Below are 44,111 nucleotides of genomic sequence, written 5' to 3' on the forward strand. Positions count from 1 at the left end.
AACACCCGGTCCCATCCCGAACCCGGAAGTTAAGCCCTTCAGCGCCGATGGTACTGCATGGGAGACCGTGTGGGAGAGTAGGACACCGCCGGACTCATATTGCAGAAAGGCCCCGCCGTCACCGGCGGGGCCTTTCTCATTTTCCGAACCCCGAGCTTCGTTGATGACGTAGCGCCGGCGGCGACCGCGGCGGGGCGGATGGGCGCGCTCGGCCCGCCGTCGTCAAAGAGACCGCCCTGTGACTCCGGGCGGCCGGTCAGCGGCCGAGTGCGCGGTCGAGCGTGGCGGCCCACTGGTCGAGCAGGCGGGTGCGGCGTGCCGAGTCGTCGGTGAGGAGATCGGCCAGGCCGAGGCCGCGGACCAGGTCGAGGGTCGCCTGGACCGTTTCCCGGACGCCGGGGACCGACTCGTCCGCGCCCAGGGCCTCGACGGTGAGGCGGTGCGCCTCGCGTCCGACCCGCGCCTCCAGGGGAACGATCTGCGCGCGGAGCTGCTCGTCCGAGCTGGCCGCGACCCAGAGCTGGAGCGCTGCCCGGAAGAGCGGGGTCGTGTACATCTCGCCGAGGAGCTTGACGACGTCCGGCGTGGAGGGCCGGCGGTCTGCGAGCGCGTCCAGGCGTTCGCGCATCCGCGCCATCCTCACGTCCGAGCCGTACTCGACCGCCGCCGTCACCAGTTCCTCGCGCGTGCGGAAGTGGTGCTGGGCGGCGCCCCGGGACACGCCCGCGCGCTCGGCGACCACCGCCACCGTCGTGCCCGCCCAGCCCACGGAGGCGAGGCAGCCGATGGCGGCCTCCAGGAGGCGTCGCCGCGTGGCGCGGCTACGGTCCTGCTGCGGTTCGCGGGGGAGCGCCTGGGCGGTCATGGGGTCCTCGGGGTCGGTGGCCCTCCAGTCAACCAAACCGACGGGCGAAGAAACAATCATGCACGATTGATTTTTTAGATGCGGGCTGGCAGGGTTCAGGCCATGAGCCAACCGCTGCGGGTCGGTAACGCCTCGGGCTTCTACGGCGACCGCTTCTCCGCGGTGCGGGAGATGCTGGAGGGCGGGCCGCTGGACGTCCTCACCGGCGACTACCTCGCCGAGCTGACGATGCTGATCCTCGGGCGCGGGAAGATGAAGGACCCGGACGCCGGGTACGCCGCGACGTTCCTCCGGCAGATGGAGGACTCCCTCGGCCTGGCCGCCGAGCGCGGCACCACGATCGTCGCGAACGCCGGCGGGCTCAACCCGCGGGGGCTGGCGGACCGGTTGCGCGAGTTGGCCGGCCGGCTCGGGATCGACGTGCGGATCGCCCATGTGGAGGGCGACGACCTGCTGCCCCGGGCGGAGGAGCTCGACCTGGCGGACGCCCGCCACGGGCCGCCGCTCACCGCCAACGCCTACCTGGGCGCCTGGGGGATCGTCGAGTGCCTGCGGGCCGGGGCGGACGTGGTGGTGACCGGACGCGTCACCGACGCGTCCCTGGTCGTGGGCCCCGCCGCCGCGCACTTCGGCTGGGCGCGCGACGACTGGGACGCCCTCGCGGGCGCGACGGTTGCCGGGCACGTCCTGGAGTGCGGCGCGCAGGCGACCGGCGGCAACTACGCCTTCTTTCAAGAAATCTACAACGTAAAGGCGCCGGGCTTTCCGATCGCCGAGATACATCCCGACGGCTCCAGCGTGATCACCAAGCATGACGGGACGGGCGGCGCCGTGACGGTCGAGACCGTGACGGCCCAGCTCCTGTACGAGATCGGTGCGCCGTCCTACGCCGGACCGGACGTGACGACGCGGTTCGACACGATCGCGCCGGCGCGGGACGGGCCCGACCGGGTACGGATCAGCGGCGTCCGGGGCGTCCCGCCGCCGCCGTCCACCAAGGTGTGCCTGAACCATCTCGGCGGCCACCGCAACGAGATGACCTTCGTCCTCACCGGTCTGGACGTCGAGGCCAAGGCCGAACTCGCTAAGGCCCAACTGGAGGCCGCCCTCGCGGAGGCCCGGCCGGCCCGCGTGGAATGGACGCTCATCGGCGCCCCCGGACCGGATCCGGCCACGCAGGGGGAGGCCACCGCCCTGCTCCGCTGCGCCGTCCTCGACCCGGATCCGGAGAAGGTCGGCCGCGCGTTCAGCGGCGCCGTCGTGGAACTCGCCCTCGCCGGCTACCCGGGCTTCACCATGACCTCCCCGCCCGGAAAGGGCGGCCCCTGCGGCGTCTACACGCCCGCCTACGTCCCGAACGAGGCCATCGAGCATGTCGCGGTGACCCACGATGGAGAGGGCATCGCCATCCCGGCCGCCCCTCTCGTGCGCGACCTTGAAGTCTCCACCGAGTCTCCACCTGCCGGGGCCGTCCCACCGGGCGCCACCGTCCGCGCGCCGCTCGGCCGTGTCGCCGGGGCGCGGAGCGGGGACAAGGGCGGGGACGCCAATATCGGCGTGTGGGCCCGGACCCACGCGCAGTGGCGTTGGCTGGAGCCGTTCCTGACGACCGAGAGGCTCCGCGAGTTGCTGCCGGAGACCCGCGAGCACACCGTCCACCGGCATGTGCTGCCCAACCTCCGCGCGGTGAACTTCGTCGTCGAAGGGCTGCTTCAGGAGGGTGTGTCAGCCTCGACCCGGTTCGACCCACAGGGCAAGGCCCTGGGGGAGTGGCTGCGGTCCCGCCTCGTCGACATCCCGGAGGCAGTCCTGTGACCCTCAAGAGCACCCTGGACGCGCGGAGCCCGGAGTACCGGGAACGCCGTGCGGCCATGCTGGAGAAGCTGGCGGCCCTGGACGCCGAGCACACCAAGGCGCTGGAAGGCGGCGGCGAGAAGTACGTCGCGCGGCACCGCGCCCGCGGCAAGCTGCTGGCGCGCGAGCGCGTCGAGCTGCTGCTCGACCCCGACTCGCCCTTCCTCGAACTGAGCCCCCTCGCCGCGTGGGGGAGCGACTTCCCGGTCGGCGCGAGCGTCGTCACCGGCATCGGCGTCGTCGAGGGCGTCGAGTGCATGATCGTGGCGAACGATCCGACGGTGCGGGGCGGGTCCAGCAATCCGTGGACGGTGAAGAAGAGCTTCCGGGCGTCCGATATCGCACTGGAGAACCGGCTGCCCGTCATCAACCTGGTCGAGTCGGGCGGCGCGGACCTGCCGACGCAGAAGGAGATCTTCATTCCGGGCGGCCGCATGTTCCGCGACCTCACCCGGTTGTCGGCCGCGGGGATCCCCACGATCGCGCTCGTGTTCGGCAACTCCACCGCGGGCGGCGCCTACATCCCGGGCATGTGCGACCACGTCGTCATGGTCAAGGAGCGCGCGAAGGTGTTCCTCGGCGGCCCGCCGCTGGTGAAGATGGCGACCGGCGAGGAGGCCGACGACGAGGAGCTCGGCGGCGCCGAGATGCATGCCCGCACCTCCGGTCTGGCCGACTACATGGCGGCGGACGAGGCGGACGCGCTGCGCCTCGGACGCCAGATCGTCGCGAACCTCAACCACCGCAAGCTCGGCCCGGCGCCCGGCCCGGTCGAGGAACCGCTCCACGACGCCGAGGAGCTGGCCGGGATCGTCCCCGAGGACCTGAAGGTCCCCTTCGACCCGCGCGAGGTCATCGCGCGGGTCGCCGACGGGTCGCGGTTCGACGAGTTCAAGCCGCTGTACGGGACGAGCCTGGTCACCGGCTGGACGCGCGTCCACGGCTACCCGATCGGGGTCCTCGCCAACGCGCAGGGCGTCCTGTTCGGGGACGAGGCGCAGAAGGCGGCGCAGTTCATCCAGCTCGCCAACCAGAGCGACACCCCGCTGCTCTTCCTGCACAACACGACCGGCTACATGGTCGGCAGGGAGTACGAGCAGGCCGGGATCATCAAGCACGGCGCCCTGATGATCAATGCGGTGGCCAACAGCCGGGTCCCGCACATCTCGATCGTCATGGGCGCCTCGTACGGGGCGGGCAACTACGGCATGTGCGGCCGCGCGTACGACCCGCGGTTCCTGTTCGCCTGGCCGAGCGCCAAGTCGGCGGTGATGGGGCCGCAGCAGCTCGCGGGCGTTCTGTCGATCGTGGCGCGGCAGGCGGCGCAGGCGCGCGGTCAGGCCTACGACGAGGACCAGGACCGCGCGATGCGGGAGATGGTCGAGGCGCAGATCGAGGCCGAGTCGCTGCCGTTCTTCCTGTCCGGGCGGCTCTACGACGACGGGGTGATCGACCCCCGCGACACCCGGACCGTCCTCGGCCTGTGCCTGTCCGTCGTCCACAACGCGCCCGTGCGCGGCGCCGAGGGCTTCGGCGTCTTCCGGATGTGAGTGTCCAAAAATGATCAACAGAGTGCTGGTCGCCAACCGCGGTGAGATCGCCCGCCGTGTCCTGAGGGCCTGCCGGGACCTCGGCGTCGGGACGGTCGCCGTCCACTCCGATCCCGACGCCGCTGCGCCGCATGTCCGGGAGGCGGACGTGGCCGGGCGGCTGCCCGGGGCATCCCCGGCGGAGACCTACCTGTCGGTGGAGCGGCTCCTCGCCGTGGCGAAGCGCGCCGGGGCCGACGCCGTCCACCCGGGCTACGGGTTCCTGTCGGAGAACGCGGACTTCGCGCGGGCCGTCGTCGAGGCCGGCCTGACCTGGATCGGTCCGCCGCCCGAGGCGATCGCGGCGATGGGTTCCAAGATCGAGGCCAAGAAGCTGATGGCCGCCGCCGGGGTCCCGGTGCTGCCCGGACTCGACCCCGGCCGGGTCGGCGGCGCGGACCTGCCGCTGCTGGTCAAGGCGTCCGCGGGCGGCGGCGGGCGCGGCATGCGCGTCGTCCGGACGCCGGAGGGGTTGCCGGACGCCGTCGCGGGTGCGCGCAGGGAGGCGGAGTCGGCGTTCGGCGACCCGACCGTGTTCTGCGAGCCGCTGCTGGAGGACGCCCGCCATATCGAGGTGCAGATCCTCGCCGACGCGCACGGGACGGTGTGGACGCTCGGCGAGCGCGAGTGCTCCATCCAGCGCCGCCACCAGAAGATCATCGAGGAGGCGCCGTCCCCGGCCGTCGGTCCCGAGCTGCGCGCGCGGCTGTGCGGGGCGGCGGCGAGCGCGGCTCGCGCCATCGGCTACGCCGGCGCGGGCACGGTCGAGTTCATGCTGGCGCGCGACGGGCGCTTCTACTTCCTGGAGGTCAACACCCGGCTCCAGGTCGAGCACCCGGTCACCGAGTGCGTGTACGGGGTGGACCTCGTCCGGCTGCAGATCGAGGTCGCCGAGGGCGCCCGCCTGCCGCAGGCGCCGCCGGAACCGCGCGGCCACGCCATCGAGGTGCGCCTCTACGCCGAGGACCCCGCGCAGGACTGGCGGCCCGCCAGCGGCAGGCTGCACACCTTCGAGGTGCCGGGGGCGGACGCCGAGTTCGCCGTTCCGGCGGCGCACGGGCTGCGGCTCGACAGCGGCGTGGAGAGCGGCGCCGAGGTCGGCGTCCACTACGACCCGATGCTCGCCAAGGTGATCGCGTGGGCGCCGTCCCGGGCCGCCGCCGCGCGCAGGCTGGCGGCCGCGCTGCGCGGCGCCCGCATCCACGGCCTCGCCACCAACCGTGACCTGCTCGTCCGGATCCTGGAGGAGCCGTCGTTCCTGGACGGCGCCACCGACACCGGCTACCTCGACCGTGTCGGCCTCGACACCCTGGCCGCACCGCTGGCGGACGAGGCGGCGGTCCGGGTCTGCGCGCTGGCCGCCGCGCTCGCCCAGGCCGCCGCGGACCGGGCGGGCGCCGCGGTGCTCGGCGGCCTCCCGTCGGGCTGGCGCAACGTGCGGTCCCAGTCGCAGCGCAGGACGTTCCAGGGGCCCGCGGGTCCGGTGGACGTCGACTACCGGCTGGACAGGAACGGCCTGGCCTCCGAGCTGTGCCCGGGCACGTCGCTGCTGTCCGCCACACCGGATCGCGTCGTCCTCGACCACGACGGCCTCCGCGAGACCTTCACCGTGACCTCCGCCGGGGGCGCGGTGCACGTCGATTCCCGCCTCGGCCCGGTCACGCTCGTCGCCGTCCCGCGGTTCGCCGACCCGAGCGGCCGGATCGCCCCGGGCTCCCTTGTGGCCCCCATGCCCGGCACCGTCGTCCGCGTCGAGACAGAACCGGGCGCGGACGTCGCCGAAGGGGAGACCCTCGTCGTCCTGGAGGCGATGAAGATGGAGCACCGCGTCGCCGCGCCGTCCGCCGGGACGGTCGCCGAACTGAACGTCATCGCGGGGCAGCAGGTCGAGTCCGGCGCCGTCCTCGCCGTCATCGAAGGGACCTGCGAATGAGCTTCGTCGAGACCGAGGAACGGCGGGCCCTGCGCGCCGCCGTCGCCGAGCTGGGCGGCAAGTACGGCTCCTCCTACTACGTGGAGAAGGCCAGGTCCGGGCAGAAGACCGACGAGCTGTGGGCCGAGGCCGGGCGCCTCGGCTACCTGGGCGTCAACGTGCCGGAGGAGTACGGCGGAGGCGGCGGAGGCATCGGCGACCTCGCCGCCGTGTGCGAGGAACTGGCCGCCGCGGGCTGCCCGCTGCTGCTCATGGTCGTGTCCCCGGCGATCTGCGCGACGATCATCGCCCGGTCCGGTACCGAGGCCCAGAGGAAGCACTGGCTGCCGCGCTTCGCCGACGGCTCGGTGAAGATGGCGTTCGCGATCACCGAGCCCGACGCCGGCTCCAACGCGCACCGCATCACCACCACGGCGCGCCGCGACGGCGACGGGTGGGTGCTGAACGGCCAGAAGACGTTCATCTCCGGCGTGGACGAGTCGGACGCCGTGCTGTTCGTCTCCCGCACGCAGGACCAGAAGGGCAACCTGCGGCCGTCGCTGTTCATCGTCCCGACGGCCGCGCCCGGCTTCGCCTTCACCCCCATCGACATGGAGATCGTGTCGCCGGAGAAGCAGTTCGTCTGCCACCTCGACGACGTCCGGCTGCCCTACGACGCGCTCGTCGGCGACGAGGACGGCGGGCTGCTGCAGCTGTTCGCCGGGCTCAACCCCGAGCGCATCATGGCCGCCGCGATGGGCGCCGGGATCGGCCGCCTCGCGCTCGGCAAGGCGACCGGCTACGCCGCGTCCCGGCAGGTTTTCAGGACGCCGATCGGCGCGCACCAGGGCATCGCGCACCCGCTCGCCGCCGCCAAGATCGAACTGGAGCTGGCCCGGCTGATGGGGCAGAAGGCCGCCTGGCTCTACGACGAGGGCGACGACACGGGCGCCGGCGAGGCCGCGAACATGGCCAAGTACGCCACCGCCGAGGCCGCGATCCACTGCGTCGACCAGGCCATCCAGACCCACGGCGGCAACGGCCTCACCACCGAGTACGGCGTCGGGATGCTCGCCGGGGTCGTCCGGCTCATGCGCATCGCCCCGGTCAGCCGCGAGATGGTCCTCAACTACGTCGCACAGCACTCCCTGGGGCTGCCCAAGTCCTACTGACGATGACGCTGACGATTACGGTGGCGGCGCGGGACCTGGCGGCCTAGACTCCTGCCGTTCCGGCGCTTTGATCAAGAAGAGAAGATCGCGACCCGAGGGACTCACGTGTACGGTCCGCCACCCGTTCCGCTGCCCGCCGCCGAGCCCGTACCGCCTGCCGCCGCGGCCGCCCCGCACGGCCGCCGTCTCGCCGCCTGGGGCATCGACACCGCACTCCTCGCCGGCGCCGCCGTCCTCCTCGGCATGATGACGTGGGGACGGCTGAACGGGCTCCTCGGGGACGGGCTCTGGGGCGACGCCCTGTCGGCGGGGGGCGGGCTCCTGCTGTCCGGCGGCGATGTCCGGCAGGCCGCCGAGAACTTCGGTACGGGCATCTGGAACACGGCCGTCAGCGCCGTCGAGCAGGCGCTGCTCCTGCTCGTCCTGATCGAGTTCCTGTACCAGTTCGCGGGTCAGGCCTTCGCCGGCCGGACCGTCGGCAAGGCCGTGCTCGATCTGCGCGTGGAGAACGCCAGGTCCGCCAAGTCCAGGGCACTGCGCCGCTCGCTGGTGACCACGGCGGGCGGCACCGGCCTGTACTGCACCGCGTGGATCCTTCTCCTGCACGGCCTCTTCCTCCTTTCCCTCGTCACCTGGCTGGTCGCCGTCGCGGTGTTCCTGGCCAACAGCGCGCCGACTCTCGTCGGCGCCCGCCGCCGGGCCCTCGCCGACCTGGTGGCGGGGACGTCCCTCGTCCGCGCGGACGGCTACCGGCGCGCCGCCGAGGCCGCGCGGCAGGGTGCGGTCATCGCCTGGGACGGCACGCAGGTTGCGGGGCAGGTCGCGGGCCAGGCCGTCCGGGAGAACGCCGCCCGCATCGCCCAGGCGGAATCGATGCAGCGCGCCCTGCAGTCGGAGCGCGCCCGGCAGATGCAGGACCTGGGCCGGCGGTCCGCCGCCCGGGTGCAGGGGGCGATGCAGGGCGAACGGGCGCAGCAGGTCGGCGACGCGGGCAAGCGCGCCGGCGGCCGGCTCAGGAGCGCCTACCAGGATCGGCGGGCCGCCCGCCGGCAGCCGCTGCCCCCGCAGCCGGAGCAGCCCGCCATCCCGCCGCCCGCACCGCACTACGACCCCTACGCCCAGCCGGGCCAGTACACCCAGCCGGGCCAGTACACCCATCCCGGCCAGTACGAGCCGCCGCCGCAGTACCTGCCGCCGCCGCAGCAGTAGGCGCCCGGGGCCACGGAATACCGAAGTCCTACTGAATCACCCAACCTCGACTTTTGCTCACTCTTAGTAGTCAATGCGTTACAGAGGGCATGCGGCGGGGAGTATCGCTACGCAAAGTACGGATGCCGGAGCGAAAGGGATGATCATGAAGAGGTGTCTTGCGGTTCTGGTTCTCGCCGCCGGGACGACGGTGGCCGGGATGACCGGCCTGTCCGCCACGGCGTCGGCCGCCACGGCGTCCGGTGAGCCGGGGCACGGCCACCACTGCTGCTGCGAGCACAACTACAACAAGAACGTGAACATCAACATCAACGGCTGACGCGACGGTCGTTCCCGCCCGGCGGTTACTTCCGGCGGGCGGCCATCTGGCGGAGACCGCGCGGTCTCCGCCAGATCGTCACTCGGCCAGATCGTCACTCGGCCAGGGCGTCACTCGGCCAGGGCGTCCAGTTGCGCCTCCAGCGGTACGGGCGCGCCGAGGCGGTTGTCCACGGCCGTGTGGGGCACCGGAGGCGGCGTCCCGGGCAGCATCCGGGCGACGAAGGCGTCGAACGCCGCCAGCTTGCCGGTGTCGCGGGGCGAGCCCCGCCGCTCCAGCCGGTGCCGGAGGGTCGCGGCGTCGGTCCGGATCCAGACGAGACGCACCGGCGGCCCGCCCAGGGACGCGACCCACTCCGTCCAGCGCGCCGCGTCCCGGATGTGGCCGGTGAACGGTCCGCTCAGCAGCACCGGGCAGCCGTGCGACCGGATCTCCCGCGCCGCGGCCGTCATCCCCGCGTACTCGTGCGGCTTGACGTGCTCGTCGTACCAGGGGCCCTCGCGCTCGCCGGGATCGCGGGAGAACGCCGCGAGCGTCGCCTCCACGAACGGCCCGAACATCGTGTCCTTGTCCAGCAGCGCCGGCACGGGACGCAGCCGCCGCAGCAGCAGGCCCGAGACCGTGGTCTTGCCGGAGCCGGGCGGCCCCGCCACCACCCAGGACGGGGCGGACGTCACGTCGACAGGCGCAGGCGGCGGGTCGCCAGCCGCTCGATGCGCGCCTCGTCGATCTCGTGGCCGAGGCCCGGCTGCGTGAGCGGGACGCCGACCACGCCGCCGGACGAGCGCACCGGCGGCGTCACGAACACCGGACCGCCGGCCGGGTCGGACACGTCGCTCGGCAGCGTGCACCCCGGCAGGGCCGCGAGCGCGACCGCGGCGGCCTGCCCGATGCCGAACGCGCCGCTGCCGCTGCACCACACGTCCCATCCCGCCGCGTAGGCGAGGTCGTGGGCGCTGCGGGCCGCGGTCAGCCCGCCGAGCCGGTCGAGGCGCAGGTGCAGCGCCCGGCCCGCCTGCAGCGACAGGGCCGCGTCCAGCGTCTCCAAATCGCCCACGTCCGGGGCCACGGCGGTGCCCACCCGCGTCTGGAGCCGGGCGTGCGCGGCCAGGTCGCCGCCGGGGAACGGGCGTTCGACCGCGGCCAGGCCGTAGGCGTCCAGCGCCTCCAGCGCCGCCAGGTGCTCCGGCGACTCGGTGTAGGCGTGGCCCGCGTCGGCGACCAGCGCCAGTGCCGGGTATGCCTGCCGGATCGCGCGGACGGGCTCGACGTCCCACCCCGGCCGGACGTCCAGCGTGACGCGGGTGTGGCCCGCTCCAACGGCCTGGTTGACGCGGGCCGTGATGGTGTCGATCGCCGGCTCGGGGGAGATCCGCGCCCCCGTCACGATGGAGGTGCGGGTGCCGCCGAGCGCGTGCGCGAGCGGAAGCCCCCGCGTCCGGCACCACAGGTCCCAGCAGGCGGTGTCGACGGCCGCCGCGGCCTCGCGCGCGCCGAGGTCGGCGGCGGCGGACACGTCCTCGGGGCGGTCCCAGTCGAGCCCGATGAGGGCCGGCCCCATGCGCGTCTCGATGTCCGCCCATGCCGCGCCGGGGTCCGCGGCCCCCGCCGGGACGGCCATCTCGCCCCAGCCGACGGCGTCGCCGCCGGCCAGCCGGACGAGGACGCTCTCCGGCCGCCGCCCGCGCGGCATTCTCACGCGGAAGGCGTCGCAGCCGTGGATCCGAGGCACCGCACCAGCCCTTCGAAGTAGGGGTCCTTCCTCAATGATCCCCCCTCCCCGGACCGGGAAGGACAATTCACGCGGGTCAGGACCACTGCGGCCGGACGGGCGCCGGCCGCGGGCCGCGCCGGCCGGTCAGGGGCAGCTGCTCTCCAGCGACACCGGCTTGGAGGAGGGCTTGGCCGGTTCGCCGCCGTCCTGCCCGTCCGGCGACCCGGTGGGCGAGGCGGTGGGCGAGGCGGTGGGCGTGCCGCTCGGCTTGGTGCTGACCTGTCGCGGATCGCTGTTGACGGCGTCGGCCGCCAGGGTGCGGATCTTGCCGAAGTCCGGGTTCCCGGTGTAGATGAGCGGCGGGACGAACTGCAGGCTCCTGATCTGCGCGCCGTTCTTGACCCGGTTCGACAGCTTCATCAGCGCGGGCAGCAGTTCCTGGGGGATGTCGGTCGACAGCGTCCGCTTGGCCGCCGCGGCGAGCTTGTCGAAGCTGGTGAGCACGGTCTGCGGGTCGGCCTGCTCGGCGATCGCCCGCATCAGGCACTTCTGCCGGCTCATCCGCACGTAGTCGCTGCTGTTGGTGCGGGACCGCCCGTACCAGAGGGCCTCCTTGCCCTTCAGCGTCCGGTCTCCGGGCTGCAGGACGCCGCCCTGCAGGCCGTAGGGGATCGGCTCGGTGATCTTTAGCTTGACGCCGCCCATGGCGTCGACGATGTCGGCGAAGCCGAACATGTCGACGAGGATGTAGTAGTCCACGCGCAGCCCGAGCACGCCGGCGACGGTGGCCTTCAGAAGTTCGGGGCCGCGGCGTTTCTTGGCGACGCCGGGCACCACGTCGGGGTGGTTCTCGGCGTATTCGTAGACCTCGTTGAGCAGGCCCGGGTTCTGCGGGCCGTCGCCGGTGAAGCCGTAGGGGAACCGGTCGCGGGCCGGGCCGGGCGGCATCGGGAACTGTTCCAGGTTCCGCGGCAGGCTCAGCAGCACCGTGTCGCCCGTCTTGGTGTCGACGCTGGCGAGCGTCACGCTGTCGGTGCGCACGCCGGTGCGGTCGGCGGCGGAGTCGCCGCCGAGCAGCAGGATGTTGACCCGCTGCTGGCCGTTGAACGGATCCTTGGTGTCGACGGGCTTGCCGTTCTCGCTGCCGGTGCGGAAGATGCTGGTCAGCGCGTCCCGGTACACGTAGGTGCTGTGCGCCGACCACGCCACCGGCACCGCGACGGCGAAGCACATCACCGCGACCGCGGCCGCGCCGAGCGTCCGGGCGCCCGCGGCGAGGCGGGCGGGGCGCAGCAGCAGGTAGGAGCGGACGACGACGAGGATCCACAGCACGCCGAGCGCGATGAGCGCGGCGGAGGTCCGCTGCAGCACCGCGGGCTGGACGGCGTAGTGGACGAGGTCGGGGCGGTAGAGCGTGGCGGCGCCCGCGAGGGCGACGACGATCGCCACGTACAGCGCGAGCAGCAGCCCGCCGGCGACCCGGCGGCCCGTGACGAAATGCGCGACACCCCAGACCAGGGCGGACGCGAGCGTCAGTGCCAGCGCGCGGGGAAGGCCCCCGGCTCCGCCGGAGGTACCCGCATCGTCCCTGTTCCGGGCACGCCCACTCGGCGACCGACCCATGTACGCTCCGATTCCCACCCACAGTGAATTAAGCCTCGGCTCACATTATGGACGCGTCGAACCGGGCAAAGGTTGCGTAAGAGTCGATCGCATGCGAGCGGATGTGGCCTTTGGTGCAGATCGTCAGGATAGTGAATCCGCTGCCGTTCGGGGGCCGGTACGGATGATCACGTCGCGGGCAGGGCGCCATCGCGTGGGCGGCCGTCAGCGGCGGAACGATCACCAGCAGGCAGAAGACCGACACCGTGGTGCCGCCCGCGAGCCGCCACAGCGGCGACAGGCCGTCCGGGAGCAGCACGGCGTAGGAGTGGACGATCAACCCCGCCCAGAGCGCCGCGACGACCACGCAGCCGGCCGTCAGCGCCGCCGGCCAGGCGGGCCGCGCCGCCGCCTGCAGCAGGAGCGGGCGGCCGTGCCCGGCGGCGAGGGCCGCCGCGGTCAGCGCCAGCGCCTGGACGCTCAGCAGCGCCGCCCCGAGCCGGACGCGCCCGGCCCGCAGGTGCGCGATGCCCGGGAGGGCCGGGGAGACCGCGGCGATCAGCAGCGCCTCGGCCAGCCCCCGCGGCGCCGCCTCCCGCGCCCGGCGCTCCCGCTCGCGGTCCCGGACCGGCGCGCCCTCCGGCAGCGGCCGCGTCCCGGCTCCGATCGGCCCGCCGTCGACCATGCTGCGCCCCCTTCAGGGACGGAGACCCCTCTCCGTTCCCGACGTAAGAGAGTGCAGGTCAGCGAGCTGAACGGGGGCGAAGGCGGCGGCGTGTCGCGAAATGCGGGAGCGCCCGGCGGTCCGGAGGGGGTGCCCTTTACCAGCTGCTGGACAGCGGCTTGCCCTCGGCGTACCCCGACGGGCTCTGGATCCCGATCGTGGCGCGCTCGTGGAACTCCTCCAGGGTCCGCGCGCCCGCGTAGGTGCACGAGCTGCGCAGCCCCGCCACGATCGAGTCGATCAGGTCCTCCACGCCGGGCCGCTGCGGATCCAGGAACATGCGGGAGGCGGAGATGCCCTCCTCGAACAGGGCCTTGCGAGCCCGGTCGAAGGGGGAGTCCTCGGCGGTGCGCAGCCGCACCGCCCGGGCGGACGCCATGCCGAAGCTCTCCTTGTAGAGCCGCCCGTCCGCGGCCCGCTGCAGGTCGCCCGGCGACTCGTAGGTGCCGGCGAACCACGAGCCCACCATCACGTTCGCGGCGCCCGCCGCGAGCGCCAGCGCGACGTCGCGCGGGTGCCGGACGCCGCCGTCCGCCCACACGTGGCGGCCGAGCCGGCGCGCCTCGGCGGCGCACTCCAGAACCGCGGAGAACTGCGGGCGGCCGACGCCCGTCATCATCCGGGTGGTGCACATCGCGCCGGGGCCCACCCCGACCTTGACGATGTCGGCGCCCGCCTCGATCAGCTCACGGGTGCCCTCCGCGGTCACCACGTTCCCGGCGACGACCGGGACGGCGGGGTCCAGCGCCCGGACCGCGGCGAGCGCGCTGATCATCTTGTCCTGGTGGCCGTGCGCGGTGTCGACGACGAGCAGGTCGGCGCCCGCCGCCAGCAGCGCCTTGGCCTTGCCGGCGACGTCGCCGTTCACGCCGACCGCCGCGGCGACGCGCAGCCGGCCACCGGCGTCCACGGCCGGCCGGTAGAGCGTGGCGCGCAGCGCGCCGGTACGGGTGAGGACGCCGGCGAGGCGGCCTTCGGCGTCCACGACGGGGGCGAGCCGGTGGCCGCGCTCGTGCAGCCGGTTGAACGCCTCCCGCGGGTCGACGCCCGCGGGCAGCGTGACCAGGTCGCGGGACATGATGTCGCGGAGCTGGGCGAACCGGTCCACGCCCATGCAGTCGGCCTCGGTGACGACGCCCACCGGACGGTCGTCCTCGACGACGATCACGGCGTTGTGCGCCCGCTTCGGCAGCAGCGCCAGCGCGTCCCCGGCCGTGCTGGAGGGGCCCAGCCGGATCGCGGTGTCCACGACGAGGTCGCGGCCCTTGACCCAGTCGATGACCTCCGCGACGACGTCGACCGGGATGTCCTGCGGGAGCACCGCGACGCCGCCGCGCCGGGCGGCGGTCTCGGCCATCCGGCGGCCGGAGACGGCCGTCATGTTGGCCACCACGAGCGGGATGGTCGTCCCGCTGCCGTCCGAGGTGGCCAGATCGACCTCAAGGCGCGACCCCACCGAGGAACGGCGGGGGACCATGAAGACGTCGTTGTAGGTGAGGTCGTGAGCGGAACGCTCACCGTTCAGCAGGTGCACGGCAGTACTACACACCAATCGCGTTCGCAGTGGCTGGGCCACCGTACATTGTCAGTCATACCCGGCAGTGCTCCCGCCAAGGCCGGAGGCCGGACGTCCCGGACCGCCCCGTCGCCGCGGGCAGAGCCCGTGACCAGGGGTGATGACACTGTGTCCCCGGAGGGCGTTGAGTGTCGTCTCCGCCCGTCTTCCCCCCTCCTTGCAGGGATAACGAAAGTGAGCTCGTGCACCTGGTGGAAAACGGTGCAACGTGAGGCTTGGCTCTCTGTAAAGTTACCTCTTGACGTAACTGCGCCCCCGATGCACTTTTCTTACATGTGCCTCGCGCGGAGGGCGGATCCGCCGTAGGGGGTGGGTCAGAAGAACACCGGGAGAAGCGCATGCAGGTCACGCACGTGGTCCCGGTCGGCCATGCCCGCCCGCGCCGCCGGCCGCCCCGACCGGGCGGCGATCGCCGGAGCGGTCATGGCCGCCCGGCGCGTCCACCGCCCGGTCGCGTCGCACCGCGTGTGCGGCGGAGGCCGGGCAGCGTTGCGCTTTTGTACCGGTTTCTGTGGCATTTGAAACGTCGCTGCCCGGAACCGGCCACCGACGCTTCGACGGCCGCCGGGCAGGGTGAACACGAGCAAGATCAATATTTGACGTCGTACCGTCCTGAAATGGAATGATCTTGCAGTTGCTGGCAAAACGATTCATCACATGTCGAGGAGGAGAGCCGTGCTGGATGCGGTCGACGCCGTGCTCGTCCGCGAGCTCCAGCGGGATGGCAGGGCGACGTTCCAGGCGCTGGCCGATCGCGTCGGGCTTTCCCGCACGGCGGTGCGGGCACGGGTGCAGCACCTTCTCGAAACCCAGGTCGTCCGCGTCGTCGGCATCGTGCACGCCGCCGTCGTCGGCGCGGAGGCGATCGGGCACGTGTCGGTCACCGTGGCCGGCTCGGCGAGGGAGGTGGCCGAGACCGTCGCCGAGCGCGCCGCCGTCAGCTTCACCGCGCTGACCGCGGGCCCGTACGACCTGGTCGCCCAGGTGCGCACCCGCGACGACGCCGCGCTCGCGGCCGAGGTGGACCACATCAGGTCCGTCGCCGGCGTCCGCGCGGCCGAGGTGTTCCGGTCGGTGTCCACCGTGCGCGACACGCACGCGGTGGTGCGCGAGCTCGGCGAGGTCACCCTCGACGACATCGACTGGCGGCTGCTGCACGAGCTGCAGCGCGACGGCCGCGCCCCCTACACCCGGCTCGCGCACGTCATCGGCCTCTCGCAGGCCGCCACCCGGGCCCGGGTGGTCAGGCTCATGCGCACGGGCGTCATCCAGGTCACCGGCCTCGCCGACCCCCTGGCGCTCGGCGCCGCGGAGCTCGGCGGGTTCGGGCTGGTGGTGACGGGCGGGCTGCGCAAGGTCGCCGACGCGGTCGCCGTCCAGGACGGCGTCCGCTACCTGGCGACCGGCTTCGGCCGCTACGACATCGTCGGGCAGGTCGAGGCGGCCTCCCGCGCCGAGCTGGTGGCCGTGTTCGACGCCATCCGGTCGGTGTCCGGGGTGACGGTACGGGAGTCCTGGCACCACCTCGACGTGGTGAAGGAGTCCTACGCCGTCCAGCTGCCCGCGCAGCCCCTCAACGGGGCGGTCTGAACGCGGCCGCGCCCCGGACACGGCTGTGACGTGTCCGGGGCGCGGCCGCGTTCAGTCGCGGCTGAGGGCGACCTCCTCCAGGTCCAGCTCGTGCATGACGCGGGTCAGGACCTCGTCGTCGATGCGGCGCTCGTCCCGCATCCGCACGAAGACCCGGCGCTCGGCCATCAGCATCTCCCGCCGCAGGCGCCGGTACGTCGCCGTCGGCACCTCCTCGCCCTCCGGGCCCGTCCCGCCCCCGAGCCGCTCCCAGGCGCGCAGCTGCCGGTGCTCGGCGAGCTGCCGGAGCCGCTCCACCACCGACGCGTCGAGCCGCTCCTCGGCGTTCAGCTCCTCCAGTCGCTCCAGCGAGGCCTGCGCGGCGGCGTGCTGCGCGCCCGCGAGGGCGACGGTGTCGGCGTAGCGCTCCGCTTCCCCGCCGATGCCGAGCGCGCGGATCAGCGCGGGGAACGTCAGCCCCTGCACCAGGAGCGTCCCGAGGACGGTGGTGAACGTCAGGAAAAGGATCAGGTCGCGTCCCGGGAACGGCCGGTCGTCCGAGGCGACGAACGGGACCGCGAACGCGGCGGCGAGCGACACCACCCCGCGCATCCCCGCCCACGACACCACGATCAGGCCGCGCCAGCCGACGTTCGGCAGCGCCCGCTCCCGCCGCGACAGCAGCCGCCGCACCTGCGAGGCGGGGAACACCCACACGAACCGGGCCGTGACCGTGACGGCGAACACCGCGGTCGCCCACCAGGCCAGCTCCTGCCAGCTCCGCCCCGACATCCCGTGGACGATCGGGGGCAGCTGCAGGCCGATCAGCAGGAAGACCACCGACTCCAGGAGGAAGACCATGACCTTCCAGAAGGAGTGCCCGATGAGCCGGGTCACCGCCGCGGACTGGGTCTCCCGGTTCCCCAGGTACAGCCCGCTGACCACCACGGCGATCACTCCGGAGGCGTGCACGCTCTCGGCGATGAGGTAGGCGGCGAACGGGGCCACCAGCGCGACGCCGTTCTCCACCAGCGGGTCGCTCAGCCGGGTCCGCAGCCAGTGCAGCGGCGGCCCGAGCAGCAGCCCGACCGCCGCGCCGACGACGGCCGCGAACAGGAAGCGCCCGACGCCGTCCAGGAGGGTGAACCCCGCCCCCGTTGCCGCGATCAGCGCCACCCGGAACGCGGTCAGCGCCGTCGCGTCGTTGAACAGGCTCTCCCCGACCAGGACCGTCACCGTCCGGCGCGGCAGGCCGAGGCGCTGCGCGATGCTCACCGCCGCGACCGCGTCCGGCGGCGCCACGATCGCGCCGAGCACGAACGCCGCCGCCAGCGGCAGGTCGGGGACGATCAGGTGCGCCACGTACCCCACGGCGAACGTCGTGAACAGCACCAGCCCCACCGACAGCAGGCCGATGGACCAGACGTTCTCGCGCAGGTTCGTGAACGAGCTGTTCCACGCCGCGGAGAACAGCAGCGGCGGCAGGAACACGAAGAGCACGAACTCGGGTTCGAGTTCGAACTCCGGTACGCCCGGGACGAAGGAGAAGGCGAGCCCCGCGATCACCAGGGCCAGCGGTGCCGACAGGCCGATGCGCCGCGCCCCCGCGGCCACCATCAGGGCGCCGACCGGTACGGCCAGCAGCCAGAGTGCATGCGTCGTTCCCACTCGCCGAATCATGGCATGACCGCCCGGGACCGGCGTCGCGCGGGCGGGCCCCGGCCGGACCGGGGCGGGCCCGGACCGGGAGGCGCGGTCAGCGGGCGTGGGTGCCGCGGGGCGGCGCCTGCTTGGCGAAGGTCAGGAAGTCGCGGGCGGCGGGCGGCAGCCGGCGGTGCGCGTGCACGAGGCCGATCATGCGGGTGAGCGGCGGCATGAACGAGCGGACCGTCACCCCTTCGGTGTCGTCGATCTGGTTGCGGTACCAGAGTAAGGAGCCCCGCCCGGCGCGGACCAGGCCGAGCCACGCGCCGCGCTCGTCGGACTCCACCGCGGCGACGGGCCGGGCGCCGATCCGCCGCAGCATCGTGTCGATCTCCGCGCGGCGGGCGCTGCCGCGGGCGGGCAGGACGAGCCGCATCCCGTCCAGCGCGGCCGGCGGCACCGGCTCGCGGACCTTCAGCGCGGGCGGGGAGATCAGCACCACCTCGCGCTGCTCGAACGGGTGCGCGGTCATGTCGCCGGGGACGGGCAGGTCGGTCAGCGCCAGATCGGCGCGGCCCCCGCGAAGCACCGCCGCTATCTGGTCGCGGTCCGCGCAGCGCACCACCCGGACCCGCACGGCCGGCTGGTTGCGCGCGAAGCGGGGGATGAGCCCGCCGGTCAGCTCCGGCTCCAGCGACGCGGTGACCGCGATGCGCAGCTCCGCGCCGCGCCCGTCGGCGCGCGTGACCGCCAGCCCCTCGATCGCGTCGACGGCGTCCAGGGCGACCCGGGCCTGCCGGACGACCTGCTCTCCGACGGGCGTGAGGACGACGCCGCGGCCGGACCGCGCGAACAGCTCCAGGCCGAGCTCGCGCTCCAGCTCGCGCACCGCCCGCGACAGCGCGGGCTGGGCCACGTAGAGGGCTTGGGCCGCCGACGTCATCGTGCCATGGTCGGCGGTCGCCACGACATAGCGCAGCTGCCGCAGATTCATGCACTGACCGTATGCCAATGAACCGCTCCGGTCCTGGACATAGCCGGATTCGGACCGGGAATCAGCGGACCGGTCCGGTGCTCAGGTCCCGGGCTCGGGCGAGGTCCGGCCGGCGCGCTCGGCCGGGACGGTCTCCGGCTCGGGCTGCAGTTGCGGCGCACCGACCCCGCACTGGCGCCGGCATTCCGGCTCGACCGATTCCCCGGCCGGCGTCCGCAGCGCGTCGTCGCCGACGGTGAGGAAGGACAGCACGGCCCCCGCCGCCAGGAGCGCGGCGCACGTGATCATCGCCAGCCGGAACCCGTGCGAGAAGTCGGCGGGGTTGTCGAAGGCGTCGCCCGTCAGCCCCGCCAGCGGCGGGATCGCCGCCACCGCCAGCAGTCCGGCGGCCCGCGCCACCGCGTTGTTGACACCGCTGGCCACCCCCGCGTGGCGGACGTCGGCGGTGGCGAGGACCGTGGCGGTCAGCGGCGCGACCACCGCCGCCAGCCCCAGCCCGAACACCACCACGGACGGCAGGACGTCCCGGACGTAGGAGGCGTCCGCGCCGATCCGGCCCACCAGGAGCATTCCGAGGGCCGCCACCAGCAGCCCCGCGGTCATCGGCAGCCGCGGCCCGATCTTCTGCGCGAGCGCGCCCGCCCGCGCCGACAGCAGCAGCATCAGCACGGTGACCGGCAGCAGCGCCGTCCCCGCCGCGATGGGCGAGAACCCGGTGACGACCTGGAGGTTCAGGACGAACAGGAAGAACATCACGCCCATGCCGCCGTACATGATGAACGTGACGACGTTGACGGCCGAGAACTGCCGTGAGGAGAACACGTCCAGCGGCAGCATCGGCTGTGGCGCCGCCCGGCCCGCTCGCGCGCGCGACCGCCGCCCGCGCAGGCGTTCGACCAGGACGAACGCGACGGCCGCTGCCAGGCCCGCGATCGCGGCGGTGGCGATGACCGGCGGGGCGGCGCCCCCGCCCGGCGCCTCGGTCAGCGCGTACGTCGTCCCCGCCAGGGCAAGTGCGGCCAGGGCCGCGCCGAGCACGTCGAAGCGCCCGTGGGCCTGCGGGTCGACGCTCTCGGGGACGTGCCGGACCGCGACCAGGACCACGACGGCGGCGAGCGGCACGTTCAGCAGGAACACCCACCGCCATCCGGCCGTCTCCACCAGCCAGCCGCCCAGGAACGGGCCGATCGCGCCGGCGACGCCGCCGAGGCCCGACCAGGCGCCGACCGCGCGGGGGCGGTCGTCGGCGGCGAACGACGCCTGGATGATCGCCAGCGAGCCCGGGGTGAGCAGCGCCCCGCCCACGCCCTGCAGCGCCCGCGCCAGGACCAGCGACCCGACGTTCGGCGCCACGCCGCACAGCACCGAGGCCACCGCGAACCACACCACGCCGATGAGGAAGATCCGGCGGCGCCCGAACCGGTCCCCGAGGGAGCCGCCCAGCAGGATGAACCCGGCGAGCGTGAGCGTGTAGGCGTTCACCGTCCACTGCAGGCCGGCCATGTCGGCGTTCAGGTCGCGGGCCAGTCGGGGCAGCGCCACGTTCACGACGGTGGAGTCGAGGAACGCCACGCTCGACCCGAGCACCGTCGCCAGCAGGATCCAGCGTCCGGGCCCGGTGCCCAGTCGGACGTCCGGCATCAGACGATCAGCTGGTCGACGAAGCACCAGCGCCAGTCCTCACCCGGCTCGAACGACCGGACGACCGGGTGCCCCTCCTTCGCGAAGTGCGCGGTGGCGTGCCGCCTGGGGGAGGAGTCGCAGCACCCGACGTGCCCGCAGCCCAGGCAGAGCCGCAGGTGGACCCAGCGTGTGCCCTCCCGGAGGCAGTCCTCGCACCCCTGCGGGGTGTTCGGGGACGGATCCTCCATCGGGAGGGACTGCACGTGCTCACATGTGGCCATACCTGAATCGTGCCACGGTCGCGGTAAGCGGATCACCAATGGTCGGGGCTGAACGGCTCGTCCTCGGGACGCGCCGACCGCGACAGCAGCCGCAGGTCCGACTCGACCATCATGGTCACCAGCTCCTCGAAGGTCACCTCGGGCTCCCAGCCGAGCTGCTCGCGGGCCTTCTTCGGGTCGGCGCACAGCAGATCGACCTCGGCCGGGCGCGTGTACTTGGCGTCCAGGACGACGTGGTCCTGCCAGTCCAGGCCCGCGGTGCGGAACGCGAACTCCACCAGCTCCCGCACCGACTGGGTCTGGCCCGTCCCGATGACGTAGTCCTCCGGGGACTCCTGCGCCACCATCATGCGCATCGCGCGGGCGTAGTCGCCCGCGAAGCCCCAGTCGCGGCGGGCGTCCAGGTTGCCGAGGCGCAACTCGGTGGCCAGGCCCAGCTTGATGCGGGCGGCGCCCAGGGACACCTTCCGCGTCACGAACTCGGCACCCCGGCGCGGCGACTCGTGGTTGAACAGGATCCCGCTCACCGCGAACATCCCGTAGGACTCGCGGTAGTTCTGCGTGATGTAGTGCCCGTAGCTCTTCGCCACCCCGTAGGGGCTGCGCGGGTGGAACGGGGTCTTCTCGTTCTGGGGAGTCTCGCGCACCATCCCGAACATCTCCGAGGACGAGGCCTGGTAGAAGCGGATCTGCCCGTCGCCCGGCGTGCGGGAGGGGCTGATCCCCGACACCACCCGGATCGCCTCCAGCGTGCGCAGCACGCCCATCCCGGTGACCTCGGCGGTCAGCTCGGCCTGCTGCCACGACATGGGCACGTAGGAGATCGCGCCCAGGTTGTAGACCTCGTCGGGCCGCACCCGCTCCACCGCCGAGATCAGGCTGCCCTGATCCAGCAGGTCCCCAGTGGTGATCTGCACGTCGCCGATGTGCTTGCGCAGCCGCGACACATGGGGGTTCGCCTGCCCCCGCACCAGGCCCCAGACCTCGTATCCCAGCTCAAGCAGATGCTCGGCCAGGTACGAGCCGTCCTGTCCGGTGATGCCGGTGATGAGTGCTCGCCTGGACAGCGGATCCTCCATGGCTGAAATAGGTCCGACGCGGGCTCACCACGGGCCCAAACCCGCAACGAGCGTGATTTATGAGGTTACCGACCAGGCCACGTCCATGACGAGGGAGGGCACCGTTTGAACCGAATTCCCTTCTGGTCCGCCCGCCGGCTCCCGGTGCGACCCCGTGTGAACTCCCTGAACGCGCCACCGCCGCCGAGCCCTGACCGAGCCGGCCCGCGTGACGGCGTGACACCGAGCTGCCCGCCCTCCACCGAGTTGCCCGACCTCCTCGACGCGACTTCGCCCGTTCCACCGGAAACCCCACGACGACCGGATCCTCGCGATCGCGTCCGAAGGCGGTTTCGAGCCTGCGGGGAGGTGATCGCGCAGCGAGCCTCTGGGCGGGCCGGAGCGATGCGGCGCTCGCCCGCGGTGTTCTGGTGTCAGGCGCCCCCGAGGCGCCTGACACCAGAACACCGCGATCAAGACACGGCTGATTCGCGCTGGCGTGCGCGGTAGGCGGCGACGTGCATGCGGTTGCCGCAGGTGCGGCTGTCGCAGTAGCGGCGGCAGCGGTTGCGTGACAGGTCCACCAGGACGCGTGAGCAGTCCGGCGCCTCGCAGGTGCGCAGCCGGTCCAGCTCGCCCGCCGCGACCACGTAGGCCAGCGCCATGCCGCAGTCGGCGGCCAGGTGCTCGCCGAGAGGTGCGCCCGGCGCGAAGAAGTGCACGTGCCAGTGGTAGCCGTCGTGGTCGGTCAGGTGCGGCGTGGTGCGGACCTCGCCGACGATCTCGTTGATCCGCCGCACGGCGGAGGGGACGTCCCCGGAGCGGAACACCGCGTGGAAGCGGCCGCGCAGCTCCAGCACGCGGGCCAGGTCGGCGGCGGTGAGCTCGCCCACGTCGCTGAACGCGTTGCGGTCCACGAACTCCCGCAGGCCGGGCAGCCCGCCGATCTCCTCCGCGCCGGACGCCGCCGCGCTCGTGTTGATCAGGTCGACGACGACGGCGAGCGCGTGCTCGGTGTCATGAGTGAAGATCACGATGACTCCAGTCTCGGGGGACCCGGGCGGTCGGGTGCCCGGCGGCGTCGCCGGGGCCGGAACGCGGCCCGTGGCTCCCACCATATGACGGGGACGGCGCACGTCGGCGCCCACCCCGCCAGGACACGCTGGCGCCCACGGCGCCGGTCTCCGGGCGGAACGTTCCATTCCCGTGGCCCGCTGCCACGACTATCCCGCCGCTTTCCGGCAGGGACCATCGCCGTGGAGGAGGACCGGCTCTTCATCGTCTTCCTGGCCGTCGCCGTCGTGGTTCTGCCGGCCCGCGGGCTGGCCGGGCGGCTGCGCATGCCGGACGCCATCGTGCTCGTCCTGCTCGGCATGGCGGCCGGGTTCGTGCCGGCGCTGCCCGCGGTCGTCGTCCCGCCCGAGGTGGTGCTGCTCGGGTTCCTGCCGTCGGGGACCCCGTGGCGGTGAGGAGACCGCCTTCGTGAACCCGGGCGCGCCGCTTCGGCGGGACGTCAGCGCTCGTAGTGGGGGTCGGCGACGACCGGATAGTAGGCGTCGGTGTGCTGGATCCGCATCGTGACCACCGAGCCGTCCAGCGCGTAGTCCGCCTTCACCTGGCGGAACATCGAGTCGCTCGCCCACGGGTTGTAGAGCCGCCCCACTGTGGCGCCGTACCGTAGGTGCACGACGTCGTAGCCGCCGGACGGCATCGACTCCAGCGCGAGCCCGTCGGCCAGGGAGACCGCGAACCGGAACTCCGTGGGCGCGTCGGGGCCGTGGATCACCGTGAGCAGGCGCACCCCGCCGGCCGTCGTCTGCGCGACGATGTCGGTGTCGACGTCCACGCCGACGAAGACCCGCAGGCTCGGGCGCAGCACCTGGGAGACGGTGTCGGCCGCCGCGACGTCGATGCCGAAATGGATCCGCTGCCCGTCCCGGGTCGGCACCCACACTCCGTCACGGGCCCGCTGGCCCCAGGCGACGTCGGGGTTCTCCATCTCCTGAGGCTCGTTCTTGCCCCGGGCGACCAGAATCCTGGAAGCGGCGCTCATCGCCGCGGCAGCCCCGTCCCGTGCATGCCTCATGGCGGGCCCCCTCGCCTTCTTCCATCACCGCGTGACTTCGCGCTCGTCCTGGGTTTACCACGGGCGGAGCGGACAGGACCCCCGATGGCCTGCCGCTGGTCGATTCGCGACGTTCGCCCCGTGCGTCGTTGGACCTTACACCACGCTTATACGGGCCGGTCGGGCCGGGCGCAGATCCTTTTCCCAGCAGGTCGCGGCGGCCGTGACGGTGCGCGCCCGGCGCCTCACGCAGCGGTCCGCGGGCCGCCCGGCGACCGGGCGGCCCGCGGACCGTGCTCCCCCTCAGGCGAGCGCCGGCTCACCCGCCGTGACGCTCACCGACAGGTCGGCGAGCACCTCGCTCAGCCGGTCCAGGGCTCCCGCGATCCACGGCAGGGAGGCCGGGGCGGGGGAGGCCAGCGCCGCGAGGCGCTGCTCGTCGTCCTCTCCGTAGAGCAGGCTGGGCGCCACCCGCATGCGCAGCGCCGCCGGGGCGTCCCCGAACGAGCTTCCGGGCAGTACGCCCACTCCGTAGCGTTCCAGGAGGAGATGGGTGAGGTCGACGGCCGTGCGGATGCCGTGGTCGGCCTCCAACGCGTCCCGCATCGGGCCGAAATCGGGGTAGAGGTAAAAGGCCGCTTCCGGACGCACGACCCGCGCGCCGGCCGCGGCGAACCGGTCGGCGACCGCGCCGGTGACGGCGGCGTGCAGGCGCCTGCTGCGGTCGACGCGCTCGACCAGCTCGGGAGGCTCGGCGAACGCGAACGCGGCGGCGTGCTGCATCGGGGCCGGCGCGCTCGACCAGATCTCGCTGGCCACCCCCAGCAGGCTGTCGCGCAGCGCCCTGCCGAAGGGCCCCTCCGGCAGGCGTGCCACCCCGATCCGCCATCCGCCGGCCGCCAGGCTCTTGCTCAGCGCGGTCGTCACGACGGTCCGCTCGGGCGCGTACCGCGCCGGGCTCGGCACCGTCCCGCCCGGCGCGTGCACCAGGTCGCGGTAGATCTCGTCGGAGATGACGACCAGATCCTGCTCGCGCGCGACCGCGCACAGCCGCCGGACGGTGGCCTCGGAGGCGATGGTCCCGGTCGGGTTGTCCGGCAGCGTCACCACGACGGCCCGCACGTCGCGGCCCCGGGCGCGGGCCCGCACCACCGCGTCGGCCAGCAGCGCCGGGCTCGGGACCCCGCCCTCACCCGGAGGCGTCGCCACCCGGATCGGGTCCAGGCCCGCCAGCGACGCCTGCGCCGCGTAGCTCACCCAGCTCGGAGCGGCCACGACGACGTCGCCGCCCAGCGCGGTCAGCAGGGCGAACAGCAGCGGCTTGCTGCCGGGGCCCGCGACGACCGTGGCCGGGTCGGTGGGCAGCCCGCGGCGGGCCCAGTACCCGGCCGCGGCGGCGCGCAGCGCGGCGGTCCCGGCCACCGGCCCGTAACCGCCCCGGCCCGCGGCCGCGCCGAGCTCGCGGGTCAGGGCGGGATGTATCGGTATCCCGGCCTCCCCGAAGCCGAGCGGAAGCACACGCTCGCCCCGTCTGCGCTTGCGGGCTATGGCCTCGTTGACCGCGAGCGTGGCGGACAGGGGGACCGGGCGCGGCTCGAACGACAGCGGCCGGACGGCTGAGGGCTGGTTCTGGGGCATGAGTACTCCAAAAGGGCATGGCTGATTCACGGAGGGTGATCGCGGAATCCCCGTGTGTTGCGACCCGGCCGGGTTCGCCTAACTCTTGCCCCCATTTAGCATCATTACAAGCGAGTCTCATCGATGCTGACCGTAAGGTGGGCTGATGCTGGAGCTGCGCCGCCTGCGGCTGCTCGCCGAGTTCGGCCGCCGCGGCAGCATCGCGGCCACCGCCGCGGCCCTCGGCTACACGCCCTCGGCGGTCTCCCAGCAACTGGCCGCCCTCGAACGCGAGGCCCGCGTCCCGCTGCTGGACCGGACGGCGCGCAGCGCGGAGCTGACCGACGCCGGGCGCCGCCTCGCCGAGCGCGCCGAGGAGATCCTCGGCCTGGTGGAGACGGCCGAGGCGGAGCTGTCCGCCCAGGCCGACGCACCCATGGGCCGGGTCGTGGTCACCGCGTTCCCGACCGCGGCCGTCGCGTTCGCCCCCGCGCTGGCGCACAGCCTCAGCGATCACCCCGGGCTCACGTTCGTGCTGCGGCAGACCGCGCCCGGCACCGGCATCCGCCAGGTGCAGAACGGCGAGGTCGACATCGCGCTGATCGACGACTGGACGGGCAAGGTCCCCGACCAGTCGCCCGCCGCGCTGGAGTTCTTCCACCTGCGCCGTGACCCCCTCGTCCTCGTGGTCCCGGACACCCACCCCATGGCCCGGCCGGACCGGCCGGTCGACCTGCAGCAGCTGCGGGAGGAGCCGTGGATGGCGGCGCCGGCCGGGGAGCCGTCGCGGCAGGCCGTCGAGCGGCTCCTGGACACGGTCGGCGGCGCCCGTCCCGTGCCGTGGGAGTTCGAAGGCCTCCACACGATCCTGAGCCTCGTGGCCCGCGGCATCGGGATCACCGCGGTGCCGGCGCTGGCGCTCGCCGCCGGCGACCAGGGCGTGGCGGCCCGGCGCATCCCCGAATGCACGCTGGCCCGAGAGGTCTACGCCGTGACTCGCACCGCCAGCGTGCGCAGGCCGTCCGTGGCGGTCACGCTGCGCGCGATCTACGCAGCCGCGAAAGAGGTCCAGCCCACCGCGCCCGAGTCCTGAGAAGGCTTTGGGGATACCCGGAAGAACTCCATTGTGAGCTCTGTCGAAACTCGGAAATAAGCCGAGGAGGCGGAGTTCGGACCTGGCCGCATCCGGCCTTGATTCGCACCACAGGGGTATCGGGGCCGAACTAACAGGGGAGCGGCCGCACGGGGACGGATACGTCTAAACCGGACGGACGCGAGCGGATCATCACGTACGGTGGGGCGAATCGTGAGCACATCCGAGACCATGTACACCGATCGGGGAGCGCAGCGCTCGATGGAACGACCGGCGACCATGACCACGGAAGAACCACCCGGCCTTGTGCGGGCTCGGAAGCCGCAGGACGGCCAGGGGCACGCGGGCGGCCACCACATCTTCGAACTGCCGCGGGTGACCGCGCTGCTGATGCACGCGCTCCCGCGCTTCGTCGAGGGGGTCATCGCCCCCGTCGCGGTGTTCTACGCGGCCCTCGTCGTCCTCGGACTGAACGGCGCGCTCATCGCCGCGGTCGCCTGGGTGTACGGCGGGATCGTGTACCGGTACGTGCGCGGGCACCCGGTGTCGGGGATGCTCATGCTCGCCGCGGTCGGGGTGACCGTGCGCGCGGCCCTCGCGGCCGCGACGCACAGCGCCGTCGTCTACTTCCTCCAGCCGACCCTCGGCACGCTCGCCGTCAGCATGGCCTTCCTCGCCTCGGTGCCGCTCCGGCGGCCGCTCGCGATGAAGCTCGCCAAGGACATGGCGCCGATCCCCGACGCGTTCTACAAGAACGCCCGGGTCCACCAGTTCTTCCTGCGCATCTCGCTGCTGTGGTCGGCGGTGCTGCTCACGAACGTGGGCGTCAGCCTCTGGATGCTCTTCAACGAGTCGATCAGCATGTACCTGTGGATCCGCACCGGGATCGTCGCGGGGCTGGGTGCGATCGGCATCGCGGTCTCGGTCTGGGGCTTCAAGCGCGTGGTGCACCACGTCAACCGCGAGCCCGCCACCGCGGCCGCTCCCGCTCCCGGCGCCTGACCCTCCTTGCGGTTGGCCCCCCTTGTCCCCTCTGCACCCCTCTGACCGTCTCTGACCGTCTCTGAACAGCGAATCTTCGCTCATGTCCGAACCCGGGTGTGATTCAGGGCGTCTCCATCCTTAGATAGATTTCACCTACACGGGGTGAATGTTTGAGGTTGGGGGAGTCAGTGGTGACAAAGGGTCGGTTGGGACCTGTGGTGGCCGGCGGGACGGGAGCGCTGGCGCTGCTGGTGACCGGCTGCTCGATCGGGGGCGAGGGCAAGCTCGCCTCGGGCGGGTCGGACACGGCCGTGACGATCACACCGGCGAACGGGACCGCCCAGGTCAAACCGGACGGCACGATCGAGGTCAAGGCCTCCGGCGCGAAGCTGCGGAACGTCACCGTCCAGGGCGGGGGCGCCGCGATCTCCGGGAACTACGGGGACGGCCGCAAGACGTGGCGGTCCGCCCGCACCCTGACCCCCGGGACGTCCTACACGGTCACGGCGCAGGCCGGCGACGGCGGCAAGACCCGCACGGCCACCAGCTCGTTCACGACGCTGAAGCCCGCCGAGACGCTGTCGATCGCGGACATCACGCCGAACCTCACCGGAGAGAAGGTCGGCGTCGGCATGCCGATCTTCGTCCGGTTCAACCGGCCGGTCGCCGACAAGGCCGCCGTGGAGCGGACGCTGCGCGTCAGCCCGGAGAGGCCGGTCGAGGGCGCGTGGCGCTGGGTCGGCTCCGACCAGGTCGTCTACCGGACGAAGACGTACTGGCAGCCGCACCAGAAGGTCCGCTTCCAGGCCGACCTCGCCGGAGTGAACGCGGGCGGCGGCGTGTACGGGGCCAAGGACGCGCAGGCGACCATCAGCATCGGCGCCTCGCAGATCACCACCGGGGACATCGGCGACCACCACATGACGGTGACGCGGGACGGCAAGAAGCTGCGCACCGTCCCGTTCAGCGCCGGCAACGGCCAGACGCGCGAGTTCACCACCACCAGCGGCGTCCACCTCCTGATGGAGAAGGGCAACCCGGTCACGATGACGTCCCCGGGACGCAAGGAGGGGGACCCGGGCTACTACAAGACCGTCGTGAACTACGCGGTCCGCTTCTCCAACAGCGGCGAGTACGTCCACTCGGCGCCCTGGTCGGTCGGCTCGCAGGGCTCGGCGAACGTCAGCCACGGCTGCCTGAACGTCAGCCCGGCCAACGCCAAGTGGTTCTACGACGTCATGCAGCGCGGCGACGTGATCGATCTGACCGGGACCGACCGCGAGGTCGAGTGGGACAACGGCTGGAGCGTCTGGCAGTTGTCCTTCGACAAGTGGCGACAGGGCAGTGCTCTCCGCTGAGACGGTCGCCAGGGACCGGCAGAGGCCGACGAAACCGTCGTCGTGCAACGCTTTGATCTCAGGCGCCTGCAAAAACCCTGGGACATGGCATGATCGGCGACTTTTGTCGCTAATGTCGCTCTGGTAGACGGCGGGTTCTGGAGGTCAAGGGTGCAGCGGAGGCTTTCCGCAGGGGTTCGGGCTGGCGCGGGAATGGCGGGGGTCGTCCTCCTCTTCACGACGGCCTGCAGCGGGGGAGAGAAGGACTCCGGCGTCACCGTCGGAGACAAGGGCGACGCGAGCGTCCCGCAGGTGACGATCAACCCGGGCAACGGCAACACCAAGGCCAAGCCCGAGGACGGGGTCGTCGTCACCGCCGCGGGCGGGACTCTCGAACAGGTCGCGGTCACGCTCAAGGGCAAGCCCGTGGACGGCGCGATGGCCGCCGACAAGACCAGCTGGAAGTCGCGCACGCTGCGCCCCGGTGCCAAGTACCAGGTCACCGCGGTCGCCAAGAGCCCCAAGGGCAAGACGGCCACGGTCAACGCCGCCTTCGCCACGCTCAAGGCCGCAAGCGAGCTCAGCATCGTCGACATCACCCCGAACAAGAACGAGAAGGTCGGCGTCGGCATGCCGATCCAGGTGACCTTCAACCGCCCGGTGGCCGACAAGAAGGCCGTCGAGAGCGCCCTGGAGGTCAAGTCGACCACGCCCGCCACCGGCGCCTGGTACTGGACGAACGACACCACGGTGATCTTCCGGACGAAGAACGGCACCTGGTGGGCGCCCAACCAGAAGGTGACGTTCACCGCCAAGCTGGCCGGGGTGAGGTCGGGCAAGAAGACCTACGGCGTGTCGGACGCCGCCCGCGGGTTCCGCATCGGCGACGCGCACATGGTCACGGTCAGCACCAAGAAGCACAAGCTCATCGCCACCAAGAACGGCAAGAAGGTCCGCACCTGGCCGATCAGCGCCGGCCGCGGCGGCCGCGTGGTCAACGGCGTCGACACCTACCTCACCACCAGCGGCGTCCACCTGACCATGGGCAAGGAGAATCCGGCGATCATGACGTCGGAGTGGATGGGCGTCAAGCCCGACGACAAGAAGAACGGCGGATACAAGGAGGTCATCCCGCACGCGGTGCGGATCTCCAACAGCGGCGAGTACATCCACTCGATGGCCGCCACCGTGTGGGCGCAGGGCCGCCAGAACGTGAGCCACGGCTGCCTGAACTCCCCGCCCGCCGACGCCCGCTGGTACTACCAGTGGTCCTACCGCGGCGACCCGGTGATCATCACCGGCACCAAGCGGAAGCTGGAGCCGCTCAACGGCTGGAGCTACTACCAGATGTCGTGGGACCGGTGGGTGAAGGGCAGCGCCCTCGACCGAACCGTGACCACCGGGTGACGATGACCGGGCCCCGCCCCGGGAACGGCCCGGGCACGGCCGTCGGCGATCGGGGACCCGGTGAACGAGCCAGCGCACCCGCTGCGACTGCGGCGCCGCGTCCGGCGCAGGGCGCACCGCGTCCTGCGCCGCGCGGCGCTCTGGGTGCTGCGCCCGCTGCGGCGAAGGCGCGTCCCGCCCCCCGGTGACCGGCTCCGCGTCCGCGTCCTGCTGCAGAACGCGCACGGGACGGGCGGAACGATCCGCACGGTCCTGAACCTGTGCGGCCATCTGGCCCGCGACCACGACGTCGAGATCGTCAGCGTGCTGAAGCGGAGCAGGAGGGCGTTCTTCGCCCTCCCCGCCGGGGTCACGGTCACCTACGCCGACGACGGCCTGGCGCCCAAGGGGCGCGCGGCCCGCGTCCTGGCCAGGCTCCCGAGCCTCCTGACACCGGCGGACGAGGCGTCGTTCCGCCACATGAGCCTCTGGACGGACGTGTGCGTGCTGCGCGGCGCTCTCTGGCGGGCGGCGCCGCCCGACGTGCTCATCGGCACCCGGCCATCCCTCAACCTGCTGGCGGCCGAGCTGGCGCCGGCCGGGGTCGCGACGATCGGCCAGGACCACATGCACCTCGGGGCCTACCGGCCCGCCCTCCGGCGGCAGATCGTCCGCGCCTACCGCCGCCTCACCGTCGTCACCACGCTCACCGAGGCCGGCCGCGCCGAGTACCAGGCCGCGCTCGCGGGGTCCGCCGTGCGCGTCGTCCGCATCCCGAATGCCGCGCCCGCGTTACCGGAGCGGCCGTCCCGGCGCGTGCACAAGGTCGTCGTGGCCGCCGGGCGGCTCGTCCAGGCCAAGGGCTTCGACCTGCTCCTGCGCGCGTTCGCACCGATCGCCGCCGAGGACCCCGACTGGACCCTGCGCGTCTTCGGAGGCGGGCCCCGGCGCGACCGGCTCCGCGCGCTGATCGACGACCTCGGCCTCGGCGGGCGGGCCGAACTGCGCCCTCGCACCCGCGACCTGCACGCGAAGATGGAGCGGGCGTCGGTCTACGCGCTGTCGTCGCGCCGCGAGGGCATGCCCATGGTCGTCATCGAGGCGATGGGCATGGGGCTGGCGGTGGTGGCGTTCGACTGCCCCACCGGGCCGGCCGAGATGATCGCCCATGGCCGTGACGGGCTCCTCGTGCCCGCCGGGGACGTGGACGCCCTGACCGCGGCGCTCCGCGCGGTGACCGCGAACCCCGGCCTGCGGGACCGGCTGGGCGAGGAGGCCCTGCGGTCCGCGCGGGCCCATCACCTGGACTGCATCGGCCCCCGGTGGTGCCGCCTGATCCGCGACATCGCCCCGCCGTCCCGTCCCCGGAGCGGGCAGGACGGGCCTGAGGTCAGCCCGTGAGCAGGCCGCGCACGTAGGCGGCCTGGCCCGCGTGCTGGAGGTCGTCGGAGATCACGCTGATCAGCCGGACCGCCAGCGTGACCGGCGGATCCCACGCCCGGTCGACGACCCGGGGCAGGTCGTCGTCGGTCAGCGCGGACACGTACCGGACGCTCCTGTCGTGCACGGCGTCGTGGTAGCCCGTGAGCATCTCCGCCGGGACCCGGACGGCGGCGACGTGGGCGGGGGTGTGGCCGTATCCGGTGTCGGAGGCGGCGAACGGAAGAGCGAAACGGTCGGCCCAGCCGTCGCCCGTCCACACCTGGTCGGTGCCGGCCACCCCGGCGACGTGGTCGTCCTGGATGCGGGTGAGGTGCCAGACGAGCCACGCGATCGAGTTGGCGTCCTCGGCGGGCCGGCGGGCGAGCTGCGGCCCGCTGAGGCCCCCGACCGCCCGGTGGACGACCTCCTGGATCCGGTCGAACGCGTCGGTGAGCAGTTCAGCACTGGTCATTGGTCCGACGCTACCTTGCTCCGGCCCGGGTTCCAGGTCCGGGGCCTCCGGCATCCGGACGGAGCGGCCGGGGTATTTCGGTGTTCCGCTTGATACTCCTTGTGATCGATACGATCCTTGCTGTAGTCGATGGGGGCATTCGCCGCGGTGGCGCCCCGCCCGCCGGGGCGCGCCCGCGGGCCACGGCGTAACGGCACGCACCGGCGCCGTTGGAAGAGGGGGACCGGGGGTGAACGGCTCCACGTTCGTGCATCAAGGCTGCGTCTACTCCAGCGACGACGACTTCTTGCGGATGGCGGTCCCGTTCATCGACGAGGGGCTCCGGCGTGAGGAACCGGTGCTGGTGACCACCACGCCCGTCAACCTCGGCCTGGTGCAGACCGCCCTCGGGCGGCACGCCCGCAACGTCGACTACGCCGAGTCCGCCTTCTTCGGCCGCCGCCCGCCGCAGCGCGTCGCCGCGTTCACCGGCTACCGGCACCGGCATCCCGGCGCCGCGCGCGTCCGCATCCTCGCCGAGCCCGTATGGGCGGGACGGTCGACCCGGCAGGTCGAGGCGTGGGAGTGCATGGAATCCGCCCTCAACGCGGTGCTGGCCGGCACCGGCATCCACATGGTCTGCCCCTACGACGCCCGCGCCCTCGAACCGGAGATCGTGGGCAACGCCCTGCGCACCCACCCGCACATCGTGGACGGCACCGACGTGGCCGCGAGCCCCGGGTACACCGAGCCGGTCGCGTTCGTTCGCGGCCGGGCGGCGCCGCTGGCCGCCCGCCCGGACGACGCCGTCACCGTGCCGTGCACCGGCGACCTCGCCCGGATGCGGCACACCGTCGTGCTGGAGACCGCGCTGCTCGGGCTGGCCGGCGAGCGGTTGATGATCTTCGCGGCGGCGGTCGGAGAGCTGCTCACCGGCGTGTCCGGCACCGGGGGCCGCCGCCCGAGCGTCGCGCTGTGGGGCCGGCCCGGGGAGGGTCGTCTGCGACGTCGACCTGCCCGCCACCGCGTCCCTCGATCCCTTCATCGGCCTGCATCCGCCGACGCTCGACCCGCGGCCGGGCGACGGCATCTGGCTCGCCCGGCAGATCTGCGACCACCTCGACGTGCGGTCCGGCCCGGGCGGCACCACGATCCGGCTGCACACCCCCACCCTGCGCGACACCGAAGGCGGTGCCGGTGCCTGACCCGGCGTTCGCGCAGCTAGCGGGCCACCGAATGGGTAGGCGACGGGCATGAGCACTCGCGTGCCCGAACGGCGGCCGCCCGACCGCGGGTTCGGGGCCGAACTCCGCGACGCGGTGACGCTGCGCGCGTTCGCCCTGGTCTCCGGAGTCCTGCTGCTGCAGCTCGGATTCATCCTGTCCTACATCGGCGCGTTCCATTCGCCGACCCCGCACCGCATCCCCGTCGCGGTGGTCGCACCGCCCGCGGTGGCGGGACAGGTCGTCGCGCAGGTGAACGAGCTGGAGGGAGCGCCCTTGAAAGCCCGCACGGCCCCCGGCGCGCAGCAGGCCCGCCGGGACATCCTGCACCGGGACGTCGACGCGGCGATCATCGTGGACCCGCGCGGCGGCACCGACACGCTCCTGGTGGCCTCCGCCGCCGGGCCGGCGCTCGCCGGCACCGCCACCGACGTCGCGCACCGGCTGGAGACCGCCCGGGGCCGGCAGGTGACGGTCGTCGACATCCGTCCGCCAGGCCCCAAGGACGGCCGTGGCCTCTCCTCCTTCTACCTCGTCATCGGCTGGGTGGTGGGCGGCTACCTGGCGGCCGCGATCCTCGCGGTCGCGGGCGGCGCCCGCCCGGCGAACGCGCGCCGCACGGTCATCCGGGTGGGGGCGCTCGCCCTCTACTCGGCCGTGTCGGGGCTCGGCGGCGCCCTCGTCGCCGGCCCCGTCCTCGGCGCGCTGCCGGGCCACTTCTTCCCGCTGTGGGGGATCGGGGCGCTCGTGGTCTTCGCGGCGGCGGCCGCCACCGCCGCGCTCCAGGCGCTGTTCGGGCTCGTCGGGATCGGCCTGGCGATCCTGCTGTTCGTCGTGCTCGGCAACCCCAGCGCCGGCGGCGCCTACCCGGCCGCGCTGCTGCCGCCGTTCTGGCGCGCGATCGGCGGCTGGCTGCCGACGGGCGCGGCCACGACGGCCGTCCGCAACACCGTCTACTTCTCCGGCAGCGCCACGGCGCACGCGTTCTGGGTGCTGGCCGGGTGGGCCCTCGCCGGGACCGTCGTCGCCCTGGCCGTGTCCGCGCTGCGCCCGCGGGCGCCCGCCCCGGCCGAGGGGACCGCCTCAGCCCGGGGCGGTTGACGCGGTCGCTCCGGCGGGGGCGGCGCGCAGCGGGGCGTCGGCCCGGCCGGGCAGGCGGACGGTCACGACGAGGCCGCCCTCCGGGCGCGGCGCCGCGGCCACCGTGCCGCCGTGGGCGGTCGCGGTCGCGCGGACGATCGACAGACCGAGGCCAGCGCCGCGGTCGGAGCGCACCCGGTCGTTGCCGAGCCGCCGGAACGGCTCGAAGATCGTCTCGACCTCGTAGGCGGGGACCACCGGACCGGTGTTGGCGACGGTGAGCTCGGCCCAGCCGTCCCGGCCCCGGGTGGCGACGTGCACCCGGCCGCCGTCGCGGTTGTGCCGGATCGCGTTCTCCACCAGGTTCTGCACGAGCCGCTCCACCAGCACCGGGTCGCCGGAGGTGGGGGCCGGGCCGAGCCTGCGGTCCGCGGTCACCTCGCGGGCCCGCGCCTCGGGGGCGGCCTGCCGCAGGACGTGCCCGGCGACGTCCGCCAGGTCGAGCGGCCCGGCGTCGACCACGACGTTCTCGGTCCCGGCGAGGGTGAGCAGCCCGTCGATGAGCCGCTCGTGCCTGCCGTTGACGACCAGCAGCGACTCGCCGAGCCGCTTGACGTCGTCGGTGGCGTCCGGGCGCCGCACCGCCACGTCGACCAGCGTCCGGTTGATGGCGAGGGGGGTGCGCAGCTCGTGCGAGGCGTTCGCGACGAACCGGCGCTGCCCGTCGAACGCCCGCGCCAGCCGGCCGAGCATGGTGTCGAAGGTGTCGGCCAGCTCCTTGACGTCGTCGCGCGGGCCCTCGTAGGCGATCCGCTCGGTGAGGTCGTGGCTGCGCGCGACGCGCAGTGCGGTCTCGGTGATCGCGTGCACGGGGCGCAGCGCGCGGTCGGCCAGCAGCCAGCCGAAGCCGAGCCCGGCCGCGCCCACCAGCCCGAGCGCGATCCCGCCCTGGGTGAGCAGCGCGTTGAGGGTCTCCCGCTGGTAGTCCTCGCGCCCCTTGATCAGCACGCCCTGCACTTTCTGCACGGTGAGATCCGACGTCTCACCGGGCATCGGCGCCGCCCCCTTCACCGCGGGTCCCGCGGCCGTGAAGGCGCGGTCCTCCGCCGGAGGTCCCTGCCGCTGCAGGTTGTTCTGCACGAGGAGGTAGGTCAGGCCGAGCAGCACGATGCCCGCGCCGAGGAACAGGCCCGTGTAGAGGATCGTCAGCCGCAGCCGGATCGTCGGCCGCAGCCGGTCGGTGAACCTCACGGTCCTCGCATCGCTCATGGAATCCGGTACCCCACTCCCGGGACGGTCTCGATGACCGGGGGATCGCCGAGCTTGCGGCGCAGCTTCATCAGCGTCACCCGGACGGTGTTGGTGAACGGGTCGGTGTGCTCGTCCCACACCTTCTCCAGCAGCCGCTCGGCGGACACGATCGTCCCGTCCGCGCGCAGCAGCTCGGCCAGCAGCCCGAACTCCTTGCGCGCCAGGTGCACGTACCGGCCGTCGCGGTACACCTCCTGGCGGGACGGGTCGACCCGGATCCCGGCGCGCTCCAGCGCCGGCGGCGCCGCCGGGCGGGCCCGCCGGCCGAGCGCGAGGATCCGCGCCACCAGCTCCTCGAACGCGAACGGCTTGGTGAGGTAGTCGTCGGCGCCGATGCGCAGCCCGTCGACCCGGGCCGGGACGGTGACGGCGGCGGTGAGCATCAGCACCCGCACGAGCGCGCCGGCCTCGACCACCGCGCGGCACACGTCGTCGCCGTGCACGACCGGGAGGTCCCGGTCCAGGACGAGCACGTCGTAGTCGTGCACGCCGAGCCGCTCCAGCGCGGCGTCCCCGTCGTAGACCACGTCCACGGCGAGGGCCTCCGCCCGCAGCCCCTCGGCGATCGAGTCGGCGAGCATCCGCTCGTCCTCTGCGATCAGTACCCGCACGTCCGCCACCCCTGCCGTTCCTCGGACCCGCTCCCCGGCGCGTCCCGCCGCCCCAGCTTCGGGGAGCGGGCGTAACGCCGGCATAACGCGATCCGGTTACGCCGGGGTTACCCGGGTGGGGATGGACTTGCGGTCGCCGCCGGCCACTCCGTGCGGCCCAGTCGACAAGGAGACCGATCGATGCGACGACGGACGCTCGCGGTGCTGGCGCTCGCCCCGGCCCTCGCCCTCGGCGTGCAGGGCTGCGGTGCCCTGGACAAGGACGCGAAGGCGAGCGGGACCGCCGATAAGGCCGGCGACCTGGCGAAGATGCGGAAGTTCGCCCAGTGCATGCGTGACAACGGGGTGGACATGAAGGACCCGACCTCGGACGGCCGTGTGGAGATACACGCGTCCGCCAAGCCCGCTGAGGGCGCCCCGGGCACGGCCGGCGCCCCGGGCAAGGCGCCGACGGGGACGGGCAGGCTCGAAGCGGCGCAGAAGAAGTGCGCGCACCTCATGCCGAACGGCGGCAAGCCGCCGAAGTTGAAGCCCGAGGACCTCGCCAAGATGCGCGCGTTCTCGAAGTGCATGCGCGACAACGGCATCAGCAGGTTCCCCGACCCCGAACCCGATGGCGGCATCAAGATCCAGGCGGGCGAGGGCACCGGACTCGACCCGGCGAGCCAGACTTTCAAGAACGCGCAGAAGGCGTGCTCGAAGTTCTCGCCGGACGGCGGCAAGGGCCCTTCCACGACCGTTGGCAGGGGCTAGTGTCCAGGACGCGCACCATCGTCCTCGGCGCGGCCGGGGTGGTCGTGGCCGGGGGCACCGGGCTCGCCACGGTCGGCCTCGGCGGCGGCGAGCCCGCCGCCGAGCACGGCACGCCGCCGCCCGCGACGGCGCCGATCGAGCGGACGACGCTGGTCGAGACCCAGGACGTGGACGGGACCCTCGGCTACGGCAGCACCCGCACCATCGCCGGCACCGGGCGCGGCACCCTCACCTGGCTGGCCGGGGCGGGGTCGGTGGTCTCCAGGGGCAGGTCGGTGTACCGGGTCGACGACAAGCCGGTCCCGCTGCTGTACGGGAGGCTGCCGCTCTACCGTGCGCTCGCCGACGGGACCGAAGGCGCCGACGTCCTGCAGTTCGAGCGGAACCTGCGGGCTCTCGGCTACACCGGCTTCACCGTCGACAAGACCTTCGACGGCTCCACCGCCGCCGCCGTGAAGCGCTGGCAGGACGTCCTCGGCGTAGCCGAGACCGGCCGGATCGAGCCGGGCGCGGCCGTCGTCGCGCCGGGGCGGGTCCGGATCGCCGAGCGCAAGGCGAGCGCCGGCGACCGTATCGGCGGGCCCGTCCTCACCTGCACCGGCACGAGCCGTGTCGTGAGCGTCGACCTGGACGTGGAGTACCAGCGGCTCGCGAGGAAGGGCGGCACCGTGCGGATCGAGCTGCCGTCCGGCGACACCGTCAAGGGGACGATCACCTCGGTCGGGAAGGTCGCCACGGGCGGGCGGAACGACCAGCCGTCGACCGTCGAGGTACAGATCGCGGTCGCGAGCAGGAAGGAGATCGGGTCCTACGACAAGGCGCCCGTCGTCGTGCATCTCACCGCCAACCGCCACGCCGACGTCCTGGCCGTGCCGATCGGAGCGCTGCTCGCGCAGGGCGACGGCGGCTACGCGGTCCAGGTCGTCGAAGGCGGGCGGGTCCGCTCGGTCCCTGTGGAGACCGGCGCCTTCACCGGTGGGCAGGTCGAGATCTCCGGCCCGGGACTGGCCGAGGGGATGAAGGTCGGAGTGCCCTCGTGAGCCCGGTCGTCGAACTGCGGGAGGTCACCAGGACCTACCCGGGCGGCGTCACGGCGCTGGACGCGGTGTCGCTGACCGTCGAGGAGCGCGAGCTGGTCGCGATCGTCGGGCCGTCCGGGTCGGGGAAGTCGACGATGCTGCACCTGCTGGGGACGCTCGATCGGCCGAGCGCGGGCACCGTCCTGGTCGAGGGAACGGACGTGTCGCGGCTGCCGGACCGGCGCCTGTCGGCGCTGCGCGCCAGGCGGATCGGCTTCGTGTTCCAGCAGTTCCATCTCACCGCGGGCGTGAGCGCGCTCGACAACGTCGCGGAGGGGCTCCTGTACGGGGGCGTGCCGCTGTCGCAGCGGCGCCGCCGGGCCCGCCGCGCGCTGGAGCGCGTCGGGCTCGGGCACCGCCTCGGCCACCGGCCGCACCAGCTGTCGGGCGGCGAGAAGCAGCGGGTCGCGATCGCGCGCGCGGTGGTGGGGGAGCCCGCGCTGCTGCTGGCGGACGAGCCGACCGGCGCGCTGGACTCCGCGTCCGGCGCGGGTGTCCTGGACCTGCTGCGGGAGCTGTCCGACGCCGGCACGACGGTCGTGCTCATCACGCACGACCGGGACATCGCCGCGCTGCTGCCACGGCAGGTGCGGATGCGCGACGGCAGGATCGTCCACGACGACGCACGGGTGGAGGCGGCACGATGAACGGCGGCACGGTGGACGGCGGCACGGTGGACGCGGCGAGCCCGCGCGGGGGCGGGCCGGCGCGGCTGGGGCCGCGCGACGTGCTGCGCGTCGGCGCCGCCGGCCTGCGGTCCCGCCCGATGCGGGTGTTCCTGTCCGCGCTCGGCATCGCGATCGGCATCGCGGCGATGATCGGCGTGGTCGGCATCTCGACCTCCAGCCGAGCCCAGCTCCAGGCCACCCTCGACCGGCTCGGCACCAACCTGCTCACCGTGGCGCCCGGCCGGGACTTCTTCGGCGAGGACTCCAAGCTGCCGGCGGAGTCGGTCGGCATGGTGGGGCGGATGCCGGACGTGGAGTCGGCGTCCGCGACGGCGAAGCTCGCGGACACCGGCGTCTACCGCAACGACCACATCCCGGAGGGCGAGAGCGGCGGGATCAGCGTCCTCGCGGCCCGTCTCGACCTTCCGAGAACCGTCGGCCTCACGATGGCCGCCGGCACGTGGCTGAACGCGGGCACGGCCAGGTACCCGGCGGTGGTGCTCGGTGCGGAGACGGCGGGCCGGCTCGGGGTCTCGACGCCGAACGTGCAGGTGTGGCTCGGCTCCCAGTGGTTCACCGTCGTCGGCGTCCTGGAACCGAACCAGCTGGCGCCGGCGCTGGACTCGGCCGCGCTCGTCGGCTGGGACTCCGCCGCTGCCCGCCTCGGCTTCGACGGCCACCCGACCACCGTCTACACCCGGACCCGCAAGGACGCCGTGGCGAAGGTGCGGGACCTGCTCGCCGCGACCGCGAACCCGCGGTCGCCGAACGAGGTCGAGGTCAGCCGCCCCTCGGACGCGCTGGCCGCGCAGCAGGCCGGCGACCGGGCGTTCACCGGCCTGCTCCTCGGCCTCGGCGGCGTCGCGCTGCTGGTCGGCGGCGTCGGCGTCGCCAACACGATGGTGATCTCCGTTCTGGAGCGCCGCGCCGAGATCGGCCTGCGCCGCAGCCTCGGCGCGACCCGGGGCCAGATCCGGCTCCAGTTCCTCGCCGAGTCGCAACTGCTGGCCGTGCTGGGCGGTGTCGGCGGAGTGGCCGTGGGCATCGTGGTCACCGCAGTCTTCGCCATGACCCAGGGCTGGCCGACCGTCGTCCCGGTGTGGGCGATGGTCGGCGGCGTCCTCGCCACCCTCGTCATCGGCGGCGTCGCCGGCCTCTACCCCGCCCTGCGCGCCGCCCGCCTGGCCCCCACCGAAGCCCTGGCGACCCCATGAGCCCGGGGACCATGCCCCAGTGAGCACGCAGAGGCCCGACCCGTCGAGCCGGGCGACCGCAGCAACACGCCACCAATTCGCACGCGTACAACACACCAGCACGGTGGCGTGAGGATTGCCCGGCTCGTGACGGGGGTTTCCAGGGGGCGCGACCCCTGGAAAGCACGACACCTTCAGCGCACGCCGTAAAGGTGCTCCAGGGCGAGCTGGTCGAGGTGTTCGAAGGCGGTGCGGCGGGCGCCGAGGGCGTCGGCGTCGGCGGTGGCGTCGCGGACGGAGCGCCAGTCCTCACCAGCGGCCAGGGTGGGCTGGGCGAGCTCCTGCAGCTTGGCCTCGCGCAGGGCGGCCTGGACGTCGGGGTCGGCGCGGAACGCGCGGGCCTTCTCCTGAAGGATCAGCCAGTTGCGCATGCACGCGGCCGCCGACTCCCACACGCCCCGGTCGTCCTCGGTGCGCGGCGGCTTGAAGTCGAAGTGGACCGGGCCGTCGTAGTCGCTCTGGTCGATCAGGTCGACGACCCAGAAGGCGCCGCGCGCGTTGCCCGCACCGAACCGCAGGTCCTGGTCGTAGCGGGGGCCGTGCTGCCCGTTGAGGTCGATGTGGAACAGCTTGCCCTGCCACAGCGCCTGCGCCAGGCCGTGCGCGTAGTTCAGCCCGGCCATCTCCTCGTGCCCGACCTCGGGGTTCAGGCCGACGGTGTCGGGGCGCTCCAGGGTCTGGATGAACGCGAGCGCGTGGCCGATCGTGGGGAGCAGGATGTCGCCGCGCGGCTCGTTCGGCTTCGGCTCGATCGCGAAGCGCAGGTCGTAGCCCTGGTCGGCGACGTAGGCGCCGAGGACGTCGAACGCCTCCTTGTAGCGGTCCAGCGCGGCCCGGACGTCCTTGGCGGCCCCGGACTCGGCGCCCTCCCGCCCGCCCCAGCACACATACGTGCGGGCGCCCAGCTCGGCGGCCAGGTCCAGGTTGTCCATGACCTTGCGCAGCGCGAACCGGCGGACGTCGCGGTCGTTGGCGGTGAACGCGCCGTCCTTGAAGATCGGGTGGCCGAACAGGTTCGTGGTGGCGGTGGTGACGACCAGGCCCGTCTCGTCCAGGGCCTTGCGGAACGCGTCGATCGCGCCCTGCCGCTCGGCGGGCGCGGCGTCGAAGTCGAACACGTCGTTGTCGTGGAAGTTCACGCCGTAGGCGCCGATCTCGGCCAGCTCGCGGACGGCGCGGTCGGCGGGCATCGGCGGGCGGGTGCCGGGGCCGAACACGTCGACGCCCTGCCAGCCGACCGTCCAGATGCCGAACGAGAAGCGGTCCTCGGGCGTGGGCGTGTAGTCGCTCATGGGTTTCTCCTCATATTTCCGGGGCGGTGTCGCGCAGCGCCGCGTAGCGTGCGCGGACCCCGGCATCGGTGCGGTCGGCGGTGTGCTCGGTGGCGGGCGGCGCCGGCCAGGCGGGCGGTTCGGGCGTTCCGGCCAGGGCCCAGGCCGCCTGGCGGGCGGCGCCGAGCGCGACGTACTCGGCGGGCTCGGGGACGGTCACCGGCGTCCCGAAGATCGCCGGCGCGAGGGCCCGTACGGCCCCGGCGCGGGCGCCGCCCCCGATCAGCAGGACGCGGCGCGGCCGGACGCCCTGCGCGGCGAGATGGTCGACGGCGTCGGCGAGCGAGCACAGCAGCGCCTCCACGGCGGCCCGCGCGAGGTTCTCCCGCGTCGCGTTGGACGTGGTGAGCCCCGCGAGCACGCCGCTGGCGCCCGGCCGGTCGGGGGTGCGCTCGCCGTCGAGGTAGGGGAGCAGCGTCAGGCCGCCCGCACCGGGCTCGGCGGCGAGGGCCAGCGCGGACAGCTCCTCCAGCGAGGCCCCGGTCATCGCGGCGGCGGCCGACAGGATCCGCGCGGCGTTCAGCGTGCAGACGAGGGGCAGGAACCGGCCGGTCGCGTCGGCGAACCCCGCCACCAGCCCGGAGGCGTCGGCCGCGGGCTCCCCGGCGACCGCGAACGCCGTGCCGGACGTGCCGATCGACACGACGACGTCGCCGGGCCCCAGCCCGAGTCCTAGCGCGGCGCCCATGTTGTCGCCGGTGCCGGGGCCGAGCGCCGCGCCCCAGTCCGTCTCGCCGACGCGCTCGCCGGGGGCGGCGACGCGGGGCGTCCCGGCGTCGTGGCCGAGGGCCGCGCGCAGCAGGTCCGGCAGGTACGCGCCGGTCGCGGGGGACCAGTAGCCGGTGCCGGACGCGTCGCCCCGGTCGGTCACCGGCTCGGACGCGCCGAGCCGCAGCGTCAGCCAGTCGTGGGGGAGCATGACCTGCTCGGTGCGGCGGGCGCGGTCCGGCTCGTGCTCGGCCATCCAGCGCAGCTTGGTCACCGTGAACGACGCCAGCGGCACGCTGCCGGTCCGCGCCGCCCAGCCCTCCGCGCCGCCGAGCTCCTCGACGAGGGCGCGGGCCTGCGGCGCCGAGCGCGTGTCGTTCCAGAGCAGGGCGGGCCGGACGGGCTCGCCCGCGCCGTCGAGCGCGACCATGCCGTGCTGCTGCGCGGCGACGGCCACCGCGTCGGCGCGTTCGAGCAGGTCCCGCACCTGGCTCAGCGCGCTCCACCAGTGGCCCGGGTGGCACTCGGTGCCGTCCGGATGCGGGGCGGACGCCGCCGCGACCACGGCGCCGTCCGCGGCCCGGCACAGCACGACCTTCGTCGACTGCGTCGAGGAGTCGACGCCCGCGACCAGGCTCTCGGGCATCCGGGTCCCGCCTTTCGTAAAGAGCTTGGACTATTTAACCTAGCAGAGGGCCTCTGCCCTGCCTATCCACGTGATTCATTTAGGGTTCATCCATGACGAAGTCCGCGAACGCCCCCGTCCGGCACGCGACGATGCGCGAGCGGAACCTCGCCGTCGTCCTGGAGCACGTGGCCCGCCACCAGCCCGTGACCCGGGCGCGACTGGCCGAGCTCACCGGCTTCACCAAGACGACGGTGTCGAACCTCGTCTCCCTGCTGGAGGGCGCGGGCCTGGTGCGGGACGGCGCGCGGGTGCACGAGGGGGAGCGCGGACGTCCCGGGGTGGGCGTGTCCGTCCACGGCGACGGGGCCGCCGGGCTCGGCCTGGAGGTCAACGTCGACTACCTCGCCGCCTGCGTCCTCGACCTCGCCAAGCAGGTCCGCTACCGGCACGTCGTCAGCTCCGACAACCGCGGGCGCGGGCCCGGCGCCGTGCTCGCCGCGCTGTCCGCGCTCGCGGGCGAGGCGGTCGCCGCCGTCGCCGGGCAGGGCCTGACCGTCGCCGGCGCCGCGGTGGCCCTGCCCGGCCTGCTCGACCGCGAGAACGGGATGGTGCGGCACGCACCGAACCTCGGCTGGACGGACGTCCCCGTCACCGGCGCCCCGGGCCTCGCCACGGCGCTGCCCGCCGAGTACGACAACGAGGCCAACCTCGCGGCCCTCGGTGAGCTGTGGTTCGGCGACGGCGCCCGGTTCGGCGACTTCGTGCACGTCTCGGGGGAGATCGGGATCGGCGCCGGGATCGTCGTGGACGGGCGGGTCTTCCGCGGCGCGCACGGCTTCGCGGGCGAGCTCGGGCATCTGGTCGCCGACCCGTCCGGCCCCGCCTGCTCCTGCGGCGGGCGCGGCTGCCTGGAGCAGATCGCCGGCCAGGAGGCGATGCTGCGCGCGGCGGGCCTGCCCGTGACGCGGCCGGCCGCCGGGCCGGAGGGCTCGGTGGGCAGGCTGGTCGACCGGCTGGGCGCCGGCGACGCGGCGGCGCTGGACGCGGTGGCCCGGGCGGGCCGCGCGCTCGGCGGCGCGCTGGCCTCGGCCGTCAACCTGATCGACCCGGACACCATCGTGCTCGGCGGGGTGTTCTCCCCGCTGGCCGCCTGGATCCGCCCCCCGCTCGAAGGCGTCCTCGCGGAGGGGCCGGGCTCGCTGCGGCGCGGCGTGCCGCCGGTCGAGGTCTCGGGCCTGGCGGAGGGCGCCGCGGTCCTCGGCGCCGCGGGCCTCGTCGTGGAGCGCGTGATCGCCGACCCCGCGCTGCTCCTCTAGATGATTGATTCCAAGGGGTTGCCTGCGGACATGAAGCGAGGGCGTCCAAGATCGTTGTGTGACGAACAACCTGAACACCCTCGCGACCGC

39 protein-coding genes and 1 rRNA gene are annotated in these 44,111 nt (G+C 73.4%); 21 read left to right on the forward strand and 19 right to left on the reverse strand.

All coding sequences use genetic code 11. From position 1 onward, the window contains the following. Positions 1-94: ribosomal RNA gene (rrf, locus tag CHC11_RS39330) — 5S ribosomal RNA — on the forward strand; the annotation flags it as partial. A gap of 162 nt (positions 95-256) precedes the next feature. Here the strand turns inward: rrf and CHC11_RS39335 are convergent. Then, a complete protein-coding gene (locus tag CHC11_RS39335) occupies positions 257-865 on the reverse strand; it encodes a TetR/AcrR family transcriptional regulator (RefSeq protein WP_089317000.1) in 609 nt (202 codons plus the stop codon). A 102-nt stretch (positions 866-967) separates the two neighbouring features. Here CHC11_RS39335 and CHC11_RS39340 point away from each other — a divergent pair, with 102 nt between their 5' ends. The 6 genes from CHC11_RS39340 (at position 968) to CHC11_RS41885 (ending at position 8,920) form a co-directional block, all read left to right on the forward strand. Then, positions 968-2,680: an acyclic terpene utilization AtuA family protein gene (locus CHC11_RS39340; protein WP_089317001.1), complete on the forward strand. Its 1,713-nt coding sequence runs from the start codon at positions 968-970 to the stop codon at positions 2,678-2,680. Then, positions 2,677-4,269, forward strand: a complete 1,593-nt coding sequence (locus CHC11_RS39345; protein ID WP_179279236.1) for an acyl-CoA carboxylase subunit beta — start codon at positions 2,677-2,679, stop codon at positions 4,267-4,269. The genes CHC11_RS39340 and CHC11_RS39345 overlap by 4 nt, the downstream gene beginning before the upstream one ends. Before the next feature lie 10 nt (positions 4,270-4,279). After that, a complete protein-coding gene (locus CHC11_RS39350; RefSeq protein WP_089317002.1) occupies positions 4,280-6,241 on the forward strand; it encodes an acetyl/propionyl/methylcrotonyl-CoA carboxylase subunit alpha in 1,962 nt (653 codons plus the stop codon). Continuing rightward, positions 6,238-7,392 (forward strand): acyl-CoA dehydrogenase family protein, encoded by a 1,155-nt coding sequence (locus CHC11_RS39355; RefSeq protein WP_089317003.1) that lies wholly within the window; start codon positions 6,238-6,240, stop codon positions 7,390-7,392. The genes CHC11_RS39350 and CHC11_RS39355 overlap by 4 nt, the downstream gene beginning before the upstream one ends. A 105-nt stretch (positions 7,393-7,497) precedes the next feature. Continuing rightward, entirely contained in the window at positions 7,498-8,601 is a 1,104-nt protein-coding gene (locus CHC11_RS39360) for an RDD family protein (protein WP_089317004.1), read from the forward strand. A gap of 145 nt (positions 8,602-8,746) precedes the next feature. Beyond that, complete coding sequence (locus CHC11_RS41885; protein ID WP_179279237.1) at positions 8,747-8,920, forward strand: hypothetical protein; 174 nt, start codon at positions 8,747-8,749, stop codon at positions 8,918-8,920. 110 nt (positions 8,921-9,030) lie between these two features. Here CHC11_RS41885 and CHC11_RS39370 read toward each other — a convergent pair whose 3' ends face one another. The 5 genes from CHC11_RS39370 to CHC11_RS39390 form a co-directional block, all read right to left on the reverse strand. Then, positions 9,031-9,597, reverse strand: coding sequence for a P-loop nucleotide/nucleoside kinase family protein (locus CHC11_RS39370; RefSeq protein WP_089317006.1), 567 nt, complete (start codon positions 9,595-9,597; stop codon positions 9,031-9,033). After that, entirely contained in the window at positions 9,594-10,613 is a 1,020-nt protein-coding gene (locus CHC11_RS39375) for an enolase C-terminal domain-like protein (protein ID WP_342750039.1), read from the reverse strand. Before CHC11_RS39375 ends, CHC11_RS39370 begins: the two co-directional genes overlap by 4 nt. 165 nt (positions 10,614-10,778) lie before the next feature. After that, positions 10,779-12,257: an LCP family glycopolymer transferase gene (locus CHC11_RS39380; protein WP_089317008.1), complete on the reverse strand. Its 1,479-nt coding sequence runs from the start codon at positions 12,255-12,257 to the stop codon at positions 10,779-10,781. A 40-nt stretch (positions 12,258-12,297) separates the two neighbouring features. Continuing rightward, the gene (locus CHC11_RS39385; RefSeq protein ID WP_089317009.1) at positions 12,298-12,921 is read right to left on the reverse strand and encodes a hypothetical protein; all 624 of its coding nucleotides are present in this window, start codon (positions 12,919-12,921) and stop codon (positions 12,298-12,300) included. A gap of 136 nt (positions 12,922-13,057) precedes the next feature. Continuing rightward, a complete protein-coding gene (locus CHC11_RS39390; protein WP_089317010.1) occupies positions 13,058-14,494 on the reverse strand; it encodes a GuaB1 family IMP dehydrogenase-related protein in 1,437 nt (478 codons plus the stop codon). 717 nt (positions 14,495-15,211) lie between these two features. On the opposite strand from CHC11_RS39390, the gene CHC11_RS39395 reads away from it, so the two are divergent. After that, positions 15,212-16,126: an Lrp/AsnC family transcriptional regulator gene (locus tag CHC11_RS39395; RefSeq protein WP_089317011.1), complete on the forward strand. Its 915-nt coding sequence runs from the start codon at positions 15,212-15,214 to the stop codon at positions 16,124-16,126. 51 nt (positions 16,127-16,177) lie between these two features. Here CHC11_RS39395 and CHC11_RS39400 read toward each other — a convergent pair whose 3' ends face one another. The 6 genes from CHC11_RS39400 to CHC11_RS39425 all read right to left on the reverse strand — a co-directional run bounded on the left by CHC11_RS39400 (position 16,178) and on the right by CHC11_RS39425 (position 22,739). Next, a complete protein-coding gene (locus CHC11_RS39400) occupies positions 16,178-17,773 on the reverse strand; it encodes a Na+/H+ antiporter (protein WP_245920299.1) in 1,596 nt (531 codons plus the stop codon). An 88-nt stretch (positions 17,774-17,861) separates the two neighbouring features. Then, positions 17,862-18,743, reverse strand: coding sequence for a LysR family transcriptional regulator (locus CHC11_RS39405; RefSeq protein ID WP_089317013.1), 882 nt, complete (start codon positions 18,741-18,743; stop codon positions 17,862-17,864). 81 nt (positions 18,744-18,824) lie between these two features. Beyond that, positions 18,825-20,384 carry an MFS transporter gene (locus CHC11_RS39410; RefSeq protein ID WP_089317014.1) on the reverse strand — a complete coding sequence of 520 codons (1,560 nt, stop codon included), beginning with the start codon at positions 20,382-20,384 and terminating at the stop codon, positions 18,825-18,827. Then, positions 20,384-20,647 (reverse strand): ubiquitin carboxyl-terminal hydrolase 14, encoded by a 264-nt coding sequence (locus tag CHC11_RS39415; protein ID WP_089317015.1) that lies wholly within the window; start codon positions 20,645-20,647, stop codon positions 20,384-20,386. The genes CHC11_RS39410 and CHC11_RS39415 overlap by 1 nt, the downstream gene beginning before the upstream one ends. 32 nt (positions 20,648-20,679) lie before the next feature. After that, positions 20,680-21,714: a GDP-mannose 4,6-dehydratase gene (locus CHC11_RS39420; RefSeq protein ID WP_089317037.1), complete on the reverse strand. Its 1,035-nt coding sequence runs from the start codon at positions 21,712-21,714 to the stop codon at positions 20,680-20,682. Between the two features lie 464 nt (positions 21,715-22,178). Continuing rightward, positions 22,179-22,739, reverse strand: coding sequence for a CGNR zinc finger domain-containing protein (locus CHC11_RS39425; RefSeq protein WP_089317016.1), 561 nt, complete (start codon positions 22,737-22,739; stop codon positions 22,179-22,181). A gap of 222 nt (positions 22,740-22,961) precedes the next feature. On the opposite strand from CHC11_RS39425, the gene CHC11_RS39430 reads away from it, so the two are divergent. Continuing rightward, positions 22,962-23,174, forward strand: coding sequence for a hypothetical protein (locus tag CHC11_RS39430; protein ID WP_089317017.1), 213 nt, complete (start codon positions 22,962-22,964; stop codon positions 23,172-23,174). Positions 23,175-23,218: 44 nt separating this feature from the next. On the opposite strand, the gene CHC11_RS39435 is transcribed toward CHC11_RS39430, so the two are convergent. Continuing rightward, the gene (locus CHC11_RS39435) at positions 23,219-23,791 is read right to left on the reverse strand and encodes a hypothetical protein (protein ID WP_089317018.1); all 573 of its coding nucleotides are present in this window, start codon (positions 23,789-23,791) and stop codon (positions 23,219-23,221) included. A gap of 282 nt (positions 23,792-24,073) precedes the next feature. Next, entirely contained in the window at positions 24,074-25,408 is a 1,335-nt protein-coding gene (locus CHC11_RS39440) for a pyridoxal phosphate-dependent aminotransferase (protein ID WP_089317019.1), read from the reverse strand. A 145-nt stretch (positions 25,409-25,553) separates the two neighbouring features. Here CHC11_RS39440 and CHC11_RS39445 point away from each other — a divergent pair, with 145 nt between their 5' ends. The 5 genes from CHC11_RS39445 to CHC11_RS39465 all read left to right on the forward strand — a co-directional run bounded on the left by CHC11_RS39445 (position 25,554) and on the right by CHC11_RS39465 (position 31,588). Continuing rightward, entirely contained in the window at positions 25,554-26,480 is a 927-nt protein-coding gene (locus CHC11_RS39445) for a LysR family transcriptional regulator (RefSeq protein WP_089317020.1), read from the forward strand. A gap of 213 nt (positions 26,481-26,693) precedes the next feature. After that, the gene (locus CHC11_RS39450) at positions 26,694-27,482 is read left to right on the forward strand and encodes a VC0807 family protein (protein ID WP_245920300.1); all 789 of its coding nucleotides are present in this window, start codon (positions 26,694-26,696) and stop codon (positions 27,480-27,482) included. A 197-nt stretch (positions 27,483-27,679) separates the two neighbouring features. Continuing rightward, positions 27,680-28,822 (forward strand): L,D-transpeptidase, encoded by a 1,143-nt coding sequence (locus tag CHC11_RS39455; RefSeq protein WP_245920304.1) that lies wholly within the window; start codon positions 27,680-27,682, stop codon positions 28,820-28,822. Positions 28,823-29,014: 192 nt separating this feature from the next. Continuing rightward, the gene (locus CHC11_RS39460) at positions 29,015-30,208 is read left to right on the forward strand and encodes a L,D-transpeptidase (protein WP_089317023.1); all 1,194 of its coding nucleotides are present in this window, start codon (positions 29,015-29,017) and stop codon (positions 30,206-30,208) included. Positions 30,209-30,268: 60 nt separating this feature from the next. Beyond that, positions 30,269-31,588, forward strand: a complete 1,320-nt coding sequence (locus tag CHC11_RS39465; RefSeq protein WP_245920301.1) for a glycosyltransferase family 4 protein — start codon at positions 30,269-30,271, stop codon at positions 31,586-31,588. Here the strand turns inward: CHC11_RS39465 and CHC11_RS39470 are convergent. Continuing rightward, complete coding sequence (locus CHC11_RS39470; protein ID WP_089317025.1) at positions 31,578-32,081, reverse strand: mycothiol transferase; 504 nt, start codon at positions 32,079-32,081, stop codon at positions 31,578-31,580. The two genes, CHC11_RS39465 and CHC11_RS39470, sit on opposite strands and share 11 nt — an antisense overlap. Before the next feature lie 229 nt (positions 32,082-32,310). Here CHC11_RS39470 and CHC11_RS39475 point away from each other — a divergent pair, with 229 nt between their 5' ends. Together CHC11_RS39475 and CHC11_RS39480 are read left to right on the forward strand one after the other, a co-directional pair. Then, the gene (locus tag CHC11_RS39475) at positions 32,311-33,285 is read left to right on the forward strand and encodes an MEDS domain-containing protein (protein ID WP_089317026.1); all 975 of its coding nucleotides are present in this window, start codon (positions 32,311-32,313) and stop codon (positions 33,283-33,285) included. 28 nt (positions 33,286-33,313) lie between these two features. Further along, positions 33,314-34,384 carry an ABC-2 transporter permease gene (locus tag CHC11_RS39480; protein WP_089317027.1) on the forward strand — a complete coding sequence of 357 codons (1,071 nt, stop codon included), beginning with the start codon at positions 33,314-33,316 and terminating at the stop codon, positions 34,382-34,384. On the opposite strand, the gene CHC11_RS39485 is transcribed toward CHC11_RS39480, so the two are convergent. After that, positions 34,367-35,632 carry a sensor histidine kinase gene (locus tag CHC11_RS39485; RefSeq protein ID WP_089317028.1) on the reverse strand — a complete coding sequence of 422 codons (1,266 nt, stop codon included), beginning with the start codon at positions 35,630-35,632 and terminating at the stop codon, positions 34,367-34,369. The two genes, CHC11_RS39480 and CHC11_RS39485, sit on opposite strands and share 18 nt — an antisense overlap. Beyond that, entirely contained in the window at positions 35,629-36,285 is a 657-nt protein-coding gene (locus CHC11_RS39490; RefSeq protein WP_089317038.1) for a response regulator transcription factor, read from the reverse strand. The genes CHC11_RS39485 and CHC11_RS39490 overlap by 4 nt, the downstream gene beginning before the upstream one ends. A gap of 180 nt (positions 36,286-36,465) precedes the next feature. On the opposite strand from CHC11_RS39490, the gene CHC11_RS39495 reads away from it, so the two are divergent. The 4 genes from CHC11_RS39495 to CHC11_RS39510 are packed head-to-tail and all read left to right on the forward strand — an operon-like array spanning position 36,466 to position 39,999. Continuing rightward, entirely contained in the window at positions 36,466-37,038 is a 573-nt protein-coding gene (locus tag CHC11_RS39495; protein WP_089317029.1) for a hypothetical protein, read from the forward strand. Further along, a complete protein-coding gene (locus tag CHC11_RS39500) occupies positions 37,038-38,078 on the forward strand; it encodes an efflux RND transporter periplasmic adaptor subunit (RefSeq protein WP_089317030.1) in 1,041 nt (346 codons plus the stop codon). The genes CHC11_RS39495 and CHC11_RS39500 overlap by 1 nt, the downstream gene beginning before the upstream one ends. Then, positions 38,075-38,764, forward strand: coding sequence for an ABC transporter ATP-binding protein (locus CHC11_RS39505; protein ID WP_089317031.1), 690 nt, complete (start codon positions 38,075-38,077; stop codon positions 38,762-38,764). Before CHC11_RS39500 ends, CHC11_RS39505 begins: the two co-directional genes overlap by 4 nt. Continuing rightward, positions 38,761-39,999, forward strand: coding sequence for an ABC transporter permease (locus CHC11_RS39510; protein WP_089317032.1), 1,239 nt, complete (start codon positions 38,761-38,763; stop codon positions 39,997-39,999). Before CHC11_RS39505 ends, CHC11_RS39510 begins: the two co-directional genes overlap by 4 nt. A gap of 173 nt (positions 40,000-40,172) precedes the next feature. Here the strand turns inward: CHC11_RS39510 and xylA are convergent, their stop codons facing one another. Beyond that, positions 40,173-41,330: a xylose isomerase gene (xylA, locus tag CHC11_RS39515; RefSeq protein ID WP_089317033.1), complete on the reverse strand. Its 1,158-nt coding sequence runs from the start codon at positions 41,328-41,330 to the stop codon at positions 40,173-40,175. 10 nt (positions 41,331-41,340) lie between these two features. Then, positions 41,341-42,723, reverse strand: a complete 1,383-nt coding sequence (gene xylB / locus CHC11_RS39520) for a xylulokinase (protein ID WP_089317034.1) — start codon at positions 42,721-42,723, stop codon at positions 41,341-41,343. A gap of 92 nt (positions 42,724-42,815) precedes the next feature. On the opposite strand from xylB, the gene CHC11_RS39525 reads away from it, so the two are divergent. Continuing rightward, positions 42,816-44,021, forward strand: a complete 1,206-nt coding sequence (locus tag CHC11_RS39525) for an ROK family transcriptional regulator (RefSeq protein WP_089317035.1) — start codon at positions 42,816-42,818, stop codon at positions 44,019-44,021. Positions 44,022-44,111: the final 90 nt, after the last annotated feature.

Source organism: Actinomadura mexicana (genome assembly GCF_900188105.1).
Classification (GTDB): domain Bacteria; phylum Actinomycetota; class Actinomycetes; order Streptosporangiales; family Streptosporangiaceae; genus Spirillospora; species Spirillospora mexicana.

Excerpts from the sequence above, each read along its gene's own strand:
- CHC11_RS39335 (WP_089317000.1), bottom strand. The coding sequence starts at position 865 with ATGACCGCCCAGGCGCTCCCCCGCGAACCGCAGCAGGACCGTAGCCGC.
- CHC11_RS39340 (WP_089317001.1), top strand. The coding sequence starts at position 968 with ATGAGCCAACCGCTGCGGGTCGGTAACGCCTCGGGCTTCTACGGCGAC.
- CHC11_RS39350 (WP_089317002.1), top strand. The coding sequence starts at position 4,280 with ATGATCAACAGAGTGCTGGTCGCCAACCGCGGTGAGATCGCCCGCCGT.
- CHC11_RS39355 (WP_089317003.1), top strand. The coding sequence starts at position 6,238 with ATGAGCTTCGTCGAGACCGAGGAACGGCGGGCCCTGCGCGCCGCCGTC.
- CHC11_RS41885 (WP_179279237.1), top strand. The coding sequence starts at position 8,747 with ATGAAGAGGTGTCTTGCGGTTCTGGTTCTCGCCGCCGGGACGACGGTG.
- CHC11_RS39375 (WP_342750039.1), bottom strand. The coding sequence starts at position 10,613 with ATGCCGCGCGGGCGGCGGCCGGAGAGCGTCCTCGTCCGGCTGGCCGGC.
- CHC11_RS39380 (WP_089317008.1), bottom strand. The coding sequence starts at position 12,257 with ATGGGTCGGTCGCCGAGTGGGCGTGCCCGGAACAGGGACGATGCGGGT.
- CHC11_RS39385 (WP_089317009.1), bottom strand. The coding sequence starts at position 12,921 with ATGGTCGACGGCGGGCCGATCGGAGCCGGGACGCGGCCGCTGCCGGAG.
- CHC11_RS39405 (WP_089317013.1), bottom strand. The coding sequence starts at position 18,743 with ATGAATCTGCGGCAGCTGCGCTATGTCGTGGCGACCGCCGACCATGGC.
- CHC11_RS39410 (WP_089317014.1), bottom strand. The coding sequence starts at position 20,384 with ATGCCGGACGTCCGACTGGGCACCGGGCCCGGACGCTGGATCCTGCTG.
- CHC11_RS39415 (WP_089317015.1), bottom strand. The coding sequence starts at position 20,647 with ATGGCCACATGTGAGCACGTGCAGTCCCTCCCGATGGAGGATCCGTCC.
- CHC11_RS39435 (WP_089317018.1), bottom strand. The coding sequence starts at position 23,791 with ATGAGGCATGCACGGGACGGGGCTGCCGCGGCGATGAGCGCCGCTTCC.
- CHC11_RS39440 (WP_089317019.1), bottom strand. The coding sequence starts at position 25,408 with ATGCCCCAGAACCAGCCCTCAGCCGTCCGGCCGCTGTCGTTCGAGCCG.
- CHC11_RS39445 (WP_089317020.1), top strand. The coding sequence starts at position 25,554 with ATGCTGGAGCTGCGCCGCCTGCGGCTGCTCGCCGAGTTCGGCCGCCGC.
- CHC11_RS39460 (WP_089317023.1), top strand. The coding sequence starts at position 29,015 with ATGGCGGGGGTCGTCCTCCTCTTCACGACGGCCTGCAGCGGGGGAGAG.
- CHC11_RS39470 (WP_089317025.1), bottom strand. The coding sequence starts at position 32,081 with ATGACCAGTGCTGAACTGCTCACCGACGCGTTCGACCGGATCCAGGAG.
- CHC11_RS39480 (WP_089317027.1), top strand. The coding sequence starts at position 33,314 with ATGAGCACTCGCGTGCCCGAACGGCGGCCGCCCGACCGCGGGTTCGGG.
- CHC11_RS39485 (WP_089317028.1), bottom strand. The coding sequence starts at position 35,632 with ATGAGCGATGCGAGGACCGTGAGGTTCACCGACCGGCTGCGGCCGACG.
- CHC11_RS39495 (WP_089317029.1), top strand. The coding sequence starts at position 36,466 with ATGCGACGACGGACGCTCGCGGTGCTGGCGCTCGCCCCGGCCCTCGCC.
- CHC11_RS39510 (WP_089317032.1), top strand. The coding sequence starts at position 38,761 with ATGAACGGCGGCACGGTGGACGGCGGCACGGTGGACGCGGCGAGCCCG.
- xylA (WP_089317033.1), bottom strand. The coding sequence starts at position 41,330 with ATGAGCGACTACACGCCCACGCCCGAGGACCGCTTCTCGTTCGGCATC.
- xylB (WP_089317034.1), bottom strand. The coding sequence starts at position 42,723 with ATGCCCGAGAGCCTGGTCGCGGGCGTCGACTCCTCGACGCAGTCGACG.
- CHC11_RS39525 (WP_089317035.1), top strand. The coding sequence starts at position 42,816 with ATGACGAAGTCCGCGAACGCCCCCGTCCGGCACGCGACGATGCGCGAG.